Source organism: Streptomyces sp. NPDC017529 (assembly GCF_044329785.1).
Taxonomy (GTDB): Bacteria; Actinomycetota; Actinomycetes; order Streptomycetales; family Streptomycetaceae; genus Streptomyces.
Genome location: NZ_JBIRJY010000009.1, coordinates 111294 through 167398, shown reverse-complemented (window position 1 = coordinate 167398; position 56105 = coordinate 111294). Strand labels below are relative to the sequence as shown.

The following is a 56105-nucleotide window of genomic DNA, read 5'->3' as shown; positions in this document are numbered from 1 at the left end:
CGGCCTACTGCTGACCGGGCGGGCGCGGCAGCTCCGTCTCCAGCGTGTCCTCGTTGTCGGGATCGACCGGTGCCCGCGTGTCGGCGGGCGCGGCGGCGGCCTCGTCACCCGCGGCGCCGGTCTCACCGGCCCCGGCCTCCTCCGCTTCACCGGCCACCTCGGCATCACCGGCTGCACCGGCCTTCTCCAGCAGCACCGTGCCGCCTTCGACGCTCGTCGTGGCCCCCGCCTCCACGGCCGGCCCGTCCCCTTCGCCGGCAGCCACGCCGTCCCCCGCCGGCTCGTCCTCGTCCGGGGCCTTCCCCGTCAGCGCGGCGAGGGTGTTGCGGACGTGCGTCATGTGCTCACGCACCTTCTCGCGCCGCTCCGTGTGCTCGCGCACCGTCCGCTCGGTGGCCCGCTCGATCCGCTCCACCTCGACCCTGGCCTGCGCGAGCAGATCCGCCGCGCGCGCCTCGGCGTCCTCGTCGCGGTGCCGCGCCGCCTCCTCGGCCTCCGCAAGGAAACGCTCCGCCTCGGCGACCCTGAGCCGCCCCAGCTCCTCCAGCTCCGCGACCCGCTGCTCCAGGTCGGCCTCCTGCGCCGCGAGGTCGCGCCCGGCCGCCTCCCACTGCTCGGCCTGCTCCTCCTCCTGCTCCCGCAGCAACTGGGTGGTGCGCCGCTCCATCTCGCGCAGCGCGTCCGCCGCGGCGGTCCGCCACTCCTCGGCGTCCTTGGCGGCCGCCGTCGCCAAGCCGTCCGCCTCGGCCCACGCCGCGTCCACGGCCCGCCGCGCCCACTCCTCGGTCTCGTCCCGCAGCTGCTGCGACGCCCGGTCGGCGGCCTCCCGGACCTGCCGCGCGTACGCCTCGGCCTCCTCCCGCGCCCGCTCGGCCGCCTCCTCGGCGTCCGCCCGCAGCCGCGCCGCCTCGGACTCCGCCGTCGTCAGGATCAGCCGCGCCTGCTCGCCCAGCGACTCGTACGTCTGCGGCGGCAGCTGCCGCACGTACTCGCGCAGCTCGTCCAGTTCCGCCGTCATCTCGTTGGCGAGCACCGTCAGCCGCGCGGCGCGCTCCCAGCAGGAGTCACGGTCGACAGAGAGCCCTTCCACCCGGCGGTCGACGTCCTGGGGACGGTAGCCACGCCCTCGTACGATCTCGAACCCATGAGGCGAAACCGATGCACTCATCCCTCAAGCCCCTCTCCGACGTGCGGCGCGATGACGCGCACATCTTTTTGGATCCATTCGAAGCGACCGTTACGCGACACTCCGCCCCTCTCAATGCTCCAGGATGCGTCAATTGTTGCCAGAAGTCGGAATCGGGACATCTTCGCGGAGGGCCTGGAACAGCTGCCGCGCTCCCTGCTCGTCCCACTCCACCACATCGCCCAGACCACCCAGGTCCACCCCTGGGCTGGCCACCGGAACCGTCGTCGCCGACCCCTTCCCCTCCGCGATCTCCTTCATCGACCAACTCAGCCGCCCCAGGTCCGGCACACCGGCCCGCCCGTCCACGGTCAGCGCCGACAGCGCCGCGTCCGCCACCGGCACCAAGGTGAACGGATCGAGCAGCACCCCGGCACCCAGCGCCTTGTCCGCGACCGCGCCGATCAGCTGCCGCTGCCGCCTGACCCTGCCCAGGTCTCCCTCCGGATCCGTATAACGCGCCCGTACATACGCCAGTGCCCGCACTCCGTCCATTTCCTGACATCCCGCCCGGAAGTCCGCCCCCGACTTCTCGTCCTTGAGCGCCTTGTCCAAACACATACGCACTCCGCCGAGCGCGTCCACCACCCGAACGAGACCCAGGAAGTCAATCTCGGCATAGTGACCGATCCGCAGCCCCGTCGCCTGCTCCACGGTGCGCGCCAGCAGCTTCGGCCCGCCCTCCGCGAACGCCACGTTCACCTTGTTCCTGCCGTGGCCCGGAATCGCCACGTAACTGTCCCGCGGCAGGCTCACCAGGTAGGGCCCGCTGTCCCCGCGGTGCAGCACCATGATCGTGTCGGTGTTCAGCCCCTCCTCGTTGCCGACGTGCAGCTCCCTGCGCTGCTCGGGCGTCAGGCTCTCCCGGCTGTCCGAACCGATGAGCAGCCAGTTCGTGCCCTGGCCCGGCGACGGCCTGCCGGAGTAGTCCGCGAGCGGTTCCGCCCGCCGCACCTGACCGCCCGCCCACGCATACAGCGCCACACCACCCGCCACCACCAGCACCACCAGGACGAGCAGCAGCAACGCGATCCGCTTCGGCCACGACATGCGCCGCCGCCCGCGCCGACGGCGGCGCCCGGCGCGGTACAGCGCCGACGTCCCCTGCGGCGGCGGTGACGAGGACGGCGGCTGATCCATATACGAAGGATCACGGCGACCCGGCCGTCCCGCAGGTCGAGCGCCGCCGGCAGCGGCACACCGGGGGAACCGGGACACGGGAGCGGGGCGGCACGCCGGCCGCCCGGCGCACCGCCCCGCACACGGACTACAGCAGCCCGTCCCACATCTGTTCGAGCAGCACCGACCACCACGTCTCCGGCGACCCCAGCGCCGGCGGATCCAGCGCCACCAGCTGCGCCTGGAAGTCCACCGTCCAGTGCCCCGCCTGCTCCGGCGTCAGCCCGTACCGCAGCCGCCACATCCGGCCCAGCATCGCCATGCACCGCACGAACTCCGGCAGCCCGCTGTTCACGAACTGCGGCACCGCCGGCTGACCGTTCGGGGCGCCCTCCAACGGCGCCGCCACGATGTGCGCCGTCCCGTACTGCACACACAGCTGACGGCCGAAATCGTTGCCCATCACCAGATAGGACCCCGCGTCCGCGGCAGGCCGCACCCCGCGCTCCGCCGCCAGCTCCGCCAGCGTCGGCACCGGACGGCCCGGCTGCGCCTGCGCCCAGAAGAACGGCCCGAAGTCCACCGGCAGCCCGGCCCACACCAGCGTCTGCGCCACCACGTCCGGCACCCCCTGCCGGGACACCGCCCGCTGGTCGAACCGGAAGACCCCCTGCGGCCCGAAGGACTGCTCCAGCTCCTGCCCGAACACCTGCGGCGGCACCGGCGGCACCGGCTGCACCTGCGACGGGTGCGGCAACGGCACCCGCACCGGCGCCGGCCGCGCCGGACCGCCCGCCACCTGGTGCAACTCGCCCTGGTGCGCCACCAGGTGCCGTACGCCCTGCTGCCGCGAGGCGTGCTCCGTCCCGTACGCCGCGGTGTGGCTGATCCGCACCTGCGGCCAGGTCTCCCGGATCATCCGCGCGCAGTAACCACCCGGCAGATCACACGACTCCAGCTCCGTGTGGAGCTCCAGCACCTGCTGCGGCGGAATGTTCATGCCACGCAGCTCGTGCAGCAGCTGCCACTCCGGATGCGGGGTGCCCGGCGCGGAACGCCGCACGATCTTCTGCTCCGAACCGTCCGGCGCGCGGTAGCTCAGCACGGCCATGTAGCCGGGCCCCACGGTCGGCCGGCCGGAGGGCGCCGGCGGGTAGCCGTACGAGCCCCCGGCCCCCTGCGCGGCGGCCGGCGGCACCCCCGGAGGCGGCATCGCGGGACCGGCCTGCGGCGGCCCGTGCACCGCGGGCGGCGGCAGGCCGGGGCCCGGCGCGGCGGCCGGACCGCCCGCGCCGTCGGCGAGCATCGTCGCCGCGGCGTGCACGCCGCCACCACCGCCCGGCGGCGCGGACGGCGGCGCGGACGGCGGCGGAGGCGGGCCGCCCGCGTCACCGGACGCGCCATCACGCGACGAACCGTCACGTGACGCGCCATCTCGGGGCGCATCACCCGTACCGGGCTTACCGGGCGGGCCGGGCGCCTTGGGGGCACCGGGCGGACCGGGCGGCGCGGACGGCGGCGGCACGCTTGCCGCCTGGCCGGCTGGGCCTGCCTGTCCCGCCTGGATCGCGGCACCGTCGGCCAGCATCGTCGCGGCCGCGTGCACCCCGCCGCCGGGACCGCCCGCGCCCTGCCCGGACGCGTCGGGACCGTCCACGGCACTCAGGTCCAGCGCGTCCGCGTCGAGCTGCGAGACGAGCTGCGTCGGGATGTACCCACCGGCCGGGACGGGCGGCTGCGCCGCGTCACCGGGCGCTCCGGAACCACCACCGGAACCCGCGTACGCGGGCGGCGGCGGCACATCGGCCGCCGGCGGACCCGACGGCGGCGGCAGATCGGTCAGCCCCGCCGGACCCGGCGCGGGCGCGGCGGACGGCGGCGCCGGCGGCATCGGCGGCGGCAGCGGCCCGCCCGCCGCCGGATCCTCGATCGCGGGCGCCACCGTCGTACGCGGCAAGTTGCTGCCGCCCGCCAGCAGCTCCGTCTTGGCCTCGGGACGCGCGCCCGGCGGCGGCGTGCCCTCCTCGCCGAACCCGCTCAGCGGCGGCGCGAACACCGTCTCGGGCAACCCCACCGAACGGTCCCCGGCCTCCTCGTCCTCCCGGATGTCCGTACCCGCCCACGGCGTGGCACCGGCCGGAACCGGCACCGCGTCCTGCGCCGGCCGTACGGGCTCCGGCACACCGGAAGCAGCCTCCCCCGCGCTCCCCGGCCGCCGGTCGGCCAACCCGATCTGGTCCGCCGCCTCCTGCAACCACTCCGGCGGCGTCAACAGGAACGACGTCGCCTCCAGATCGATCCGCTGCGGCGCGGCCTCCGCCGGCGCCGCCTGCGCGCCGTACTCCTCCTCGTACCGCCGGATCACCTCACCCACCGGCAGACCGGGCCACAGCGTCGTCTCCCCGCTGTCCCGCGCGATCACCAACCGCGCCCGCCCGCCGCTCCCCTGCGCTCCGCCTCGGCCCTGTTCTCGCCCCTCGGATGCCGAGCCCGTCGCCGGACCCCCCTCACGGTCCTCCGCCCAGACCACGAACCCCAGGTCGAACTCCCGCACCCGCACCTCACGCTGGAACGGCCCCGGCACCTCGCCGTTGACCCAGCGCTCCGCACGCTCCTGCGCCTGCGCGAACGTCACCACCGCGCCTCACCCCTCCACCGGAACAGCGCGCGCGAAGCCGCCGTCCACCATCAGACCCGCCACCGTCTCCAGCTCCGGCGGATTCCCCGCCAGCTGCTGGAGGAAATCGTCGAAATCCGCGCCACACGGCAACAGCAGCCGCTCCACCCGCTCCTGCACCGACCAGCCGTCCCGGTCCCGGGCGTCGTCATACGCGCAGAACCACACCGTGCCCAGCGCGTCCCCCCGCACCTTCACCGCTATGACACCGCCCTGCACGAACCCCACCCCCAGGTAATCCTTGGTCAGGTGGTCCCGCAGACACTTGTTGACGTACACCAGATCGTTCATCGCGGCCTCGTCCCGCACCGTGAAGAACGGCTGGTCCACCAGCAGCCCCAGATCCGCGTGCAGCCCCACACCCACCGGCGCACAACCGCCCGCCGCCTTCAAGAACGCGCGGTACGCACCCGGCAGCCGATACCCGAGCGACTCCTCGGCCTGCCGCACCTGCTCCTCCGGCACCGACACGTCCCGGTGCGGCAACCCGAAATGCACCGGCCGGGTGTCCTGCAACGGCCGCGTACCACGCTTACCGTGATCCACCGCCGCCGTCGCCAGCCCACCGTGATGCCGCAACAGCGCCTTCACCTCGGCCGGCACCAGCTCCATCCGCCGCGTACCCGCCACGTGATGCCAGGTCCAGCCGTGCGGCGTCGCCACCGACCGCACGTCCTCCCACAGCTCGTGCCCCCGCGCGTGCGAGGCGACATTCGCGGACACATAGTCCGTCAGCCGCAACTCGTCCACGCCGAAGCCCTCCGGCGGCTCCGCGATCTCCGCGGCCGCCCGCGCGTACGACGAGAAATCCGGGAACCCGTTCCCGTCCACCGGCACCCCACGCGGATACCGGGCAGCACGCACCGGATCCGGGAAATGCACGACCTGCCCGGCATAGGCCGTGTTCGGTGGCGCGGCATGGCCCGCGGCCTGAAGGCCGGGAGATGCCCCCAGCCCTTGCCGACCTGACGTCATGGCGGTGCTCCCTGGCTGAATCTGGCTACTGAGCACAGCCTATGCCGTACCGCAACAGGCTCCCCCGCCCGCGTCAACCCCCCACCCACCACCCCCGCGCCCAACACCCGCCACAGCACACCCACTTCACCGCACGCCCCCACCGCACACCCACCCGCCACCCCCGCCGGAACGCAACCGCACCCCGCCACAACCGTGACATCACCGACAGCACACCCGACTTCCCCAACACCCACCACATTTGGCAGGCTGACCCTCCCCCTACCCTTGCGGGGGACCTCCGGCGTCCCGGGGATTCGGGGAGGGAAAAGCACTGACCATGCGCACCACGGCACACCACAACACCGCCACCGCGGGCGACCCCCGCGTCGGCTGGAGCGGCACCGCCGACGACGACCGTCCGCCTGCCCTCCGCCACCGCCGCGACGGCATCCTCCCCACCGTCGGCGCCGCCCTGTCCGTACGCGGCCGCACCCTCACCTGCACCGCGAGCAAAGCCGAACAGCCCCCGGTGCTCCACCACCTCGTCCAGGACTTCCTCGACACCCTCACCACCGCCCAGCGCGAACGCTTCACCGGACGCTGCCCGGAAGCGGTCCTGCTGAGCCGCCACCTCACCGCCGTCGAAGCCAACCGCGGCAAACGCGCCTCCCGCAAACCCCTCACCAACGGCGAAGCCCGCCGCTCACTGAAACACTCCAAAATCACCGCCCGGCACATCCGAGAGGACGGCGACCCCCTGCACGGCAGCTACGCACCCCCCTGCCGTTCCTGCGACGCCCTCCTCGCCTTCTTCGGCGTCATGCCCATCGGCACGCACGCAGGGAGCTGACCCCCACCATGCCGCCCACCGCACCGTCACCGGAACCCACCGCGCCCATCCCCCCGGTGTACGACTCCTACGAACGCACCTCGGCGACCCGCTTCCCCGTCGCCGTCGACGCCGCCCTCCAGGACGCCGGCTGGCGCCCCGGCCGCTGGGACATAAAGCAGGCCGAACACTGGGCCGACGCCCTGCGCGCCCACGCCTCCCCCGCCGGGCACCGCCACATCGTCTTCCCCGCCGCCGTCGAAGCGTGGGCCGAGTTCGGCGGCCTCGACATCGCCCCCACCGGCCCCGGACGCCACATCGCCCCCACACCCTTCACCCTCGACCCCCTGCACGGCCTCCACCTCGCCCGCACCCTCGGCGACCTCGGCCGCGCCCTGGAAACCGACGTCGCCCCCCTCGGCCAGGAAGCAGGCGGCCAGGCCGTCCTCGCCATCGACACCGAAGGCCGCGTCTACAGCCTCGACCACACCGGCGACTGGTACCTCGGCGCCGACCTCGACCAGGCCCTGAACACCCTGGTCCTCGGCATCCGCCCGACCCGCCTCGTCCCCGCCGCACCCCCGGAGAACTGAGCCGAACACCGGTACGGCGGGCGATACACCGACCCGTACCCGTACGGGAGACGTACGCGGACGCGGCAAAGCGCGACCAGCGGCAGGGGCCCCTCGTCAGGTCCCCTGCCGCCGCGGAAAAGACCCGCTCAGGCCGCCTGCCACCCCGGCAGCACCGCCGACACCCGGAAACCGCCCGCCTCCGTCGCCCCCGACACGAACACACCACCCAACGCCGTCACCCGCTCCCGCATGCCGACCAGGCCGTTGCCCCCACTCGGCAACCCCGCGTCCACCGCGCCCCGCGCCGACGGACCGTTCTCCACCTGCACCGCGACCTCACCCTCCCGATGCGCCAACCGCACCCGCGCCCGCGCACCCGGCGCGTGCTTGTGCACATTCGTCAGCGCCTCCTGCACCACCCGGTACACCGTCTGCTCCACCCCCGGCGGATAACCACCCTCCACGGCCGCACCGTCCACCGACAGCTCCACCGCCATCCCGGCCGCCCGCGACTGCCCCACCAGATCACCCAGCTCCGCCAGCGAAGGCCCCTCGCCCTCCGGCTCCGCCGTCACCACCGCGGCACCACCCCGCGACTCCCCACCGGAACCCGCCCCGCCCTCCGCCGCCGCCCGGCCCACCGGCGCGGAACGCGCCCCACCACCGGACTCCCCCGCTTCCTCCCCCGCGTCCGCAGCCGCCGCCACCTTCACCTTCGCCTGCGACGCCATCGCCACCAGACGCTCCGGCTCATCCGACGACCGCCCCGAGGACCGGCCCGACACCCCCTCCGCCGTCCGCAGCACCCCCAGCATCTCCCGCAACTCCGTCAGCGCCTGCCGGCCCATGTCCCCCACCAGCGCGGCGTTCCGCGACGCCTTCTCCGGATCCTTCAACGCCACCGCCTGCAACGCCGCCGCGTGCACCACCATCAGACTCACCCGGTGCGCCACCACGTCGTGCATCTCCCGCGCGATCCGCGTCCGCTCCTCGTTACGGGCCCACTCCGCCCGCTCCTCCGCCCGGTCGGCCAGCAGCGACAACTCCCGCTCCAGCCCGTCCGCCCGCTCCCGCAGGCTCTCCACCAGCCGCCGGCGGGCACCGACGTACAACCCCCACAACACCGGCGGCGCCGTCAGCACCAGCGCCGCCGTCACGGCCATCACCAGCACGAACCACGTCGGCGGATGGAAATCGGGCTCGCTCCCCACGTCCTGCCGGATGGTGAAGAAGCTGGAGACCAGCGTCCCGGTCACCGCCATCCCGGACAGCAGCCCGATCACCCGCCGCGGCACGTCCGAGACCGCCAGCGAATACAGGCCCACCACACTCAGCACCGCGCCCATCTGCGTCGGCGTCACCGCGACCGCCACCAGCACCACGGCCACCGGCCAACGGCGCCGCACCAGCAGCACCGGCCCCACGACCAGGCCGAGCACCAGCCCGACCCACGACGGCAGCCCCGCGTCCTCCGCGAAGTCCAACCCCTCGAAGAGGGTCTCCACCGTCGAGACCACGGCCAGCGACACGTCCAGCACAGCACTCCGCCGCCGTGGCCACCACCACGGCCCGGCGGGCGCGTCCCGCGCACTCGTTCCCTCGATTGCCCCCGTTGCGGTCATACCGACCAGCCTACGGGCGCCCCCGAGCGGTTGTCCGTCGAGCGTCCGTGCACGCGAACGCGCCGTTACGGACGGGTACCCACCGCTTTCACGCGAACTATTGAATCGCCCACATTTTCGGCTGTTTAGTACATCGCCCGGCCCGACCCTGACGTCATGCGCAACACACGACCGGACTTCGAGTCCCTGCACGACAAGGCAGCCACCCTCCGCCGCGCGGGCCCGAGCCGCCACCCGAACGCGAAGGGCGACGCACGGGCGAGGGCCAGGGAACTGCGGGCGCGGGGGATGACGTACGACGAGATCGTGGCCGAGCTCGGGGTGTCCAAAAGCTCGGTCTCCCTCTGGGTCCGCGACCTCCCCAAGCCGGCGGCCTCGCCGGAACGCATGCACCGCATGCGCGAGGCCCGCTGGGAGCCGCACCGCAAGGCAGTGGCCGAAGCCCGCCGGCGGACGAAGGAGGACGCGGCGCGCGAGATCGGCGCCCTCACCGAAAGGGAACTGTTCCTCATCGGCGTCGGCCTGTACTGGGCCGAGGGCAGCAAGAGCAAGCCGCACAGCCCACAGGAGCGCGCGACCTTCATCAACAGCGACCCGGGCATGATCCAGGTCTACTTGGCATGGCTCGCGCTCCTCGGAGTCACGCCGGAACGGACGCAGTTCCGCGTTCACATCCACGAGTCGGCCGGCGTCGCCGCCGCCGAGCGCTACTGGGCGGACCTGGTCGGCATCGACGTCACCGGCCTCGCCAGGACGACGCTGAAGAAACACAACCCGAAGACCGTCCGCAAGAACGTGGGCGAGGACTACCACGGCTGTCTCGTGGTCCGCGTTCTGCAATCCGCTGATCTGTACCGTCGCATCGAAGGCTGGTGGTACGGCATAGTGTTGGGTGCCAAGCGGCCAGCCTGACGGAATGTCCGGTTTGACCACTTATGCACTCCCCTGTGGTGTAATGGGCAACACAGTCGGTTTTGGTCCGATAATTCCGGGTTCGAGTCCTGGCAGGGGAGCAACGCAACGTTCGGGTCCCGGCCGCCGGTCGGGACCCGCCCGCGTTTCGGCCGCAAAGCGCACCGGTATCCTTCGGGTGTCCACCACCCGAAGAAGCCGAAGGGCATCCCCGTGAGCGCCAATCGCCCGGCCGCCGTCGTCGTTCTCGCAGCGGGTGAGGGCACCCGCATGAAGTCGACGACCCCCAAGGTTTTGCACGCGATCTGCGGTCGCTCCCTCGTGGGGCATGTCGTCGCCGCCTCCCGCGAGCTGGACCCCGAGCACCTCGTCGTGGTCGTCGGCCATGCCCGTGAGCAGGTCGGCGCGCATCTCGCCGAGATCGACCAGGACGTGCGGACCGCTGTCCAGTACGAGCAGAACGGCACCGGCCACGCCGTCCGCATGGGCCTGGAGGAGCTGAGCGACGGGGGCGTCACCCTCGACGGCACCGTGATCGTCGTGTGCGGGGACACTCCGCTGCTGACCGGCGAGACCCTCAAGAAGCTCGGCGACACCCACGCGGCGGACGGCAACGCCGTCACCGTGCTGTCGGCCGAGGTCCCGGACTCGACCGGGTACGGCCGGATCGTGCGCGACGAGAACACCGGCGCGGTGACCGAGATCGTCGAGCACAAGGACGCCACGGACGCGCAGCGCGCGATCCGGGAGATCAACTCCGGGGTGTTCGCGTTCGACGCGCAGCTGCTGACCGACGCGCTGGGCAAGGTCCGTACGGACAACAGCCAGGGTGAGGAGTACCTCACGGACGTGCTGGGCATCCTGCGGGAGGCCGGGCACCGGGTCGGCGCCGCGGTGGCGGACGACCACCGGGAGATCCTGGGGATCAACAACCGGGTGCAGCTCGCCGAGGCGCGCCGGCTGCTGAACGAGCGGCTGCTGCACCGGGCGATGCTGGCCGGTGTGACGGTCGTGGATCCGGCGACGACGTGGGTGGACGTGTCGGTGTCGTTCGAGGCGGACGCGACGGTGCATCCGAATACGCAGCTGCTGGGCGGTACGCACGTTGCGGCGCACGCGGAGGTGGGTCCGGATTCGCGGCTGAAGGACACCGCGGTCGGTGAGGGTGCGACGGTGTCGTTCACGGTCGCGGACGGTGCGAAGGTCGGTCCCGGCGCGAGTGTGGGGCCGTACGCGTACTTGCGTCCGGGTACGGATCTGGGGCCGAAGGCGAAGGCCGGTACGTACGTGGAGATGAAGAACGCGACGATCGGCGAGGGCACGAAGGTGCCGCACCTGTCGTATGTGGGTGACGCGACGATCGGTGAGTTCAGCAACATCGGCGCGGCGAGCGTGTTCGTGAACTACGACGGTGAGGCGAAGCACCACACGACGGTCGGGTCGCACTGCAAGACCGGCTCGGACAATATGTTTGTGGCTCCTGTCACGGTCGGGGACGGTGCGTACACCGCTGCCGGCTCGGTCATCACCAAGGATGTGCCCCCGGGTTCGCTGGCGGTCGCGCGCGGCCAGCAGCGGAATATCGAGGGTTGGGTCGCTCGTAAGCGTCCCGGAAGCGCCGCCGCGCAGGCTGCGTCTGCTGCTGGCCAGGAGTCCGACGGCGAGCAGTGATCGTGCTCGGGTGCGCCGTGCGGGGCGTACCGTGATAAGCGCACGCAAACAGGATCTGAGGAGATTTGCTGTGACCGGGATCAAGACGACCGGCGAGAAGAAGCTGATGCTCTTCTCCGGCCGCGCCCACCCCGAGCTGGCTGAGGAGGTCGCCCACCAGCTGGGTGTCGGGCTGGTCCCGACCAAGGCGTTCGACTTCGCCAACGGAGAGATCTATGTCCGTTACCAGGAGTCGGCGCGTGGTGCGGACTGCTTCTTGATGCAGAGCCACACGGCTCCCATCAACAAGTGGATCATGGAACAGTTGATCATGATTGATGCGCTGAAGCGGGCCTCGGCCCGCAGCATCACCGTGGTCATCCCGTCGTACGGGTACGCCCGCCAGGACAAGAAGCACCGTGGCCGCGAGCCGATCTCGGCCCGCCTGATCGCGGATCTGCTGAAGTGCGCGGGTGCCGACCGGATCGTCACGGTCGACCTGCACACCGACCAGATCCAGGGCTTCTTCGACGGCCCGGTGGACCACCTGTTCGCGCTGCCGGTCCTCGCGGACTACGTGGGCGCCAAGGTGGACCGCGAGAAGCTGACGGTGGTCTCGCCGGACGCGGGCCGGGTGCGGGTCGCGGACCGCTGGTGCGACCGGCTGGACGCGCCGCTGGCGATCGTGCACAAGCGGCGTGACAAGGACGTGGCGAACCAGGTCACGGTCCACGAGGTCGTCGGTGACGTGAAGGACCGGGTCTGCGTCCTGGTCGACGACATGATCGACACCGGTGGCACGATCTGTGCCGCGGCGGACGCGCTGTTCGCGAACGGTGCCGCGGACGTCATCGTGACGGCGACGCACGGCATCCTGTCGGGCCCGGCGGCGGACCGTCTGAAGAACTCCAAGGTGAGCGAGTTCGTGTTCACGAACACCCTGCCCACGCCGTCGGAGCTGGAGCTGGACAAGATCACGGTGCTGTCGATGGCGCCGACGATCGCGCGGGCGATCCGTGAGGTGTTCGAGGACGGTTCGGTGACCAGCCTCTTCGAGGAGCAGTGAGCCGGATTCCGTAGCCCGTAAGGCTCACGGAGATCGACTTTGGGGGCGGCCTCCCCGCCGGGTAGACTCGTGGAGTTGCTCGGCGAGGGAGGCCGCACTTTTCTGTGGTGCGGCGGTCCGTTATCGACGCGCTCTTCGTAGCAGGTCTGTCGTGGGCCGGGTGACGCCCCACAGATCCGTCCGGTCGTCCGTCGACCGCGCCGACTACGAGGAGTGCCACATGGCCGAGGTCAAGCTCGACGCCAAGATCCGTACCGACTTCGGTAAGGGTGCCGCCCGCCGTTCGCGCCGCGAGGACATGGTCCCCGCCGTGATCTACGGCCACGGTGCCGAGCCGAAGCACGTCGCCATCCACAACCACGCGCTGATGATGGCGCTGAAGAACTCGAACGCGCTGATCCGCCTGGACGTGGACGGCGAGAGCTTCCTGGTCATCCCCAAGGCCGTGCAGCGTGAGGCCATCCGTGGCTTCCTGGTCCACGTGGACTTCCTGGCCGTGCGCAAGGGCGAGAAGGTCACCGTCGAGATCCCGATCCACATCGAGGGCGACCTGGCGCCGGGTGCCAACCTGCTGGAGCACCTGCTGAACACCCTGCCGCTGGAGGCCGAGGCCACCCACATCCCGGAGTCGGTGACCGTCTCCGTGGCGGGCCTGGACGCCGGTGACTCGGTGCACGCCAAGGACATCACCCTGCCGGCCGGCTCGACGCTGGCGATCGACGAGGAGACCGTGGTGCTCCAGGTCGTCGCGGCGCAGGCCGAGGCGCCGGCGGCCGAGGGCGACGAGTCCGCCGAGGCCTGACCGCTTCTGTAACGCAGGTGTCAACCGCCGCCCGGCGCCGAGTGCGCGGGGCGGCGGTTGAGCCGTTTCACGCGGTCTGCTGCTGCAAGGAGACATGAGGATGACGACGGACGCCGAGGGTCCCTGGCTGGTCGCGGGGCTGGGCAATCCGGGCCCCGAGTACGCGGCCAACCGCCACAACGTGGGGTTCATGGTGGCGGATCTGCTCGCGGAGCGGATGCGCGGGCGGTTCAAGGCGCACAAGGCGCGGGCGCAGGTCGTGGAGGGCCGGATCGGTCCGCCGGGTCCCGGCAGCCGGCGGGTGGTGATCGCCAAGCCGATGACGTACATGAACCTGTCGGGTGGTCCGGTGACGGCGCTGCGGGACTTCTACAAGGTGCCGGTGGGCAACGTCATCGCGGTCCACGACGAGCTGGACATCGACTACGGGGCGCTGCGGCTGAAGCTGGGTGGTGGCGACAACGGTCACAACGGGCTGAAGTCGATCACGAAGTCGCTGGGTGCGGAGTATCACCGGGTGCGTTTCGGTATCGGCCGCCCTCCTGGCCGGATGCAGGTGGCGGACTTCGTTCTGAAGGACTTCTCCGGTGCGGAGCGCAAGGAGCTGGACTACTTCGTCGACCGGGCGGCGGATGCCGTGGAGGCGCTGGTCGTGGACGGTCTTGAGCGGGCCCAGAGCACGTACAACTCGTGAGGCGCGGGCTGCCTTACGTGGTGTGAGCGGGGCGAATGGGGCAGTCGGTGCCAGGGTCTGACGAACCGGCACCCGAGGTTGACCGAGCGCAGTTGCATGGCCAAGGATCGCCGCCATGCCCAAGAGCCGCCCGAGTACCAAGAAGCGCAGCCGTCCGGTCAAACGCAGCCGCACCCGCCGGATGGGGGAGAGCGCCTACGGGCTGCTGCTCGTCGCCCGTACGGGACTGATGGGCGCGGTGGCGCTGCTGCTGCTGGTGGCGGGCGTGTGGACGTCGTGGAACACGGCGCAGTACGCGATGCTCGTGGAGGCGCGGGAGCGCGGCACGATGACGGTGACCGGTTGCCAGGACGACCGGTGTACGGGTCCGTACGCGCCGGATGAGCGGGACGGCAGGCACCGGGAGCGGGTGTCGATAGCCGCGGCGGCGGCGCCGGACCAGGGTGAGCGGGTCGAGGTGACGGTGAAGCCCGGTACGGACCGTGCGGTGCGGACGGGTGCGGGTGGTGTTCTGCACGCGTGGGTCCCGTTCGCGGGTTCGCTGCTGCTGGCGGCGCTGGTGGTGGCGGGCGGTATGAAACTGCGGCGTACGGCCTGGGTGATGGGCCTGCTGGGCACGGTGCTGCTGGGGGCGACGTTCGCGGCGTTGTAGTACGTACTACGTGCGCCGGTGCAGCTCCCACATGCCGAGTTCGTCGTCGTGGGCGCGTAGCCGGGCGACGGCTTCGTCCAGTGTGCGCTGCTCGGTGAGTTCGTAGAACAGGAACAGCGGGGCGAAGACGCTGGCGTAGCCGAACGGTGCGCCGTGCGGTGCGATGTAGGCGCTCGCTCCGGCGTCGAGGAAGGCTTCGGCCAGCGCGGGGTCGCCGGTGTCGCAGCCGTTGGCGATGACGACGCTGTCCGTCAGGCGGGTGTGCGCGCGTACTTCCTCTGGGCCGGCGGAGTCGTTGAACGGCTGGTAGGCGGAGAGTTCGGGGGCGAGTCCGTCGAGCAGGATGCGCCCCTCGTCGCCGTGGCAGGCCAGGATGACGTACGGCGCGGCCTTCCGGCTGCCGTCGAGGGCGGCCAGGAAGTGGCGGGCTGTCCGATGGGCAGGTAGTTCACCTGCACGCCGAAGCTCTCCAGCGCGTCCCGCAGTGGCCGTCCGTGCCCGCCCTCGATGTCCAGCAGGTCCACGGCGGTCCAGGCCAGCTGCCCCGCCTGTATCTCGCGTATCCGCGACGGCCGCTGCGTCGCCAGCCAGGTTGTCTCGTCCATGTGCGGTGCCCCCGAACGACGGTTGGCCGGGGCAGAGGCCCCGGCCAACGATGCAAGCCTGTCCGGCGTTTGAGGACAATCGGTTGTCCGGCGCGCGGCGGCCGGCCCGGGGCTCGCCGGGCCGGCCGTCAGGTCACCCGGTGTTGCGCAGGCCCGCCGCGACGCCGTTCACGGTCAGCAGCAGCGCCCGTGCCAGTACCGGGTCGGCTTCCTCGCCGCGTTCTGCCGCGGCCCGCTGGCGGTGCAGCAGCGAGACCTGGAGGTAGGAGATCGGGTCGAGGTAGGCGTCGCGGATGTGGAAGGTCTGCTTCAGGACCGGGTTGGATTCGAGCAGTTCGCTCTCGCCCGTGACGCGCAGGACTTCCTGCACGGTCAGTTCGTGCTCGGCCTTGATCGTGTCGAAGACGTGCTTGAGCTCGTCGGGTACGAGGGTGTCGACGTAGTGCTGGGCGATCCGCAGGTCGGTCTTGGCCAGCGTCATCTCGACGTTGGACAGGAAGTTGCGGAAGAAGTGCCAGTGCTCGTGCATCTCGTCGAGGACGACGTCGAGTCCGGCTTCGCGGGCGGCCTTGAGGCCGGTGCCGACGCCGAACCAGCCGGGGACGATCTGGCGGGACTGGGTCCAGCCGAAGACCCACGGGATGGCGCGCAGGCCGTCGAGTCCGGCGCCGGAGTCGGGCCGGCGGGAGGGCCGGGAGCCGAGGTGGAGTTCGGCGAGCTGGTCGACGGGGGTGGACGCGAAGAAGTACGCGGGCAGGTCGGGGTCCTCGACCAGCTTGCGGTAGGCGCCGTGTGCGGCGTCGGAGACGGTCTCCATGGCGGCGTCCCAGCGGGCGAGTGCCTCGTCGGACTGGCGCGGCGCGGTGTGCAGCGCGGAGGCCTGGAGGGTGGCGGCGACGGTCAGTTCCAGGTTCTCCCGGGCGAGGGAGGGGACCAGGTACTTGTCGGAGATGACCTCGCCCTGTTCGGTGACCTTGATCTCGCCTTCGAGGGTGCCGTAGGGCTGGGCGAGGATCGCGTCGTGGGAGGGGCCGCCGCCGCGGCCGACGGTGCCGCCGCGGCCGTGGAAGAGGCGCAGGCGTACGCCGTGCCGGTGGGCGACGTCGCGCAGCAGGCGCTGGGCGCGGTGGATCTCCCACTGGCTGGTGGTGATGCCGCCGAACTTGGAGGAGTCGGAGTAGCCGAGCATGACCTCCTGGACGTCGCCGCGCAGGGCGACCAGGCGCCGGTAGGAGGGGTCGGCGAGCATCTCGTCGAGGAGCTGGTCGGCGATCTTCAGTTCGTCGGTGGTCTCCAGGAGCGGCACGATGCCGATCTTGGCCCAGCCGGCGTGCAGGTCGATCAGGCCGGCCTCGCGGGCCAGGACGGTGGCGGCGAAGACGTCGTCGGAGCCCTGGCACATGGAGATGATGTAGGACTCGACGACCTCGGGGCCGAAGGTCTCCTTGGCCTTGAGGACGGTGCGGAAGACACCGAGGGTCTTGGCGCCGGCCTCGTCGAGGGGGGCGGGGCTGGGGGCGAGGGGGCGGCGCGAGCGCAGTTCCTTGGCGAGGAGCTTGCGGCGGTAGTCGCGCGGCATGTCGGTGTAGCGCCAGGATTCCTCGCCGAGGCGGTCGAAGAGCTGGCCGAGTGCGTGGTGGTGGGCGTCGGCGTGTTCGCGGACGTCCATGGTGGCGAGCTGGAGGCCGAAGGCGGCGATGGTGCGGATCGTGCGCTCCAGGCGGCCGTCGGCGACGAGGCCGCCGCGGTGCTCGCGCAGCGAGGTCTGGATGAGGGTGAGGTCCTCGATGAGGCCGGTGGTGCCGAGGTAGTCGCGGCCGGGGACGTGCGGGGTGTCGTTGGCCAGGCGTTCGCGGGTGTTGACGAGCTTCTGGCGGATGCAGGTGGCCTTGAGGCGGTAGGGCTCCTCGGCGTTCAGCCGCTTGTAGCGGGGGCTGATCTCGGGGAGCGCGTCGAGGTCCTGCTGGAGGGAGGCGAGGAGTTCGTCGGTGGCGCCGCAGTTGCGGATGGAGTTGGACAGGGCGCCGCGCAGCTCGTCGATGTGTTCGAGGGCGTCGGTGATGCCGTGTTCGTGCTGGAGGATCAGGACGTCCCAGGTCACCTGGGGGGTGACGTTGGGGTTGCCGTCGCGGTCGCCGCCGATCCAGGTGCCGAAGGTGAGGGGGCGGGTGCCGGGCGGGAGGGGGGCGCCGGCCCGCTCCAGTTCGGCGGCGAGGTCTTCGAGGACGTCGCCGACGGCGCCGCGGCCGAGCTCGTCGAGGTAGTAGATGGCGTTGCGGGCCTCGTCGGTCGGCTCGGGGCGGGCGACGCGCAGTTCGTCGGTCTGCCAGATGAGGTCGATGTTCTCGGCGAGGCGCAGGTCGGCGCGGCGGCGCTCGGTGGTGTCCGTACGGTCGAGGAGCTCGGCGACCTTGCGGAGCTTGGTGAGGACGGAGCGGCGGGCGGCCTCGGTGGGGTGGGCGGTGAAGACGGGCCGTACGCCGAGGTTCTTGGCGGTCGCGCGCAGGTGCTCGGGGTCGGCTTCCTTGAGCATGTCGGCCGTGCGGGCGAGGATGCCGCCTTCGGCGGCGCGCTTGGCGCGCAGTTCGCGGCCGCGGTGCACCTGTTCGGTGACGTTGGCGAGGTGGAAGTAGGTGGAGAAGGCGCGGACCAGCTTGGCGGCGGTGGCCAGGTCGGTCTCGCCGAGGAGCCGGGCGGCGGCCTCGCCGTCGGAGCGGGTCAGGGCGCGCACCTGTTCGACGAGGTCCAGCAGTTCCTGGCCTTCCTGGCGGACGAGGGTCTCGCCGAGGAGGTCGCCGAGGCGGCGGATGTCGGCGCGCAGGGGTCCGTTGTCGCGGGCGGCGTCGGCGGTGGCCGGGGCGCCGGCGCCGCCGGTGCGCTCGTCGTTCGCGGCGGGGGTGATGTCGGCACTGCTCACAGGTGCGGCTCCTTGCAGTGATCTTCGTGATCTGAGCACGTCCGGGCGCTTGCGGGGGTACTCCCCGGCTGCCGCCGGGGCCCCGCCGGCCGTGGCCGGCGGGAGTTTGCGGACCGCGCTGTCCGACGTTCCCCAGGATAGGTCTCCCCGCCGTCGGCGGATCACCCTGTCCGTTTGGTGGGCACCTACTCGTCCGGGCTGCTGCTCACACCCCGGCGGTGTTCATTTGTGACGGAACTTGCACGGCTTCTCCACCATGTTTTGCCGCAATTCGGTCACTCGTTACCGACCTGTCGGACCCTTGTCCGCGCAGACGGCGCTGCCATACTTACGAGACCGTAGGTTACGGTCCCGTAGCCGTAACCGTGCCCCCGAGCCCCCGACGAGGGACACCACATGACCGCTAGCCCCGAAGTCATCGAAGACTCGCCGAAACCCGTCGAAACCCCGCTGCCGTCCGCGACGCTGGGCAGCGACAGCAAACGCTCGGTCGAACAGATCACCCTCCTGCTGTTCATCACCCTGCCCTTCGTGGCGCTGGTGGCCGCGGTGCCGCTGGCCTGGGGCTGGGGCGTCAGCTGGCTCGACCTGGCGCTGCTGGCGGCGATGTACTTCATCGGCTGCCACGGCATCACGATCGGCTTCCACCGCTACTTCACCCACGGCTCCTTCAAGGCGAAGCGCCCCCTGCGGATCGCGCTGGCGGTCATGGGGTCGCTGGCGGTCGAGGGGCCGCTGGTGCGCTGGGTGGCGGACCACCGCAAGCACCACAAGTTCTCCGACGCCGAGGGCGACCCGCACTCCCCCTGGCGGTTCGGCGAGACGGTGCCGGCGCTCATGAAGGGCCTGTGGTGGGCCCACATCGGGTGGATGTTCGACGAGGAGCAGACGCCGCAGCACAAGTACGCACCGGACCTGATCAAGGACGACGCGATCCGCCGGATCTCCCGCCAGTTCGTCCTGTGGACGACGGTGTCCCTGCTGATCCCGCCGCTGGTGGGCGGCCTGGTCACGATGTCGTGGCAGGGCGCGGCCACCGCGTTCTTCTGGGGCTCGCTGATCCGGGTCGGCCTGCTCCACCACGTCACGTGGTCGATCAACTCGATCTGCCACGCGGTGGGCAAGCGCCCTTTCAGGTCCCGCGACCGGTCCGGCAACGTGTGGTGGCTGGCGGTGCTCTCCTGCGGCGAGTCCTGGCACAACCTGCACCACGCCGACCCGACGAGCGCGCGGCACGGCGTACTGCGGGGGCAGGTCGACTCCAGTGCCCGCCTCATCCGCTGGTTCGAGAAGGCCGGCTGGGCGTACGACGTGCGCTGGCCGAGCGCGTCCCGGGTCGACGCCAGGCGCAAGGACGGTGCCGCGACCGGGGGTACCGGCCGCCGGTAGCCGGGGAAGGCATGATTGACGGGTGGCGATCGACGGCAGCAGCGTGAACGACAAACAGGGCAAGGCCCCCTCCGGCGCGGGCACCCGGCGCACCCGCAGGGTGCGGATGACGGGAGCGGAGCGCCGCGAGCAGCTGCTCGACATCGGTCGCACCCTCTTCGCGGAGCGCGGCTTCGAGGGCACCTCGGTGGAGGAGATCGCGGCCAAGGCCGGCGTCTCCAAGCCCGTCGTCTACGAGCATTTCGGCGGCAAGGAGGGGCTGTACGCGGTCGTGGTGGACCGCGAGATGCGCCAGCTGCTGGACATGGTGACCGGCGCGCTGACCGCCGGCCACCCGCGTGAGCTGCTGGAGCAGGCCGCCTTCGCGCTCCTGGACTACATCGAGACGTACACGGACGGTTTCCGCATCCTGGTGCGCGACTCCCCCGTCGCCCAGTCGACCGGCACCTTCGCCTCCCTGATCAGCGACATCGCGACCCAGGTGGAGGACATCCTCGGCCTGGAGTTCAAGGCCCGCGGCTTCGAGCCGAAGCTGGCGCCCCTGTACGCGCAGGCCCTGGTCGGCATGGTCGCCCTGACCGGCCAGTGGTGGCTGGACGTCCGCAAGCCGAAGAAGGCGGAGGTCGCCGCCCATCTGGTGAACCTCGCCTGGCACGGTCTCGACGGCCTGGAGCCCAAGCCGCGCCTGATAGGCCACCGCCGGTCCTGACCGGGCCGCGGCCCGTTACGCGGTGCTTCCCGGGGAGTCCTTCTCCTCCAGGAGTTCCAGGCGATTGCCGACGGGGTCCCGGGTGTAGCAGCGGTCGTGGCCCGGGAGGCCGTCGTCCCAGGTGACGGGGGCGCCGTGGGCGGCGAGCCGGGCGGCGTGGGCGCGGAGGCCGGTGACGCGCAGGGCCGGGTGGGCCTTGCCCGCGGGGCGGAAGTCCGGGTCGATGCCCAGGTGGAGCCGGGCCTCACCAGCCTCGAACCAGCATCCGCCCCGGCCGGCGAGCGCCGCCGGTTTGGGGATCTCCCGCAGCCCGAGGACTGTGCCGTAGAACGCGCGCAGGACGGTTTCGCTGCCCGGTGGCGCGGCGAGCTGGACGTGGTCGAGGCCGGTGATCATGGCTTCACCTCAAGGGGGTCATCGGTCTTTGCGCGCCACCACGAAGATGCGGCGGAACGGGAAGACGGTGCCGTGCGGGCCGGGCGGGTAGGACTTGCGCAGCAGGTCGCGGTACTGGGAGAGGAACTCGTCGCGGGCCGCCGGGTCGTCCTCCAGAGCGGTCAGCACCGGGCGCAGGGCGGTTCCCTTGACCCAGTCGAGGACCGGGTCCTCGCCTTGGAGGAGCTGGACGTAGGTGGTCTCCCAGGCGTCGACCGAGCAGCCGAGCGCGGTGAGGCGTTCCAGGTAGGCGGTGGGGGCGAGGATGTGCACGAAGCGCCGGCCGTGGTCGGCGAGGCGGGCGCGCCACTGGGGTTCGTCGCACAGCTCGCCGAGCAGCGCGTGGCTGGGCGAGGTGAAGTTGCCCGGGACCTGGAAGGCGAGGGTGCCGCCGGGGGTGAGGCCTTCGATCCAGGCCGGCAGGGACTCGGGGTGGTTGGGGACCCACTGCAGCGCCGCGTTGGAGATGATCAGGTCGAACGGTTCTTCCGGCCGCCAGTGGGTGGCGTCGGCGGGCCCGAAGTCGAGGAGGCCGCCGCCGGGGGTGGGTCCGGCGTACACCTCGGCTTCCTTGAGCATGTCGGCGGAGCTGTCCAGGCCGGTGACGTGCGCGTCGGGCCAGCGGTCGGTGAGCTGGACAGTGACGTTGCCGGGGCCGCAGCCGAGGTCGGCGATGCGGGCGGGGCGGGTGCGGTTGGGGAGCTCGGGTATGCGGGCGAGCAGGTCGTGGAACGGGCGCGTGCGGTGTCCGGCGTGGCGCAGGTATTGCTGCGGATCCCAGGTTGGTGCGACGTGCATGTTCGAACCCCTTCAGCTGATACAGGGTTGGTACAGGCCACGCGGGTGCGGCGTGAACCCATCGCCGACGATGCCCAATAGTCCACGGAAATATATCTTGACGTCAAGAGACTTCACATCGACAGACCAACTACACTGATCGATATGGAGGACGAGGTCGACCGACTGGTCGCAGCATGGCGCCGGGAGCGCCCGGACCTCGACGTGGAACCACTTGAGGTCCTCAGCCGCATCAGCAGGCTGGCCAGACACCTCGACCGCGCCCGCCGCCTCGCCTTCTCCGAGGTCGGCCTGGAGCCCTGGGAATTCGACGTGCTCACCGCGCTGCGCCGCGCCGGGGCACCGTACCAACTCTCCCCCGGCGCCCTGCTCACCCAGACCCTGGTCACCTCCGGCACGATGACCAACCGCATCGACAGGCTGGCGAAGAAGGGCCTCGTCGAGCGGCTGCCGGACCCCAGCGACCGGCGCGGCGTGCTCGTCCGGCTGACCCCCGAAGGCCGCGAGGCGGCGGACGAGTCGCTGGCCGGGCTGCTCACGCAGGAACGGGCGATCCTGGCCGAGCTGTCCCCCCGCCAGCGCGGCGAACTCGCCGGACTGCTCCGGCAATTGACAGCCCCCTTCGACAACACGCCGGGCTGAGGCGCACCGCCCCGACCAGCGTCTCTTGCCGACCCCCCGCCCCGTGGGCTTGGATCGCGAACATGAGCCAGCACGGCCCGCGGGGCCAGCAGGGGCACGACGGCACGCAGGGGCACGAGGGGCACGGCCACCCCCGGCGGCAAGGGCTCCGGCGGCCCTCGGGGGCGCCGGACGGGTCGCGGTTCACGGGGCGCACGGTCCTGGTGACCGGCGCCGCCGCCGGCATCGGCGCGGCGACCGCCGACCGGCTGGCGGCCGAGGGCGCGCAGGTGCTGCTCCTGGATGTCGACGACGAGCGCGGCGAGCGCACCGCCCGCCGTATCCGCGCCCTGGGCGGCCGGGCCTCGTACGAGCACTGCGACGTGGCGCGGGAGGACGACTGGCGGCGCGCCGCGCACGCCGCGCGGCAGCGGTACGGCCCGGTGGACGGCCTGGTCGGCAACGCCGCCCTCCAGGTGCCGCCCGCGTCCGCCGGGCTGACGCCGCGGGCGGACTGGGACCGGCAGCTCGCGGTGAACCTCACGGGGGCGTTCCTGGGGGTGCGGGCGGTGCTGGCGGATCTGCGGGAGCGGCGCGGTTCGGTCGTTCTCACCTCGTCGGTGCAGGCACATTTCGGGCTGCCGGGCCGTCCCGCGTACGCGGCGGCCAAGGCGGGGCTGACCGGGCTGGCGCGCCAGCTGGCGGTCGAGTACGGGCCGGACGTGCGGGTGAACAGCGTGCTGCCGGGGCCGGTGCTGACCGCGGCGTGGGACGCCGTCGGCGAGGCGGAGCGGCAGGCCAGCGCCGGGGAGACGGCGGCCGGGCGGCTCGGGCGCCCGGAGGAGGTGGCCGCCGCCGTCGCGTTCCTGCTCTCCGGCGACGCGTCGTACGTGACGGGCGCCGAGCTGGTCGTGGACGGCGGCTGGAGCGTGCGCAAGAACTCGTTCTGACGCGCGGCCGGATGTGCGCGGTGCGGCGCGCGCGGCCGGGAATCATGGCGGTACGGGCGGCCGTACACCGCGCGCGGCACGGTACCCGCACTCGTCGCGACCCAGGAGGCCCGGTGGGAATCCACTTCGGTGCGGACTACAACCCCGAGCAGTGGCCCGAGGAGGTGTGGGAGCAGGACCTGAGCCTGATGAAGCGGGCCCACGTCACCATGGTCACCGCCGGGATCTTCTCGTGGGCGAAGGCCGAGCCGCGACCCGGCGCGTACGACTTCGACTGGTTCGACCGGGTCATGGACGGCCTCGGCGGCGCCGGCATCCGCGTGTGCCTGGCCACCATGACCGCCTCCCCGCCGCCCTGGCTCACGCGCGCGCACCCGGAAATCCTGCCGCAGGGCCCGGACGGGCAGCGCCGCTGGCCCGGCGCGCGGCAGCACTACTGCCCGTCCAGCCCCGTCTACCGCGAGCACGCCGTCCGGCTCGCCGAGCGGCTCGCGGCCCGCTACGCCGGGCACCCGGCGCTGGCCATGTGGCACGTCGGCAACGAGTACGGCTGCCACACCCGCCAGTGCTTCTGCGACGTGTCGGCCGCGGACTTCCGGCGCTGGCTGCGCGCGCGGTACGGGAGCGTGGAGCGCCTCAACGCCGCCTGGTCGACGGCCTTCTGGTCACAGGCGTACGCCGATTTCGACGAGGTCCTGCCGCCGCGCAGCGCGCCCACCTTCCCCAACCCGGCCCAGCAACTGGACTACCTGCGCTTCAGCGACGACGCGCTGCGCCGCTGCTACCTGGCGGAGAGGGAAGTGCTGGCACGGCTGAGCCCCGGGGTGCCGGTGACCACCAACCTGATGCCGTTCCACAAGCCGGTGGACGCGTTCGCTTGGTCGGCGGACATGGACGCGATGGCGCTGGACTTCTACCAGGATCCCTTCGACCCGGAGACGCATCTGCGGGCCGCCTTCACCTTCGACCTGATGCGTTCGGCGCGCGGCGGGCAGCCCTGGCTGCTGCTGGAGCAGGCGCCCGGCGCGGTCAACTGGCGGGCCGTCAACGGCCCGAAGCCGCCGGGCGCGATGCGGCTGTGGAGCTGGCAGGCCGTCGCGCAGGGCGCGGACGCGGTCCTGTACTTCCAGTGGCGGCAGTCGCGCGGCGGCGCCGAGAAGTTCCACTCGGCGATGGTGCCGCACGCCGGTACGGACACCCGGATCTTCCGCGAGGTGTCGGACCTGGGGCGGGAGCTGGCGTCCGTGCCGGAGATCGCGGGGTCGCGGGCCGTGCCGCCGACGGCTGCGCTGGTCGTGGACTGGGACAGCTGGCGGACCCTGGAGCTGGACTCACACCCCTCTTCAAAGCTGCGCCTGCCGGAGCTGGCGCTGGGGCACTACCGGCCGCTGTTCGCGGCGGGCGTCGCGTGCGACGTCGTGCCCCCGGATCGCGACCTGTCCGGCTACCGGCTGGTCGTCGTGCCGAACCTGTACGCGGTGACCTTGCCCTGCGCCGAGCGGCTGGCGTCGTACGTACGGGACGGCGGGCATCTGCTGGTGTCGTTCTTCTCGGGGGTCGTGGACGACTGCGACCGGGTGCACCCCGGCGGCTGCCCGGGACCGCTGCGGGAACTGCTGGGCCTGCGGGTGGAGGAGTTCTGGCCGCTGGAGGAGGGCACGGCGGTCGGCGTACGGGGATGCGGCGGCGCGGCGGGCGGATGGGACCTGCCGGACGGCCGGGCGGACCTGTGGTCGGAGGCCGTCCGCCTCGAAGGCGCCGAGGCCGTCGCGGAGTTCACGGACGGCGAGCTGGCGGGCAGCCCGGCCGTCACCCGGCACGGCTACGGCGCCGGCACCGCGACGTACGTGGGCACCCGGCTCGAACCCGCGCTGATGCGCGCCCTGTCGGACGGCGTACGGGCGGCGGCGGGCGTGCGGCCGGTGCTGGCCGGGCTGCCGGCGGGCGTGCAGGCCACCGTCCGCGAAGGGCCCGGCGGGCGCTTCCTGTTCCTCCTCAACCACGGTGCTCAGGCCGCCGACATCGCCCTGCCCTGCCCGATGGCCGACGCGCTCGCCGGGGCGCGCGGGGAGCGGGAGGACCACACGTACCAGGTCGCGCTGCCCGCCCGTGGCGTGGCCGTGCTGCGGGACCTGCGCCCGGTGGCGGCGACGGCCACCTGACCGGCCAGGGGCGGCCGCGCCGCCGCGCCTCAGGTGAGCGCGGAGGCCGCCGCCGTGGCCGGTTCCAGCTCCACGGGGCCCACCCCGGCCCGCCGCGCCAGCGCCACGGCGGCGAGCGTCGAGTGCACGCCCAGCTTGCCGAGCACGTTCTGCATGTGCGTACGGACCGTGTGCGGCGACAGGAACAGCCGCTCGGCGACCGCCTTGCGGCCCAGGCCCGCCACCATGCAGCGCAGCACCTCGCGCTCGCGCGGCGTCAGCGACTCCACCAGCCGCTCGCTCTCGGTGCGGTGCTTGCGTGCGGCCGTCAGCTCCCGCAGGACGCCGGTCAGCAGCGCGGGCGGCAGATGCGTCTCGTCGCGCAGCACGCCGCGGATGACGGCGAGCAGCCGGGAGAGCGAGCAGTCCTTGGCGACCCAGCCGCCGGCGCCCGCCTGCAGGGCGAAGGCGGCCCTGCGCGGGTCGTCCTTCTCGGCGAGCACGACGGTACGGACGTACGGGTACGCCGTACGGACGCCCGCGACCAGCGAGATGCCGTCCAGCGGGCCGCCCTCCGAGGCGCCGTCGCGGCCCTGCACGGGCTGGGCGGGCACGGAAGCCAGCGGCGCCGCGACGGTGCCGAGGTCCGCGTCGATGAGCATCACGTCGAAGCGCCGGCCGTCCGCGGCCGCCCGTTCCAGGCTGCGCAGAGCCGCCGGTCCACTGCCGGCCGCGGCCACCTCCACGTCCTGTTCGGCCGCCAGCGCGGCCGCCAGCGACTCGGCAAAGATGCGGTGGTCGTCGACCACCAGAACCCGGATGCGTTGCACTGAGACCCCCTGTCTCGGGGAACGGACCAAGTGGGCACGACGCCCGGAACCAACGGTCGGCGCAGCCGCACGGCCGCCGCCGTGCCGCATGACCTTCCCACCCCGGGCGCCGTACCCGACTGTCTCGCCCCCTGATCAGCACCGGCCCCCACCGGTGCTGGGACTCAGAGTACGGACGGGGTGCGGCAACGGAAGGCTATTGGCAAAACTGCCCGGCCCAAGTGTTCAGAGTGGGGCCCAGCGGCCGTCGAGGGACAGAAGTCGACAAGGATCGTCTCAATCCGTTCGGCCGGCGCGTGGTTCCCCGGGGGCCGCGGGCCTCACACCAGCCGCCGCGCGCCCGCGCTCGGTACGGCCGGGAAGATCCGCGGCCTCGCGTACCCGGCCGCCGCGAACGCCTGGACGATCCGCCCGGCGACGGCGTCCGCCGCGGCCTCCTCCACGAGCACGACCGCCGAGCCGCCGAAGCCGCCGCCGGTCATCCGGGCCCCCAGCGCGCCCGCCGCGCCGGCCGCCGCGACGGCGAGGTCCAGTTCGGCGCAGGAGACCCGGAAGTCGTCGCGCAGCGAGGCGTGCCCGTCGGTCAGCAGGGGGCCGATGGCGCGGGGGTCGCCCGCGTCCAGGCGGGCGATGACGTCCTCGACCCGCCGGTTCTCGGTGACGACGTGCCGCACGGCGGCCCGCACGTCCGGGCCGCCGCCGGGCCCCGCGTCCTGCGGCGCCGCGGCCAGGCTGCCCAGTGCCGCGGGCAGTTGCGCGTACTGCACATCACGCAGCGCGTGTACGCCGAGCGCCCGCGCGCCGTGCTCGCACATGGCGCGCCGCTGCGCGTACGCGCCGTCCCCCAACTCGTGTTTCACCCGCGTGTCCACGACCAGGAGCCGCAGTCCCCGACCCGCCAAATCGAACGGAACCTGCCGCTGGGAGAGGTCGCGGGTGTCCAGGAAGAGCGCGTGGCCCTCGGTGCAGCAGGCCGCCGCAGTCTGGTCCATGATGCCGCAGGGCACGCCGACGAAGGCGTTCTCCGCACGCTGGGCGAGCCGCGCCAAGCGCTGCCGGGTGAGCCCGAGTCCGTAGAGGTCGTCGAGGGCGAGCGCGGTGACGACTTCCAGGGCCGCCGACGAGGACAGCCCGGCGCCGACCGGGACGGTGCTGTCGTAGTGCAGGTCCGCGCCGCCGACGGGCAGTCCGGCCTCGCGCATCGCCCAGACGACGCCCGCGGGGTAGGCCGCCCAGCCGCCGTCGGAGGCCGGGCGCAGGGCGTCCAGCCGCAGTTCGGCGATCTGGCCGCCGCCGCTGCTGCCGTCTCCGGAGTGCACGCGCAGTACGCCGTCGGTACGGGGCGAGGCGGCGGCGAGGATGGTGTGCGGCAGCGCCAGCGGCATGACGAAGCCGTCGTTGTAGTCGGTGTGTTCGCCGATCAGGTTGACGCGGCCGGGCGCCGCCCACACCCCGGCGGGGGCGGCGCCGTACACCTCGCGGAAGCGCTCGGCGGTGTGCCGGGCGCGCTGGTCCGTCATGGGGTGCGGGCCTCCCCGCGCTGGGCGAACTGCCAGGCGTCCGCGACGATTCCGGCCAGGTCGGCGCGGCTGGGGCGCCAGCCGAGCCGGTCGACGGCGGTCTGCGCGGAGGCGACCAGGACGGCGGGATCGCCGCCGCGGCGGCCCGCGGTGATCTCGGGGACGGGGTGGCCGGTGACCTTGCGGACGGTCTCGATCACCTCGCGTACGGAGAAGCCGTTGCCGTTGCCGAGGTTGCAGATCAGGTGCTCGCCCGGCGCCGCCGCGCCCAGCGCGAGCAGATGGGCCTCGGCCAGGTCGGCGACGTGGATGTAGTCGCGTACGCAGGTGCCGTCGGGCGTCGGGTAGTCGTCGCCGTAGACGGAGATGGCCTCCCGCTTGCCCTGGGCGACCTGGAGGACGAGCGGAATCAGGTGCGATTCGGGATCGTGGCGCTCGCCGCAGTCCTTGTAGGCTCCCGCGACATTGAAGTAGCGCAGGGAGACTGCGGCCAGGCCGTGCGCCGCGCACTCCCCCGCGATCATGTGGTCGACGGCCAGTTTGGAGGCGCCGTACGGGCTGGTGGGCGCGGTGGGCGCGGACTCGGTGACCGGGGTGCGCTCGGGCTCGCCGTAGGTGGCGGCGGTGGAGGAGAAGACCAGCGTGCGCACGCCGGCGCCGCGCATCGCGGCGAGCAGGTCCATGGTGCCGCCGACGTTGTTGCGCCAGTACTTCTCGGGGTCCGTGACGGACTCGCCGACCTGGGAGAAGGCGGCGAAGTGCAGCACCGCGTCGTAGGAGGGGTCCAGGTGGCGGGCGGCGTCCTGGACGCGGCCCTCGATGAAACGGGTGCCGGCCGGTACGCCCTCGCGGTGCCCCGTGGACAGGTCGTCGAGGACCGTGACGGTGTGCCCCGCCTCGACCAGGTGGGCGGCCACGACGCTGCCCACGTATCCCGCACCGCCGGTGACCAGGTACTTGTTGCTCACTCGCTCGCTACCTCTCGCAGTCGCTGGGCCGCAGCCTCCGGCGGCACGTCGTTGATGAACACGCTCATGCCGGATTCGGAACCCGCGAGGAACTTCAGCTTGCCGGAAGTGCGGCGGATGGTGAAAAGCTCGAGGTGGAGGGCGAATTCCCCGCGGTCGGCGACGTCCAGGGGCGCTTGGTGCCAGGCGGAGACGTACGGCGTCGGAGGCTCCCCGGGGCCGAAGATCCGGTCGAAGCGCCGCAAGACTTCCAGATAGACCTGTGGGAACTCTGTGCGCGCCTCCTCGTCGAGGGCGAGGAGGTCGGGGACCCGGCGCTTGGGGTAGAGGTGGACCTCGTACGGCCAGTGCGCCGCGTACGGGACGAAGGCGGTCCAGTGCCCGGCGTCCAGGACGATGCGGCGGCCGTCGGCGCGCTCGTCGGCGAGGACGTCGTCGAAGAGGTTGCGGCCGCTCTTCTCGCGGTGGGCGGCCAGCGAGGCGAGCATGCGTTCGGTGCGCGGGGTGGTGAAGGGGTAGGCGTAGATCTGGCCGTGCGGGTGACCGAGGGTGACGCCGATCTCCGCGCCGCGGTTCTCGAAGCAGAAGACCTGCCGGACGCCGGGGAGTTGGGAGAGTTCGGCGGTGCGGTCGGTCCACGCGTCCAGGACGAGGCCGGCCTGCCGCTCGGTGAGGTCGGCGAAGGAGGCGTCGTGGTCCGGGGTGAAGCAGACCACCTCGCAGCGGCCGTTGTCGCCGGCCAGCGAGGGGAAACGATTCTCGAAGACGGCGACGTCGTAGTCGGCGGCGGGGATCTCGGTACTGCGGCCGTCCCGGGAGGGGCACAGCGGGCAGGCGTCGGCCGGCGGGTGGTACGTACGGCCCTGGCGGTGCGAGGCGACGGCGACCGCGTCACCGAGCAGGCGGTCGTGGCGGATCTCGGAGGCGGTGGAGACGGCGTCCAGGGGCCGGCGGTCGGCGTCCTCGCGCACGACGTCGTCGCGCAGGTCGTAGTAGATGAGCTCCCGGCCGTCGGCGAGCCGGGTCATCGTCTTCTTCACTGGGGCACTCCTCGGGCACCGTCACACCCACCAAACATAAACACACACAATGAAGCACAACTAAACAACCCCGTCAACGCCCGGCTCCGCCGCCTTGCACACCCGGAGGATCCCCCACAAAAGCACCGGCCCGATCACGATCGCACCACGAGAACCAACAAAAGTGTTCAGTTTCTCAACGACCGCGCGTAGGTTCCTGTGCGTTCATCACGCACAGAGAAGTGAGTGCCCCATGATCACTCTGGCCGCAGGGCTACGGCTGCCCACCAACGGGCTCGATTACGCGATTCTGGCCATCTACTTCGTCGTCGTCCTCGGCATCGGCTTCGCCGCCCGGCGCAGCGTGAAGACCAGCCTGGACTTCTTCCTCTCCGGGCGGTCGCTGCCCGCCTGGGTCACCGGCCTCGCCTTCGTCGCCGCCAACCTCGGCGCCACCGAGATCCTCGGCATGGCCGCCACCGGCGCGCAGTACGGCGTGGCCGTCGTGCACTGGTACTGGATCGGCGCCATTCCCGCCATGGTGTTCCTCGGCCTGGTGATGATGCCGTTCTACTACGGGTCGCGGGTCCGTTCCGTACCGGAGTTCCTGCTCCAGCGCTTCGACAAGTCGGCGCACCTGCTCAGCTCGGTGCTCTTCGCCTTCGCCGCCATCCTCATCGCGGGCGTCAACCTCTACGCCCTGTCGATCGTCGTGGAAGCGCTGCTGGGCTGGCCGCAGTGGGTCGCCATCGTCGTCGCCGGCCTGTTCGTCCTCGCCTACATCACCGTCGGCGGCCTGTCCTCGGCGATCTACAACGAGGTGCTCCAGTTCTTCGTCATCCTGGCCGCGCTCATCCCGATCTGCGTCATCGGCCTCAAGCGGGTCGGCGGCTGGGACGGGCTGACCTCGTCGCTGGAGAAGAGCCACGGCCACAGCTTCCTGACGGCCTGGGACGGCACCGGCGTCGGCGAGCCCAACGCGCTCGGCGCCAACTGGCTGACGATCATCCTGGGCCTGGGCTTCGTGCTCTCCTTCGGCTACTGGACCACCAACTTCGCCGAGGTGCAGCGCGCCCTGTCCGCCAAGAACCTCTCCGCCGCGCAGCGCACCCCGCTGATCGCCGCCTACCCGAAGATGTTCATCGCCTTCCTGGTGATGATCCCCGGCCTGGTCGCCGCGGTCGCCATCCCCGGCATCGGCCGGGAGGGCTCCGGCCTGACCTACAACGACGCCATTCCGCTGCTGATGCGGGACCTGCTGCCCAACGGCGTCCTGGGCATCGCGGTCACCGGCCTGCTGGCCGCGTTCATGGCGGGCATGGCCGCCAACGTCTCCTCCTTCAACACGGTCTTCACCTCCGACATCTGGGCGAAGTACGTGAAGACCGGCCGCGAGGACCGCTACTACCTGCGGTTCGGCCGCCTGGTGACCGCCATCGGCGTACTGTGCAGCATCGGAACGGCCTTCCTGGCCGCCAGCTTCAACAACATCATGGGCTACCTCCAGACGCTGTTCTCGTTCTTCAACGTGCCGATGTTCGTGGTCTTCATCATCGGCATGTTCTGGAAGCGGGCCTCCATGAAGTCCGGCGTGTGGGGGCTGGTCGCGGGCACCACCGCCGCGATGGTCAACTACTTCTGGATCTACAAGCAGGGCATCATCGCCATCCCCACCGACCAGGGCGCCAACTTCGTCTCCGCGATCGTCGCCTTCGTCGTCGGCGCCGTGGTCATGGTCGTCGTCACCCTGTTCACCCAGCCCAAGCCCGCCGCGGAACTCGCCGGCCTGGTCTACGGCACCAGGTCCCCCGGCCTGGACGAGCCGCCCGCCAAGGGCGACGACGCCTGGTACCGCAAGCCGGCCCTGCTCGGCTGGGGCGCGATCGTCCTCGCCGCGCTCTGCTACGTCCCGTACTCCTTCTGACGCCCGCACCCCAGCCGAAGGAACGCACGCACCATGAGTGACTACCAGCACGAGGTCGACCTCGAACGCAGGTCGGCGACGGCCGCCCGGCTCTTCGACATCCGCCTCATCATCGGCGGCCTGTTCACGCTCTACGGCGTCATCGTCACGATCGCCGGGCTCACCGTCTCCGACGCGGACCTGAAGAAGGCCCAGGACATCAACATCAACCTCTGGACGGGCCTGGGCATGCTGCTGCTCGGCCTGTTCTTCCTGGCCTGGCTCAGGATCCGCCCGACCGTGCCGCCGACCGCCGAGGAACTGGCGGCCCTCCAGGACGACACCGACTGACCGGCGCCGGTCACGGCGGCGGGACCACCTCGGCCCCCGCCGCCTCGCGCGCCGCCGCGCCCCGCGACGCCGCCCGGTCCAGCAGCCCGGTACGCGCCGCCAGTGCCGCCGCCTCCAGGCGCGAGCCGACGCCCAGCTTCATCAGCACCCGCTGCACATGCGTACGCGCGGTGCTCGGCGCGATGCCCATGCCCGCCGCGATCAGCCGGGTGTCCTCGCCCTCGGCGACCCGTACCAGCACCTCGACCTCGCGCGGAGTGAGCATCTGCAGCAGCCGCGCGCCCTCGTCGTCGGGCTGCGCGGCCGGGTGCAGTAACTCCTCGAACGCTTGCTGGAGCAACTGCGGCGCTATCGCCGCCTCGCCGGCGCGCGCCTTCATCATGGCGCGTTCCACGCCCTCGATACGCTCGTCGTGCCGTACGTACCCGGAGGCGCCCGCCGCGAAAGCGGCCGCTATGCCGCGCGGGTTGGGCACCGGCCCGAGCACCACGACCGCGACCTGCGGACGCTCCTTCTTGATGCGTACGACCGGGTCGAAGGCGCCCGGTTCGGCCGGCGCCGCCGTGCCCAGCAGGCACACTTCGGGCGCCCGGCTCACCACCAGGTCCGCCGCCCCGGCACTCGGGGCGGCCGCCGCGAGCACCCGGTGCCCACGCAGTTTCAAGGCCGAGGCGAGTGCCTCGGCGAGCAGTCGGTGATCGTCGACCACCATCAGCCGCACGCCCATTGCAGCAACCCCCCAATTCCCCGGCGAGCCCAGCCCCCCGGCCCTCGCCAGGCCCCTTGCCCCCGGAAGCTACACGCTTGTTCGACGTCGCGCGCCCCTTAAGGGGAAGAAGCCTCTCGCAATGCTGAAATCCCGGCCAATTACGTTCACTTGCGCACAGCTTGTCGGCCGAATGCGACAGGAGTGACACCAGAGCCATCACGCCCCGGCAGGCACCGCACCATCCTGCCCACCCCCGCCGCGGTCAACCGCCACGGAGGCAGCAGAACCTCCCCTACGCGTCCTCCGCCAGCTCCAGCCAGCGCATCTCCAGCTCCTCGCGCTCCCCCACCAGCTCACGCAACTGCGCGTCCAGCCCCGCGACCTTCTCGAAGTCCGTCGCGTGCTCCGCGATCTGCGCGTGCAACTTCGCCTCCTTCTCACCGACGCGGTCCAACTGCCGCTCGATCTTCTGGAGTTCCTTCTGCGCCGCACGCGTGACCGCCGCCGGCTTCTGCTTCGGCGCGGCCTCCGCCGCGGCCGGCGCGGGCGCCGCCGCGTCGATCACCTGCTGCCGCCGCTCCAGGTACTCGTCCAGCCCGCGCGGCAGCATCCGCAAGGTCGCGTCGCCCAGCAACGCGAACACGCGGTCCGTCGTCCGCTCGACGAAGTACCGGTCGTGGCTGATGACCACCAGCGACCCCGCCCACCCATCGAGCAGGTCCTCCAGCTGCGTCAGCGTCTCGATGTCGAGATCGTTCGTCGGCTCGTCCAGGAACAGCACGTTCGGCTCGTCCATCAGCAGCCGCAGAATCTGCAACCGCCGCCGCTCACCACCCGACAGATCGCCGACCGGCGTCCACTGCTTCTCCTTGGTGAACCCGAACTTCTCGCACAGCTGCCCCGCGGTCATCTCCCGGCCCTTGCCCAGATCGACCCGCTCACGCACCCGCTGCACGGCCTCCAGCACCCGCAGCGCCGGATCCAGCTCCGCGACCTCCTGCGACAGGTACGCCAGCTTCACCGTCTTGCCGACCACGATCTTGCCCGCCGCCGGCTGCGCCTCGCCCTCCGTACGCGCCGCCTCCGCCAGCGCCCGCAGCAACGACGTCTTGCCCGCGCCGTTCACCCCCACCAGGCCGATCCGGTCACCCGGACCGAGCTGCCACGTCAGATGCTTGAGCAGGACCTTCGGCCCGGCCTGGACGGTCACGTCCGCCAGCTCGAAAACCGTCTTGCCCAGCCGCGAATTGGCGAACTTCATCAGCTCGGCGGTGTCCCGCGGCGGCGGCACATCCGCGATCAGCTCGTTGGCCGCCTCGATACGGAAGCGCGGCTTACTGGTCCGCGCCGGAGCCCCCCGCCGCAGCCAGGCCAGCTCCTTGCGCATCAGGTTCTGCCGCTTGGCTTCCTCGCTGGCCGCGATCCGCTCCCGCTCCGCGCGCGCGAAGACGTAGTCGCTGTACCCGCCCTCGTACTCGTGCACGTCACCACGCTGCACGTCCCACATCCGCGTGCACACCTGGTCCAGGAACCACCGGTCGTGCGTCACGCACACCAGCGCCGACCTGCGGGCCCGCAGATGGCGGGCGAGCCACGAGATGCCCTCGACGTCCAGGTGGTTCGTCGGCTCGTCCAGCACGATCAGGTCCTGCTCGGCGATCAGCAGCTTCGCCAGCGCGATCCGCCGCCGCTCACCGCCCGACAGCGGCCCGATCACCGTGTCCAGCCCCTGCCCCAGCCCCGGCAGGTCCAGCCCGCCGAACAGCCCCGTCAGCACGTCTCGGATCTTGGCGTTGCCCCGCCACTCGTGATCCGCCAGATCGCCGATCACCTCGTGCCGCACGGTGGCGGCCGGATCCAGCGAATCGTGCTGCGTCAGCACGCCGAGCCGCAGCCCGCTGTTGTGCGTGACCCGCCCGTCGTCGGCGCTCTCCAGCTTGGCGAGAATCCGGATCAAGGTCGTCTTGCCGTCGCCGTTACGCCCCACGACGCCGATCCGGTCCCCCTCGTTGACGCCCAGGGAGACACCGTCGAGCAGCGCACGCGTCCCGTACACCTTGCCCACGGCTTCCAGATTGACGAGGTTGACGGCCATCTCACTCCTGCATGTTGGTCGGTCGACGCTTGGGTCGGTCGACCTCCCAGCGTAGTCGGCGCGTGAGGGCGCCCTCACGCGCGTGGGCGCGTGCGGATAGCGTGCGCCCCATGGCAACGGAGACACGGGCCTACGGCCCGAGCGGCGAACAACTGGACGACTACCGTCCCGGCGGGGCCCCTGTCGGTACGGTGCTCCTGTGGCACGGCATCGGCCCCGACGAACGGGACATCCTCGAACCGTTGGCTCACGCGATGACCGACCACGGCCTGCGGGTCCTCGTGCCGGACTGGCGCTCCGACGCGGAGGACGGCGGGCGCGCGCAGCTCTTGGAATCCCTCGCCTATGCCCGTGCCCGTGCCCGCTCCGCGGGCGGTTCTCTCGTCCTCGTCGGCTGGTCGGCCGGGGCGGGGGCCGCGGTCGGGGTGGCGCTCCATCCCGAACTGTTCGACGGCTGGGCGCCCACGGCGGTCTTCGGCGTGGGCGGTCGCTATAGCCTTCCGGCCCGTACCACTGGAACTGCGCCCCTGGCCGATTTGGCCGCGGGGCGGGTGCCCACCGCGCCGGTGCACCTGCTGCACGGGACGTACGACTCGGTCGTGCCTGCTGAGCACTCGCGCGTGCTGGCCGAGGCGGTGCGTGCCGTTGGGCACGCGGTTCACCTGGAGGAGCCGGCCACGGATCACGCGGGCGTGATCATGACCGAGTACGACGTTGCGGCTGGGCGGTGCCGGGCCACGCGAGATGAGGCCGCGCTGCGCGCGGGGTTTGCGTTGGCGCGCGGGGTTGCACTGGTTTGTGGTGGGGTCGGGGCCGCGCAGGGGTGACTCTCCCCGACCCACCCGCCGGGCCTAACGCGCAAACGCGCGCCGGCGCGCACCGCGCAGGGGCGGCCTAAACGACCACAGCCCCCGCCACCGGCCCCCCGGCAACCCGTACCGCGCGGCATGTCCCGGATGCCAGTACCGCTTCCGATACCGCCGCCGCGGACTCCGCGGACTTCGTGAGGAAGGCCGTCGTCGGGCCCGAGCCCGAGACCAGTGCGGCCAGTGCGCCGGCTGCCGTGCCCGCGTCGAGGGTTGCGGTCAGGGACGGCCGCAGGGACAGGGCCGCGGCCTGGAGGTCGTTGGACAGGGCGGGCGCGAGCGCGGTCGCGTCGCCGGTGCGGAGGGCGTCGAGCAGGAGCGGTGACGCCTCGGGGGCCGGTATGGCCCGGCCTTCGTGGAGGCGGTCGAACTCCTGGTAGACGGCCGGCGTGGACAGCCCTCCTTCGGCCACCGCGAAGACCCAGTGGAACGTCCCGCCCACGTCCAGCGGCGTCAGCAGTTCGCCGCGCCCGCGCCCCAGTGCCGCCCCGCCGACCAGGCTGAACGGTACGTCGCTGCCCAGCTCGGCGCAGAGTGAGAGCAGCTCTTCGCGGCTGGCCCCGGTCCCCCACAGCGCGTCGCACGCCACGAGCGCGCCCGCCGCGTCCGCGCTGCCGCCGGCCATGCCGCCCGCGACGGGGATGTCCTTGGCGATGTGGAGGTGGACGTCGGGTGCGATGCCGTACCGCGCGGCGAGGAGTTCCGCGGCGCGGGCGGCGAGGTTGGTGCGGTCGAGGGGGATGCGGTCCGTGTCGGGGCCGGTCGCGGTGACGCGGAGGGAGGCGGCCGGGGTGGCGGTGACCTCGTCGTACAGGCCGACGGCCAGGAAGACGTTGGCCAGGTCGTGGAAGCCGTCCGGGCGCGCCCCGCCGACGGCGAGCTGCACGTTGACCTTGGCGGGTACGCGGACGGTGACGGACGCGGTCACGCGGTGCTCTCCTCGGTTTCCTCGCCGGCCGCGAGACCGGCTCCGGCCTCGGCGATGCGCGCGAATTCCTCGACCGTCAGTGCCTCGCCGCGCGCTTGTGGCGAGACTCCGGCGGCGACCAGCGCCGCCTCCGCGGCGGCGGCCGACCCGGCCCAGCCGGCGAGCGCGGCGCGCAGTGTCTTGCGGCGCTGGGCGAATGCCGCGTCGACGACGGCGAAGACCTGGTCGCGGGTGGCGGTGGTCTCGACGGGCTTTTCGCGGCGGACGAGGGAGACCAGGCCGGAGTCGACGTTGGGGGCGGGCCAGAAGACGTTGCGGCCGATCGCTCCGGCCCGCTTGACCTCGGCGTACCAGTTGGCCTTGACCGAGGGGACGCCGTAGACCTTGTTGCCGGGCCGGGCCGCGAGCCGGTCGGCGACCTCGGACTGGACCATGACCAGGGTGCGGTCGATGGTGGGGAACGTCGCGAGCATGTGGAGCAGCACCGGCACGGCGACGTTGTAGGGGAGGTTGGCGACGAGCGCGGTGGGGGGCGGGCCCGGCAGTTCGGTGACCTGCATCGCGTCGCTGTGGACGAGCGCGAAGCGGTCGGCGCGGGCGGGCAGCCGGGCTTCGATGGTGGAGGGCAGGGCGGCGGCCAGGACCTCGTCGATCTCGACGGCGGTGACCCGGTCGGCGGCTTCCAGCAGGGCCAGGGTCAGCGAGCCGAGCCCGGGGCCGACCTCGACGACGACGTCGTCCGGCCGTACGCCGGCGGTGCGCACGATGCGCCGGACGGTGTTGGCGTCGATGACGAAGTTCTGGCCGCGCTGCTTGGTGGGGCGTACGCCCAGCGCGGCGGCCAGTTCGCGGATATCGGCGGCGCCCAGGAGGGGGCCGGGCTCATCGGTGGTGCTGCTGTTGCTCACCCGTGCAGCTTACGGCCCGTCGTGCCGCTCATCCGTGCAGCCGCCGCCCGCAGACCGGCCAGGGGCTGGCGCCGCGGCTGATGTAGAGCTTCTTTGCGCGGTAGGTCTGTTCCCTGGCGGGGGCGTCCTGGGGGCGTCCGGTGCCGCCGAGGCCGTGCCAGGTGCCGGTGTCGAACTGGTAGAGGCCGCCGTAGGTGCCGGACGCGTCGACCGCGTCGGCGCGGCCGCCCGCCTCGCACTGGGCGAGGGCGTCCCAGTCCAGGTGGTCGGCGCCGTCGACGCTGGTCGGCATCGGCTTGGTGCCGACGTGTACGACGCGGTCCTGCGGCTCGCGGACGATTTCGGAGCCGAGCAGCTTGGGCTTCTGCTGGACGCCGTTGACGGTGCGTACCTCGTAGGTGAGGCGCCGGACGCCGGGGTGGCCCTGCTGGACGACCGTTTCGGTGCCCTTGAAGACCGTCGGGTCGGCCTTTTTTACCGTGTCGAACGGGACGGTCACCTCGCGGACCTTTTCGGCGCCGGTGATCCGCAGGACGGAGACGGTCTGTCCGTCGCGGGGGAAGGATTCGGGCGCCACGGAGGTGGTGTCCTCGCCGTGCAGCGCGATACCGGCCTGGTCGAGGGCTTCGCGGACGGTGGCGGCGTTGGTGCGGACGGTGTGTTCGCGGCCGTCGGCGACGAAGACGACGCTGCGTTCGGTGCGGACGTCGAGGTCGATGCCGTTGCGGCCGATGTGCTGGGAGCGGGCGGCGGACAGGTGGGCGCCTTCGGCGCGGACGCCGAACTGGCGCAGCGCGCCGGCGACGGTGTCGGCGGTGGTCCAGACCTGGCGGTGTTCGCCGTCGAGGGTGAGGCGGACGGGGCGGCCGTAGCGGATGACGATCTCGTCGCCGCTGGCGAGTTCGGCGTCGGCGGCGGGCTGTACGAGGTCGTGTTCGCCGACTTCCACGTCTTCGTCGGCCAGCAGGTCGCCGACGTCGCCCGCGAAGGTGTGCAGGGTGCGGGGTTCGCCGTCGACGTCGATGCGGACGGCCTTGTCGTGGGCGATGAAGGCGGCGGTGCCGCCGGCGAGGAAGGCCACGACGAGGGCCTGCGGCAGCAGGCGGCGGCGGGCTTCGGGGCCGTCGGCGGCGCCCTTGCGGTCGACCACGCCGCGGCGGTGGGCGGTGCCGCGTGCGGCGCGCCGGGCGGCGGCCCGTCCCCCCGTGGGCGGGGGGACGTCGGCCAGGTCGTCGCGCAGGGGCACCAGCGGCACCTGGTGGGGTACGCGCCCCGGTGGCGCCGCGGGGGCCTGCGGCTGTGGCTGCCATGCCTCGTAGCCGCCGGGGGGTTCCTGGGTGGCGGGGGCGGTGTCGTACGCCGGGTAGAGCTCGTGGCGGTCGTACCCGTTGTACGTCTCGTAGATGTCGTACGGCCCGTACTCCCCGTACGCGCCGTACCTGCTGTACGGGTCGGGGGCCTCGACGGCGCCGGCCCGCGGCGGCTCGGCGGCCGGGCCGTATCCGCCGTGCGCGACACGGTGGCTGCTCTGCGATTGAGTCACGACGCTCCACATGCCACAGGTACGGGTTGTCGGCCCGGAATGTAGCGGAGCGCCGGTAACTCTCCAAAGCGGGCCCGCTACGCTGTGTCGTCCCGCTAGGGTGCCGGGCCGCCGCTGCGGGGCCGCTCAGTAGCCGAAAGCGCGCGCCGTGTTGGCGGCCACGGCGGTGGCCAGCGCGTCCTCGGGCATCCCCTTGACCTCGGCCATGGCCCGCAGCGTGACCGGAACGAGATACGGGGCGTTAGGCCGTCCGCGGTACGGGGCGGGGGTCAGGAAGGGCGCGTCGGTCTCGACGAGGACCAGTTCGGGCGGGGCGACGGCGAGCGCGTCGCGCAGCGGCTGGGCGTTCTTGAAGGTGACGTTGCCCGCGAAGGACATGTAGTAGCCGGCCTCGGCGCAGGTCTTGGCCATCTCCGCGTCGCCCGAGTAGCAGTGGAAGACGACGGTGTCCGGCGCGCCCTCTTCGCGCAGGATCCGCAACACGTCGTCGTGGGCCTCGCGGTCGTGGATGACCAGGGCCTTGCCGTGCCGCTTGGCGATCTCGATGTGGGCGCGGAAGGAGCGCTGCTGGGCGGCGATGCCGTCGGGCCCGGTGCGGAAGTGGTCCAGGCCGGTCTCGCCGACGCCGCGTACGTGGGGCAGCGCGGCCAGCGCGTCGATCTCGGCGAGTGCCGCGTCGAGGGCGGCGTCGCCACCGGGCTCGCGGGCGCCCTGACGCGACCATCCGTCGGGGTCTCCGAGGACGATGCGGGGGGCTTCGTTGGGGTGCAGTGCGACGGTCGCGTGCACCGCCTCGTGCGCGGCGGCCGTCTCGGCGGCCCAGCGGGAGCCGCGTACGTCGCAGCCCACCTGGACGACGGTGGTCACGCCGACGGAGGCCGCCTTGGCGAGGGCTTCCTCGACCGTGCCGTCCTGCATGTCGAGGTGGGTGTGCGAGTCGGCGACCGGTACCCGAAGCGGTTCGGGCAGCGGCGGCGGTGCGTCCTTGGTGCTGCTGCTCATGGCCGCGATCCTACGAGGGGCCGGTGACAGCCACCGGGCGGGACCGCGGCCGTGGGCTCACCTGCGGTGCTGGAAGGGGTGCAGCAGGTCCGAGAGGTGCCAGTGGTGGCGCTCGCGGCCCGCGTCGGCGCCGTCGGTGGGCTCCCTGCCCTGCTGCGGCACGGTTCCCGCGCCCGCGCCCGCGATGCCTTCGGCGGCGCCCGCCGAGGGCTGCTCGTACAGGCTCGCGATCGCCTTGGAGACCATCGAGACCTGTCCGGCACGCATGATGCGGACGACGTGGGCGCCGCAGTTCAGGCAGGTGGGACGGGTCAGGGGTGACGGTACGCGCTCGCCGTCGGCGTAGTACACACAGCCCGCGCGCCCGTCCGCGTCGACGTGGTGCCTTATCTCGTACGACTGCTCCCAGCCGTGCCCGCACCGCATGCACGCGAAGGCGTACGCCTCGTGTGCCGGGGGGTCTGCCTGGGTCGTGGGGTGGGCGCCGGTGGTGGTACCCGGCGTACGCGCGATGTCACTCATAGCCGCTCCTCTTGCCTGCTCAAGACAAGGTCTCCGGGGACGAACGTCCCACCTCCCAGTGGACGCCTTTCCCGGCGGTGGCGCAGCAGGGCCATCCAGCTGTTGGCGCAGATTTGGCGGAGGGCAGAGGATGCGCCCCCGCTGCGCGGCCCACGTTTTACCTTCCAGGCTAGTCATTTACCTTCCGCTGGTCCCGTTCGCGCCGCATTCTTTGCCGCCACGACCGCATCGAACACCTCGCGCTTGGGCAGGCCGGTCTCGGCCGCGACGGCCGCGATGGCTTCCTTGCGGCGCTCCCCGGCCTCCTCCCTGACCTGGACGCGGCGTACGAGCTCGGCGGGGCCGAGGTCCTGCGGGCCGGTCTCGGGGGCGCCCTCGACGACGATGGTGATCTCGCCGCGCACCCCGTCGGCGGCCCACTCGGCCAGGTCCTTGAGGGGGCCGCGGCGAACTTCCTCGTACGTCTTGGTCAGCTCGCGGCAGACCGCGGCGCGGCGGTCGGCGCCGAAGATCTCGGTCATGGCGGCGAGGGTGTCGTCGAGGCGGTGCGGGGCCTCGAAGTAGACGAGGGTGCGGCGCTCGTCGGCCACCTCACGCAGCCGGGAGCGGCGTTCGCCGCCCTTGCGGGGCAGGAAGCCCTCGAAGCAGAACCGGTCCACGGGCAGCCCGGAGACGGCGAGCGCGGTGAGCACCGCGCTGGGGCCGGGCACCGCAGTGACCTTGACGCCCCGCTCGACGGCCGCGGCGACCAGCCGGTACCCGGGGTCGGAGACGGAGGGCATGCCGGCGTCGGTGACCAGCAGGACGCGGGCGCCCGCTTCGAGGGCGTCGGCGAGTTCGGGGGTGCGGGCCGCCTCGTTGCCCTCGAAGTACGACACGACGCGGCCGGTCGTGTGCACGCCGAGCGCCTGGGTCAGGCGGCGCAGCCGCCGGGTGTCCTCGGCGGCGATCACCTCGGCGGCCGCCAGTTCGGCGGCGAGCCGCGGCGGGGCGTCCGCGACGTCGCCGATGGGCGTCCCTGCAAGTACCAGCGTTCCAGTCACGTCCCCATCCTCCCAGCCGCGCGGACCGCGGTGCGCGCGGCCGGCGGCGGGGCGTCCCCGGATCCGGCCGCGCGGCCCCCGCGTCAGGCGCGGACCGCTTCCCTACGATGGGCCGGTGACGAGTGACACCGCGACAGACGCCCACAGCGCCGAGGAGCCCGCGGGCGGGGCCCGCCGGTGGCAGCGCCGGCTGCGCCGGTTCGGCTACGCCGGGCGCCCGCAGGCCGACGTCAGGGAGCGGCTGGTGCCCGCCTTCCCCGCTCCGGGGGCGCGGGTGTGGTCGGTGCCGGGCGTGGGGCCGGGCGCGGCGGACCGGCTCGCGCGCTGGTCGGGCTGGGGCGGGCCGCTGCTGGTGGCGCTCTTCGCCGGTCTGCTGCGGTTCTGGAACCTGGGCAGCCCGGCGAAGGTGATATTCGACGAGACGTACTACCCCAAGGACGCCTGGTCGCTGCTGCAATACGGCTACGAGGGCACCTGGGCGAAGAACGCCAACGACGCGCTGGTGGCGCACCCTCCGGAGATCCTGCTGTCGCCGGAGCACTCGTACGTCGTCCATCCGCCGCTCGGCAAGTGGATGATCGCCCTGGGCGAGTGGGCGTTCGGGATGAACCCGTTCGGCTGGCGGTTCATGGTGGCGCTGCTGGGCACGCTGTCGGTGCTGATGGTCTGCCGCATCGGCCGGCGGCTGCTGCGTTCCACGGCGCTGGGCTGCCTGGCGGGCGTCCTGCTGGCGGTGGACGGGCTGCACTTCGTGATGAGCCGTACCGCGCTGCTGGACCTCATCGTCATGTTCTGGGTGGTGGCGGCGTTCGGCTGCCTGCTGCTGGACCGGGACCGCACCCGGGCCCGGCTGGCGGCCGCGCTGCCGGTCGGCGAGGACGGACTGGCGCGGCCGGACGCGGAGGTGGGCGACCGGCTGCGGCTGGGGTGGCGGCCGTGGCGGCTGGCGGCCGGGGTGTGCCTGGGCCTGTCGGCGGCGAGCAAGTGGAACGGCCTGTACTTCCTCGCGGCGTTCGCCGTGCTGCTGGTGCTGTGGGACGTGGCGGCGCGGCGTACCGCGGGCGCCCGGCATCCGGTGCGGGCGGTGCTGCGGCGCGACCTGCTGCCCGCGTTCGTCTCGACGATCGTGGTGGCGCTGGCCGCGTACCTGCTGACGTGGACGGGCTGGCTGGTCACCAAGGGCGGCTACTACCGCGACTGGGCCACCGCCACGCCGGAGGGGCGGGCCGGCGGCGGGCAGTGGCTGCCGGACTGGCTGCGCAGCCTGTGGCATTACGAGACCGAGGTCTACGACTTCCACAAGGGCCTGTCCACGCCGCACACCTACCAGTCCAACCCCTGGAGCTGGCTGGTGCAGGGCCGTCCCGTCTCGTACTTCTACGAGGACCCCAAGATGGGGCACGACGGCTGCACCGCGGCCGAAGGCTGTGCGCGGGAAGTGCTGGCGCTGGGCACTCCCCTGCTGTGGTGGGCCGGCTGTTTCGCGATCCTGTACGTGCTCTACCGCTGGGTGTTCAAGCGGGACTGGCGGGCGGGCGCCGTCGCCTGCGGCATCGCCGCGGGCTATCTGCCGTGGTTCCTGTACCAGGACCGGACGATCTTCCTGTTCTACGCGGTGGTGTTCGTGCCGTTCGTCTGCCTGGCGCTGGCGATGATGATCGGCGCGATCGTCGGGCCGCCGGGCTCGACCGAGCGGCGGCGCGCGGTCGGCGCCGTCGGCGCGGGCGTCCTCGTCCTGCTCATCGTCTGGAACTTCATCTACTTCTACCCGATCTACACGGGCCAGCCGATCCCCAAGAGCGCCTGGCACAACCGGATGTGGTTCGACACCTGGGTCTAGCCGTGCGCGGCGGGACGGGGCGGGCGGATCAGGTCACGAACCAGACCCGCTCGGTGCGCTGGGCACCCACTTCGTAGAGGGCCACGGCGGTGCGCTCGGCCCGTTGGCGTCCAACGCTCCGGCCGGGGCACTCGTCTCCCCATGGAGCGAAACGTCGGCCGCGCCCACCCGCTCTGCCGGGGGCAGCCGGCCCCCGGGGAGTGGTGGTCATGCTCGGTCGTCATCGAGCAATGCCGGCCAATGCCGATCGCCGCCTTACGGCCTGGGACGGCTCGGGAGGGACCGTAATTGAGTACGCCGAACTTCGTATACGTCATCGAGCACAACAAGCCCGAACAGGTCGAGGACCACGGGTCGCTGCGCACCGTCGCGCCCGCCTGCAAGGAGCTGGCCCTCGCCGCGTTCCTCGACGTCGAACAGGCCAGGCAGGAAGCCGAGAGCTGGGCGGAGCGGCAGCACTATCCGGGCCTGACCTGGCAGGAGAGCAGAAATCCACTGCTCGGGGAAGCGGTCGGGCTGATGGCCACCACCGAGGTCGACGGCCAGAAGACCACGGTCTTCCGGGTCTCCGCGGTGCAGGTGGTCGTGCCGGACCACCGGTCGCCGCGGAACACCGGGCGCCCGCCGCGGTCCTGACCCGCCGCCGGGGACGCGTACGTCACAGGACCGATACTCACTCCGGCACCCCGTGTCCCATAGAGTGCGCTGCACGTTCTTGTGTGCGTGCTGAAGAACGAGGATTCGGGAGGGGATCGGCGAGATGCGCCGTGAGGTGAGGAACGGGCTGATCGGCGGGGCGGTGGCCCTGGCCGTGGGCGGCGTCGGCGTCGGCGGCTACGCGCTGCTGGGCGGATCCGGCGACGACAAGCCGCAGGAGGTCCGCGCGGCCGGGGACGGCAAGGGCGGCCCCGGCAAGCCCGAGGTGAAGTCCGGCCCGCTGTCCGCGGGGGAAGTGACCGGCACCGCCGGGGAGTTCCTCGCCGCCTGGAAGTCGGGGGCCGCCGACAAGGCCGCCGCGCTCACCGACGACGTCAAGGCCGCCACCGACGGCCTGACCGCGTACCCCAAGCAGACCCACTTCACGGGCCTGAAGCTGACCCCGGGCAAGGCCTCCGGTGACAAGGTCGCCTACACGGTCGACGCGGAGATCTCCTACAAGGGCATGAAGGCGCCGGTCTCCTACGGCACTTCACTGACCGTCAAGCGGGACCCCGAGACCGGCGAGCCGCGCGTCGCCTGGGCGCCGAGCATCCTGCACCCCAAGCTGGGCAAGGGGGACGTGCTGCGCACCGGCGAGTCCGAGGCGCCGCCCATCAAGGCCGTGGACCGCAACGGCACCGAGCTGACCAAGGAGGCGCACCCGGCGCTGGCCGGGGTGCTGGACAGCCTGCGCGACAAGTTCGGCAAGAAGACGGACGGCAAGCCGGGTGTCGAGCTGTTCGTCGACCGGCCCGGCGGCGACAAGGCGCAGCGGCCGGACGAGACGCTGAAGGTGCTCTCCAAGGGCAAGCCCGGCACGCTGAAGACCACGCTGGACGCCGCGGTGCAGACGGCGGCCGAAAAGGCGGTCAAGGGCAAGCCGAAGGCGTCCGCCGTGGCCCTCAAGCCGAGCACCGGCGAGATCCTGGCCATCGCCAACTCGCCGGAGAAGGGCTTCAACACGGCCGCCCAGGGGTCGCTGGCGCCCGGCTCGACGATGAAGATCGTCACGGCGGCGCTGCTGATCGACAAGGGGCTGACGGCGCCGGACAAGCCGCACCCGTGCGAGAAGTTCGTGACGGTCGGCGGCTGGAAGTTCCAGAACCTGAACAAGACCGAGATCAAGAACGGCACCTTCGCGCAGAGTTTCGCCGCTTCCTGCAACAACGCGTTCATCTCCATGGCCGAGAAGCTGCGGAACGACGACCTGACGAAGGAGGCCCGCGACGTCTTCGGCATCGGCCTGAACTGGCAGACCGGCATCCCGACCTTCGACGGCGCGGTCCCGGTGCAGAGCGACGCGCAGATGGCCGCCTCGCTGATCGGGCAGGGCGGCGTGCGGATGAACCCGCTGACCGTCGCCTCGGTCGCGGCGACCGTCCAGAACGGCGGCTTCCGCCAGCCGTACATCGTCGCCCCCTCGCTCGGCGACCGGGCGGCGGCCAAGGCCCCCGGCGCGATGAAGCCGGGCACCGCGTCCGCGCTGAAGTCCCTGATGAAGCTGACCGCCACGTCCGGTACGGCGGCGGAGGCGATGAGCGGGCTCAGCGGCGACATCGGCGCGAAGACCGGCTCGGCCGAGGTCGACGGGCAGGAGAAGCCGAACGCCTGGTTCACCGCCTACCGCGGGGACCTGGCCGCGGCGGCCGTCGTCCCGGCCAGCGGCCACGGCGGCTCGAACGCCGGCCCGGTCGTCCGCGCCATCCTCGGCGCCGGGTGAGCCGCCCCCGCACCGGGTGATCTGGCACTCTCCCTCCTCGGCACCATCGCGTGGCCCGTACAGCTACAGCTAGCGTGCGGGCCATGCGCCATTCACCGCACGGTCACGAAGCCGCCCGCCCGCCCCTGACCGGCGAGCGGGCCGTATGAGCCCGCTGGTCGTCGCCGCCGTCCTCGTCGCGGCCGTCACCCACGCCGGCTGGAACGCGATCGCCCACAACATCAAGGACCAGCTGCTCGCCTTCACGCTGGTGGGCGGCGGCGGAGCGGTCTGCGGGGCGCTCCTGGCCTGTTTCGCGCCGCTCCCGGCGCCCGGCGCCTGGGTGCCCCTCATCGGCTCGGCGGTCCTCCACGTCGTCTACCAGGTCCTGCTGATGCAGTCGTTCAGGCTGGGCGAGTTCGGGCAGATGTACCCGATCGCGCGCGGCACCGCGCCGCTCGTCGTCACGGTCCTGGCCGCCGTCTTCGTCGGCGAGGTGCCGGACGCCTGGGCCATGGGCGGCGTCGTCCTCGCCTCGGCGGGCCTGGTCGGTGTCGCCCTCTGGGGCGTCCGCGGCTCCGGCGCGAAGCCCCACTGGCCGGCCCTCGCCGCCGCCCTCGCCACCGGTCTGGCCATCGCCTCGTACACGACGGTCGACGGCGTCGGCGTACGCGCCTCCGGCACGCCGCTCGGCTACATCGCGTGGCTGATGGTCCTCGAAGGGCTGGCCATTCCCGCCTACGCGCTGGCCACCCGGCGCGGCACGCTGCTCGCCCAGCTCCGGCCGACAGCCCTGCGCGGCCTGGCCGGCGGAGCCCTCTCCGTCCTCGCCTACGGCCTGGTCCTGTGGGCCCAGACCCGGGCCGCCCTGGCCCCCGTCGCCGCCCTTCGCGAGTCCTCGATCATCGTCGGCGCGGCCATCGGGGCCCTGTTCTTCAAGGAACGCTTCGGCGCCCCACGCCTGGCGGCGGCGGGGCTGATGGTGGCGGGGATCGCCTTGATGCTGCGCTAGGACCGCCCTACCCGGGGTCGCCGCGCAGTGCGTCGCGCAAGGGCTTGTTGGCGATCAGGATGCCGCCGTCCACCGGGAGCGTGACGCCGGTGATCCAGGCGGCGTCCCGGGAGGCGAGGAAGGCGACGGCGGCGGCGACGTCCTCGGGGCGGCCGACGCGGCCGAGGGGGTAGGCGGTCACGGCCCGCTCCAGCGCGTCCGGGCGGCCGGCCCAGTTGGGGGTGTCGACCGTGCCGGGGGCGACGAGGTTGACCCGTACGCCGCGGGCCGCCGCCTCGCCCGCGAGCGTGCGGGTGAGGGAGGCCAGACCCGCTTTGGCGGCGCTGTACGCGTGGTTGCCGAAGTCCTGCTCGCCGTTGACCGAGCCGACGCTGACGATCGCGCCGCGGCCGCCGGCGGCGGCCAGGTGGGGCAGGGCCGCGCGGGCGCAGCGGAACGCGCCGCCGAGGGTGACGTCGAGGTCACCGTGCCAGTTCTCGTCCGTCTGGTCCTCGAAGAGCGGGGGGTCGGGCGAGCACCGGCACGCGTTGTTGACCAGGACGTCGAGGCCGCCGAAGCGGTGGACGGCGTGGGCCACGGCCGCTTCGACGGCGGTGCGGTCCGCGACATCGCAGGCGAGGGCCTCGGCGGTGCCGCCGCTGCCGCGTACGCCGGCGTCCTCGCGGATGCGCGCGGCCGCCTTCTCGGCGCGGCCCCCGTCCAGGTCGGTGGCCAGGACCCGCGCCCCTTCGGCGGCGAGCCGCCGGGCGGTGGCCTCGCCGATGCCCCGTCCCGCGCCGGTGATCATGACGCGGTAGCCGTCGAATCGCCTCATGGGCCCACCTTGGCGCAAGGGTCCCGGAAGCAACAGAGCGCGATACGGGCCGGGGACCGGACCGGCCCGGCCTCAGTACCGCTTCGGCGCCGGCTTCGGCTTCTCGCCGCGTACGGACGGCTGGTCCGCGTTGACTTCCTCGGCGCTGCGGTCCCGCTCGCCGCGCCGGTCCCGCGGCTTCTCGTCCCGTCCGGACGCGGCCTCCCGGGGGTCCTTCGTCCTGCGCTCGTCGCCCATGTCGACTCCTTCGTGCCGGTCGGCGGATGGTCAGGGCGTACGGGTGCCCCTCGCGTCCCCCGTGACACTTCCGGCGCGCGGCGGCGGGTGGTCAGGCTTCTTCGAGCGCGGCCCGCAGGGCGCGTACCAGGGCCTGGGCGCGCGGGTCCGCCGTGACGTTCTGCTGCATGCCGTTGGTGACGTACCCGAAGGCCGTGTCGGACTCGGGGTCCGCGAAGGCCAGGCAGCCGCCGCGCCCCGGGTGGCCGAAGGAGCCGGGGGCCAGCAGGGGCGAGGCGGGGCCGTGCAGCATGTAGCCGAGGCCGAAGCGGGTGTTGACCACGAGGGTGCGGTCGGGGCCCGCCGACTCCTCCGTACGGGCCAGGGTGAGCGTGGCGGGCGCGAAGAGGCGGGGGTGGCCGTCGACGGGGCCGATGAGCGCGGCGTAGCAGCGGGCCAGGGCGCGGGCGGTGGCGATGCCGTTGGAGGCGGGGAGTTCGGCGGCGCGGTAGGCGTCGGCGTTCTCGTCGGGGGCCGGGGTGATGGCGCCGAAGGCGCGCCGGGTGAGGGAGGCGGGGTCGCGGTAGGCGTCGGAGACGTTGCGCTTGGGGCGGACGCGCAGTCCGGCGGCGGCGGGCGGGGCCGGTGCCTCGACGTCGGCGAGGCGGCCGGTGCGGGCGCGCGCGTCGGCGGGTGCGCCGACCCACAGTTCCAGGCCGAGCGGCCCGGATATCTCGTCGGCGATCCAGCCGCCGATGGTGCGGCCGGTGACACGGTGCACGAGTTCGGCCAGGAGCCAGCTGTAGGTCTGGGCGTGGTAGCCGTGTTCGGCGCCGGGTGTCCAGGCGGGGGCCTGGGCGGCGAGCGCCGCGGGGCCGCTGACGCCGTCGACGGCCTGTCCGGGGGTGAGCGGGGTGTCCAGGACGGGCAGTCCCGCGCGGTGCGAGAGGAGGTGGCGGACGAGGACGCGGTCCTTGCCCGCCGCCTTGAACTCGGGCCAGTACGTGCCGACGGGGGCATCCAGGTCGAGCAGGCCGCGCTGGTGCAGGAGGAGGGGGACGACGGCGGCGATGCCCTTGGTTGCGGAGCGGATGACCTGGGCGGTGCCCGCTTCCCAGGGCGTGCCGGCGCCCGGCGCGCCCGCCTCGGCGCTGTCCGCGTCCCGGTCGCCGCCCCACAGGTCGACGATTTTGCGCCCGTGCCGGTAGACGGCGACAGCCGCGCCGCGCTCGCCGCGCCGCGCGAAGTTGGCCGCGAAGGCGTCCCGGACCGGCTCGAAGCCGTCCGCGACCGTGCCCTGGACGTCCACCACTGTTTCCCGCTTCCCACTCATCCGTCGCGTTTGTGACCTATCAATGGTGCAACGCGCGGATCAGTGCTGGTGACCAGGGCCACCGGCGAAGGCGGGGTACGGGGGTGCCGTCAGGACGTGGGGATCGTCACAGAGCGCGGATCGAATCCGAAGGGCAGTTCGAGTCGGTGCGTGGCCATCAGTTCCGTGTCGCTCAGCAGCTGCTGGGTGGGCCCGTCGGCGGCGATGACGCCTCCGGACAGCACGACGGCGCGCGGGCACAGTTCGAGCGCGTACGGCAGGTCGTGCGTGACCATCAGCACCGTCACGTCCAAGGCCCGCAGGATGTCGGCGAGTTCGCGGCGGGAGGCGGGGTCGAGGTTGGAGGACGGCTCGTCCAGGACGAGGATGTCCGGGCGCATCGCGAGGACGGTCGCGACCGCGACGCGGCGCCGCTGCCCGAAGGAGAGGTGGTGCGGCGGGCGGTCGGCGTGGTCCGCCATGCCGACACGGGCGAGCGCCTCGGTGACGCGGGCCGCCAGCTCGGCGCCGCGCAGCCCGGCGGCGGCGGGCCCGAACGCGACGTCCTCGCGGACGGTGGGCATGAACAGCTGGTCGTCGGGGTCCTGGAAGACGATGCCGACGCGGCGGCGGATCTCGGCGAGGTGCCGTCTGCCGACGGGCAGCCCGGTGACGGTGACCGTGCCGGCGCCGGGCGTGAGGATGCCGTTCAGGTGCAGGACGAGGGTGGTCTTGCCGGCGCCGTTGGGCCCGAGCAGCGCGACCCGCTCGCCGCGGGCCACGGTCAGGTCGACGCCGAAGAGGGCCTGGTGGCCGGCGGGGTAGGCGTAGGCGAGTCCGGCGATCTCCAGGGCGGGCCCGCGGGCCGGTACGGGGCCGCCGGCGAGCGTGGTCACGGGGTTGTTCACAGCGTCCATCCCAGCAGGCATACGGCGAGGGCGGCGGCGGGCAGGGCGGCGGCGCGGGTCCACTGGGCGCCGGTCGCGGCGGCGGTGTCCGGGGCCGGCAGGGTGCCGGTGTAGCCGCGGCTGACCATGGCGAGGTGGACGCGTTCGCCGCGTTCGTAGGAGCGGATGAACAGGGCGCCGGCGGACTTCGCGAGCACGCCCCAGTGGCGTACGCCACGCGCTTCGAAGCCGCGGGAGAGGCGGGCGACGCGCATCCGCCGCAGCTCGTCGGTGATCACGTCGGCGTACCGGATCATGAAGGAGGCGATCTGGACGAGCAGCGGCGGCATCCGCAGCCGCTGGAGGCCGAGCAGCAGGCCGCGCAGCTCGGTGGTGGCGGCGAGCAGGACGGAGGCGGCGACGCCCAGTGTGCCCTTGGCGAGGATGTTCCAGGCGCCCCAGAGCCCGGACTCGCTCAGCGCCAGCCCCAGGACGTGCACCCGCGGCCCGGTGGCGGCGAACGGCAGCAGGACGGCGAACGCCACGAACGGCACCTCGACGAGCAGCCGCTTGAGCAGGAAGCCGGCGGGCACGCGGGCCGCCGCGGCCACCGCGGCGAGCAGCAGCGCGTACAGGGCGAAGGCCCACACGGCCGTGCGCGGCGTGGCGACCACGGTCAGGACGAAGCCGAGGACCGCCGCGATCTTGCAGTGCGGCGGCAGCGCGTGCACCGGCGAGTGCCCGTGCCGGTAGAGCCGGTGGGCGTGCCCGGCGCCCATGTCAGGCCGTTTCCGGCGTGTTCCGGGGTGCCGCGGCGGCGTCCGCCGCCGCGGTGCGGCGGCGCCGTGCGACCAGGAAGACGCCGGTGCCGGCGGCGAGCGTCGCGCCCACGCCGAGCACGCCGGCGAGCCCGCCGGAGATCCGGGGGTCGGCGACGTCCCGGACGCCGTAGTCGGCCAGCGGCGAGTCCTTGGCGGCGTGCTCCTCGGCCTTGGCGTCCAGGCCCTTGTCCCGGGCGACCTTCTCCAGGCCGTCCGGGCTGGCGGAGGCGTAGTAGCTGACGCCGCCCGCGCAGACGAGGGCGGCGGCGACGCCGGCCAGCCAGACCCGCCGGGTGGAGCGCCGGGTGGAGCGCCGGGCGGTGGGCCGCGGTGCCCCCGCCGGCTCCGGCTCCCCGGCGGGCTCCCGCGCCCCCGCTCCTTCCGCGGGCCCGGCCAAGGGGGAAGTCCGCAGTTCGAGCGGCCTGGCCAGGCCCCGCGCCCCGTACACGAGGTCGGGGCGCACGGCGAGGACCGCACCGACGGTCAGTGCGGTGATGGCGGCCTCGCCGAGTCCGATGAGGGCGTGCACGCCGGTCATAGCCGCGAGGACCGCGCCGAGGGGCACGTCGGTGCTGCCGCCCAGCGCGTAGAGGCCGGTGAAGGCGGCGGCCGCGGCCGGTACGGAGACGGCGGCGGCCGCGAAGGAGGCGGCGGTGACCGCGCGGCGGCCGCGCGGCAGCGCCTTGACCAGGCCGCGGAAGATCCCGTACGCGACGACGGTGGTCACCACGGCCATGTCGGTGATGTTGACGCCGAGCGCGGTCAGCCCGCCGTCCGCGAAGAGCACGGCCTGCATGAGCAGCACCACGGACACGCAGAGCACACCGGTGTACGGGCCGACGAGGATGGCGGCCAGCGCGCCGCCCAGCAGGTGACCGCTGGTTCCGGCGGCGACGGGGAAGTTCAGCATCTGGACGGCGAAGACGAAGGCGGCGACCAGGCCCGCGAGCGGCGCGGTGCGCTCGCCGGGGCCGCCGGGGCCGGCGTCCGGCCCGGAGGCGCCCAGTTCGCGGCGGGCGCCGCGCAGGCTGACGGCGACGGCTGCCGCGGCGAAGACGCCGGTGGCGGCCGATACGGGGGCGTCGATGAATCCGTCGGGTACGTGCATGAGGGTCTCCGCTCAGCCGCGCAACCCCTTCATCGTGGCCGTGCTGCACATGGGTCGCAAGAGCGCTCGGGGCGCGAAAAGGCAACGGCGCGTCACCCCCACAGCAGCAAAAGGTGGCGAAGCGGGGCATTGGCGCAAAGGCTTGGTCCATGACCACGGCCGCCGCGCAAGCCTCCGCACCCGAAGCGCGCAGCGCTCCGCCCGCGCTCAGCCGCCGCCGCACCAATCTCGTCTTCACCACGATCGTGCTCGGCATGCTGCTGGCCGCCCTGGACCAGACGATCGTGTCCACCGCGCTGCCCACGATCGTGGCGGACCTGGGCGGCGGCGGGCACATGGCGTGGGTGGTGACCGCGTACCTGCTGGCCGAGACGGTCTCCACGGTCCTGGTCGGCAAGTTCGGCGACCTCTTCGGCCGGAAGATCATCTTCCAGGTGAGCGCGGTGGTCTTCGTCGGCGGATCCGTCCTGGCCGGCGCCTCCACCTCGATGCTGATGCTGGTCGTCGCCCGCGCCGTGCAGGGTGTCGGCGGCGGTGGCCTGATGGTGACCGCGATGGCGCTGATCGCGGACGTCATCCCGCTGCGCGAACGCGGCAAGTACCAGGGGGCGCTGGGCGCCGTCTTCGGCGTGACGACGGTCGTCGGGCCCACGCTGGGCGGCCTGTTCACCGACCACGCGTCCTGGCGCTGGTGCTTCTACGTCAACATCCCCATCGCGATCGTCATGGTCGTCATGGCGGCCCGCACCATCCCGGTGGTCCGGTCGGCGGTGCGCCCGCTCATCGACTACACCGGCATCGTGCTCGTCGCGCTGGGCGCCTCGGGACTGGTCCTGGGCCTGGAGTGGGGCGGCAACGAGTACGCCTGGGGCTCGCCCGTCATCATCGGCCTGTTCGCGGGCTCGCTCGCACTGCTGGCCGCCTTCGTCTTCGTGGAGCTACGGGCCAAGGAGCCCATGCTCCCCATGCACCTCTTCCGCAACCCGGTCTTCACCGTCTGCTCGGCCCTGAGCTTCATCGTCGGCTTCGCGATGCTCGGCGCGATGACGTACCTGCCGACGTACCTCCAGTTCGTGGACGGCGTCTCGGCGACCATGTCGGGCGTACGGACGCTCCCGATGGTCGCCGGGCTGCTGGGCACCTCGATGCTCTCCGGCGTCGTCGTCAGCAGGACCGGCCGCTACCGGGTCTTCCCCATCGTCGGTACGGGCGTGATGGCGCTCGGCCTCTACCTGATGTCCACCATGGGCGCGGACACCGGCGTCTGGCTCGAATCGCTGTACATGTTCGTGCTCGGCCTCGGCATCGGGCTGGCCATGCAGGTGCTGACCATCGCCGTGCAGAACACCGTGAACTACCACGAGCTGGGCTCGGCGACCTCCGGCGTGACCTTCTTCCGCACCCTCGGCTCGTCCTTCGGCACCGCCGTCTTCGGCACCCTCTACAGCAACCGGCTGGACCCCAACCTCAAGTCGGCGCTGGCCCAGGCGCCGGGCGTGCCGCCGCAGGCCGCCGCGAGCCCGCAGGCCCTGCACCAACTGCCCGCCGCGCAGGCCAGACCGGTGATCGACGCGTACGCCGACACCGTCAACTACGTCTTCCAGTGGGTCGTGCCGGTCGCGGTGGCCGGGTTCCTGATGGCGTGGTTCCTCAAGGAGGTGCCGCTGCGCGACAGCGCGCGGGCCGCCGCGGGCGACCTGGGCGAGGGCTTCGCCGCGCCCGACTCCACCGATTCCGACCAGCAGTTGGAGCGGGCGGTGGCCCGGACGATGCGCAAGGCGGAGGGCCCGGTGAGCCTGGAGGTGCTGGCCGCGTCCGGCAGCCCGCTCACGCCCGGCCAGGCGTGGGCGCTGGGCCAGATCCACTGGCGTACGCGCATCCACGGCGAGACGTCGCTGCCCGCCGTCGCGCAGGCACACCGGATGCCGGACGAGGTGCTGGAGCCGGTCTTCACCCGGGCCGTGTCGGCCGGGTACGCGCGGCACGACGACGGGCGGCTGGTCCTGACCGAGGCGGGGCGCGCCGAGATCGACCGCCTGATCGTGGCCTGGCGCGGCTGGCTGGACGAGCGGCTGGAGGGCTGGACCGCCGACGACCCGGAGGACCGGGCGCGGCTGGCCCGCGCGCTGGACAACATGGCGGCACGACTGCTGGACGAGGACTCCTCGCGGCGGGAGCGCACGGCGGTTTAACGCGCCATGCCCCCGAGCCGGCCTACGGCCACGGCGGAGACGAACGCGGCCAACTGCCCGCGGTCGAACAGCAGTGCCGGACCGTGCGGGTCCTTGCTGTCCCGTACGGCCACCGTCTCGGCATCGACGATGGCGCATTCGACGCACTGTGCTCCCGTGTCGCTGTACGAGGACTTCCGCCAGCTGACGGAGAGTACGGAGGCGTCGCCAACGTGGATCATGTGTTCTTCCTTATCGTCGAGGTCAACATGCGGGCCGAACCCCAGTACCGAGAAGCTGCCCAGTTCTCGCGGGCGGTACGAGTGCCACCAGCCGCGTTGGCCGCCCTCTTTGGTGAGCAGCAACAGTGCGGCGCGAAGCTCTTCGCTCACGTCGCGGCCCATCTCGGCGTACAGGTCGAGCAGTGCCTCAACATCCTTGGCCTTGGCCGCTGTCTTGGCCGTCTCGATCCGGGAGACCTTCGAGGAGACGAACTGGCCGTTGGATCTCTCGGCGAGTTGGTCGAGAGCGAGGTCGACGCCCAGCTCCTCCAGGTCATAAACCTGCACATGGCTACCTGGGCGTTCGAAGATGCGGAGTCACAGATGTTCGCCATGCGCCCGGCCACCTCGGCCGACACCGACGCCATCGCAGCCGTGATCCACTCGCGTTCCACGTGGCTCGAAGAGCGTGGTATGCCGACGTGGCGCGACAGCGCGGACAACCTTTCCGCCCAAGCGGAGAATTCCCACGGCACGATGTGGGTGCTCGAAGATCACCACGCCCGCATCGTCGGGTGCACCACCGTGCAGGAAGAAACCCCGCCATGGGGGTGGACCTCCGAGGAACTCGCCGAGCCCGCGTACTACCTCTTCACCACCGTGACAGACCCCTCTTACCGCGAGCAGAAGCCTGGAACCCTGATCGCTCTGTGGGCCGTGGACCGCGCCGCACGCGAAGGGAAGGAATGGGTGAGGCGCGGCTGCATGTTCCCGGGCCTGGTCCGCTACTACGAGACTCAGGGATTCGCTCTGCTGCACGAGGTACAACGCACTCGCCATCGGGTGTATCTCATGGCACGCCGTGCTGAACGGCTCCCCGGACTGGAGTCGCTGTTCAAAGACCCGTCGCAGGTGGCCGGGCTCCGCCACTGACACGCCCTGGGCGATCAGGTCCGCATCGTGACTGGTGGACGAGAGCGTCGCCGGCGTCCGGGCGTCCGGGCCGGCCTGGGCGGGGCTCTGGACCGCTGCCACGGACCGGAGTTAGGTTACTGGGGCAACCATCTGCCCTCTCGGGAGGATCCGGTGACCGTGACAGCATCCGTTCAGGGCACCTGCGCCCCCGGGTTCGAGAACGTACGAGCCGAGTTCGAGCGCAACTTCACCGAGCGCGGGGAGGTCGGCGCGGCGTTCGCGGTGACCCTCGACGGCGAGTTCGTCGTCGACCTGTGGGGCGGGCACGCCGACGCCGCCGCCACCCGCCCGTGGGAGCGCGACACCCTGGTCAACGTGTACTCCACCAGCAAGGGCATGACCGCCCTGTGCGCCCACCTGCTCGCCGACCGGGGCGAGTTGGACCTCGACGCGCCCGTCGCCCGGTACTGGCCCGAGTTCGCGCAGGCCGGCAAGGCGGACGTGCCGGTGCGCTGGCTGCTGTCCCACCGCGCGGGCCTGGTCGGGCCGCGCGAGCGCCTGACGCCCGAGGACGTGTACGACTGGGAGAAGACCTGCGCGGCGCTGGCGGCCACCGAACCGTGGTGGGAGCCGGGCAGCGCGCAGGGCTACCACGCCGTCAGCTTCGGCTTCCTGGTCGGTGAGGTGGTACGCCGCGTCTCCGGCGTCTCGCTCGGCACCTTCCTGCGTACGGAGATCACCGGGCCGCTCGGCGCCGACCTGTACATCGGCACGCCCGCCGAAGAGCACGCCCGCTGCGCCCAGTTGATCGGCCCGGACGGCGGCGGCTCCCTCAGCGGTGCCGTCTCCGGGCTGCCCGAGGGGCCGGTGCGGTCCC

The 56105-nt window shown here is 72.4% G+C and carries 51 protein-coding genes and 1 tRNA gene (1 of these 52 only partly in view); 24 read left to right on the top strand and 28 right to left on the bottom strand.

The genetic code is table 11. The features are described 5' to 3' along the window. Positions 1-4 precede the first annotated feature (4 nt). The 4 genes from ACH4K4_RS23750 to ACH4K4_RS23735 all read right to left on the bottom strand — a co-directional run bounded on the left by ACH4K4_RS23750 (position 5) and on the right by ACH4K4_RS23735 (position 5957). Complete coding sequence (locus ACH4K4_RS23750; RefSeq protein ID WP_398169831.1) at positions 5-1090, bottom strand: cellulose-binding protein; 1086 nt, start codon at positions 1088-1090, stop codon at positions 5-7. A 186-nt stretch (positions 1091-1276) separates the two neighbouring features. Beyond that, positions 1277-2236 carry an LCP family protein gene (locus ACH4K4_RS23745; protein ID WP_398170016.1) on the bottom strand — a complete coding sequence of 320 codons (960 nt, stop codon included), beginning with the start codon at positions 2234-2236 and terminating at the stop codon, positions 1277-1279. A gap of 217 nt (positions 2237-2453) precedes the next feature. Further along, entirely contained in the window at positions 2454-4943 is a 2490-nt protein-coding gene (locus ACH4K4_RS23740) for an SUKH-4 family immunity protein (RefSeq protein WP_398169830.1), read from the bottom strand. A gap of 6 nt (positions 4944-4949) precedes the next feature. Further along, positions 4950-5957 carry an SMI1/KNR4 family protein gene (locus ACH4K4_RS23735; RefSeq protein WP_398170015.1) on the bottom strand — a complete coding sequence of 336 codons (1008 nt, stop codon included), beginning with the start codon at positions 5955-5957 and terminating at the stop codon, positions 4950-4952. A 319-nt stretch (positions 5958-6276) separates the two neighbouring features. Here ACH4K4_RS23735 and ACH4K4_RS23730 point away from each other — a divergent pair, with 319 nt between their 5' ends. Next, the gene (locus ACH4K4_RS23730) at positions 6277-6789 is read left to right on the top strand and encodes a YwqJ-related putative deaminase (protein WP_398169828.1); all 513 of its coding nucleotides are present in this window, start codon (positions 6277-6279) and stop codon (positions 6787-6789) included. Between the two features lie 8 nt (positions 6790-6797). Beyond that, positions 6798-7361 (top strand): SUKH-3 domain-containing protein, encoded by a 564-nt coding sequence (locus tag ACH4K4_RS23725; protein WP_398169827.1) that lies wholly within the window; start codon positions 6798-6800, stop codon positions 7359-7361. A gap of 128 nt (positions 7362-7489) precedes the next feature. On the opposite strand, the gene ACH4K4_RS23720 is transcribed toward ACH4K4_RS23725, so the two are convergent. Then, positions 7490-8965: a sensor histidine kinase gene (locus ACH4K4_RS23720; RefSeq protein WP_398169825.1), complete on the bottom strand. Its 1476-nt coding sequence runs from the start codon at positions 8963-8965 to the stop codon at positions 7490-7492. 156 nt (positions 8966-9121) lie between these two features. Between ACH4K4_RS23720 and ACH4K4_RS23715 the strand changes: the two genes are divergently transcribed. From ACH4K4_RS23715 to ACH4K4_RS23685, 7 genes are all read left to right on the top strand, one after another. After that, complete coding sequence (locus tag ACH4K4_RS23715; protein WP_398169824.1) at positions 9122-9877, top strand: helix-turn-helix domain-containing protein; 756 nt, start codon at positions 9122-9124, stop codon at positions 9875-9877. A 29-nt stretch (positions 9878-9906) separates the two neighbouring features. Further along, positions 9907-9978, top strand: a tRNA-Gln gene (locus ACH4K4_RS23710). A gap of 112 nt (positions 9979-10090) precedes the next feature. Then, positions 10091-11548: a bifunctional UDP-N-acetylglucosamine diphosphorylase/glucosamine-1-phosphate N-acetyltransferase GlmU gene (glmU, locus tag ACH4K4_RS23705; RefSeq protein ID WP_398169823.1), complete on the top strand. Its 1458-nt coding sequence runs from the start codon at positions 10091-10093 to the stop codon at positions 11546-11548. Between the two features lie 70 nt (positions 11549-11618). Continuing rightward, a complete protein-coding gene (locus ACH4K4_RS23700) occupies positions 11619-12593 on the top strand; it encodes a ribose-phosphate diphosphokinase (protein ID WP_003984389.1) in 975 nt (324 codons plus the stop codon). 220 nt (positions 12594-12813) lie between these two features. Continuing rightward, positions 12814-13395: a 50S ribosomal protein L25/general stress protein Ctc gene (locus ACH4K4_RS23695; RefSeq protein ID WP_398170014.1), complete on the top strand. Its 582-nt coding sequence runs from the start codon at positions 12814-12816 to the stop codon at positions 13393-13395. Between the two features lie 100 nt (positions 13396-13495). Beyond that, on the top strand, positions 13496-14089 hold the full coding sequence (pth, locus tag ACH4K4_RS23690; RefSeq protein WP_398170012.1) for an aminoacyl-tRNA hydrolase: 594 nt from the start codon (positions 13496-13498) through the stop codon (positions 14087-14089). Positions 14090-14204: 115 nt separating this feature from the next. Beyond that, a complete protein-coding gene (locus ACH4K4_RS23685; RefSeq protein ID WP_398169821.1) occupies positions 14205-14741 on the top strand; it encodes a hypothetical protein in 537 nt (178 codons plus the stop codon). A gap of 6 nt (positions 14742-14747) precedes the next feature. Here ACH4K4_RS23685 and ACH4K4_RS23680 read toward each other — a convergent pair whose 3' ends face one another. Next, entirely contained in the window at positions 14748-15425 is a 678-nt protein-coding gene (locus ACH4K4_RS23680) for a hypothetical protein (protein WP_398169819.1), read from the bottom strand. 54 nt (positions 15426-15479) lie between these two features. Next, complete coding sequence (gene ppc, locus ACH4K4_RS23675) at positions 15480-18263, bottom strand: phosphoenolpyruvate carboxylase (RefSeq protein WP_398169818.1); 2784 nt, start codon at positions 18261-18263, stop codon at positions 15480-15482. 396 nt (positions 18264-18659) lie between these two features. On the opposite strand from ppc, the gene ACH4K4_RS23670 reads away from it, so the two are divergent. Together ACH4K4_RS23670 and ACH4K4_RS23665 are read left to right on the top strand one after the other, a co-directional pair. Then, complete coding sequence (locus ACH4K4_RS23670) at positions 18660-19652, top strand: acyl-CoA desaturase (protein WP_398169817.1); 993 nt, start codon at positions 18660-18662, stop codon at positions 19650-19652. Between the two features lie 22 nt (positions 19653-19674). Further along, complete coding sequence (locus ACH4K4_RS23665) at positions 19675-20361, top strand: TetR family transcriptional regulator (RefSeq protein WP_398169816.1); 687 nt, start codon at positions 19675-19677, stop codon at positions 20359-20361. 15 nt (positions 20362-20376) lie between these two features. Here the strand turns inward: ACH4K4_RS23665 and ACH4K4_RS23660 are convergent, their stop codons facing one another. Together ACH4K4_RS23660 and ACH4K4_RS23655 are read right to left on the bottom strand one after the other, a co-directional pair. Beyond that, positions 20377-20757, bottom strand: coding sequence for a VOC family protein (locus tag ACH4K4_RS23660; RefSeq protein WP_398169814.1), 381 nt, complete (start codon positions 20755-20757; stop codon positions 20377-20379). 18 nt (positions 20758-20775) lie between these two features. Then, the gene (locus tag ACH4K4_RS23655; RefSeq protein WP_398169813.1) at positions 20776-21594 is read right to left on the bottom strand and encodes a trans-aconitate 2-methyltransferase; all 819 of its coding nucleotides are present in this window, start codon (positions 21592-21594) and stop codon (positions 20776-20778) included. 144 nt (positions 21595-21738) lie between these two features. On the opposite strand from ACH4K4_RS23655, the gene ACH4K4_RS23650 reads away from it, so the two are divergent. From ACH4K4_RS23650 to ACH4K4_RS23640, 3 genes are all read left to right on the top strand, one after another. Then, positions 21739-22236, top strand: coding sequence for a MarR family transcriptional regulator (locus ACH4K4_RS23650; RefSeq protein WP_360127191.1), 498 nt, complete (start codon positions 21739-21741; stop codon positions 22234-22236). Positions 22237-22298: 62 nt separating this feature from the next. Next, the gene (locus tag ACH4K4_RS23645; RefSeq protein WP_398169811.1) at positions 22299-23165 is read left to right on the top strand and encodes an SDR family NAD(P)-dependent oxidoreductase; all 867 of its coding nucleotides are present in this window, start codon (positions 22299-22301) and stop codon (positions 23163-23165) included. 113 nt (positions 23166-23278) lie between these two features. Further along, complete coding sequence (locus ACH4K4_RS23640) at positions 23279-25327, top strand: beta-galactosidase (RefSeq protein WP_398169810.1); 2049 nt, start codon at positions 23279-23281, stop codon at positions 25325-25327. Positions 25328-25356: 29 nt separating this feature from the next. Here the strand turns inward: ACH4K4_RS23640 and ACH4K4_RS23635 are convergent, their stop codons facing one another. The 4 genes from ACH4K4_RS23635 to galT form a co-directional block, all read right to left on the bottom strand. Further along, complete coding sequence (locus tag ACH4K4_RS23635) at positions 25357-26136, bottom strand: LuxR C-terminal-related transcriptional regulator (RefSeq protein ID WP_398169809.1); 780 nt, start codon at positions 26134-26136, stop codon at positions 25357-25359. Between the two features lie 320 nt (positions 26137-26456). Then, positions 26457-27656: a galactokinase gene (gene galK / locus ACH4K4_RS23630; RefSeq protein ID WP_398169808.1), complete on the bottom strand. Its 1200-nt coding sequence runs from the start codon at positions 27654-27656 to the stop codon at positions 26457-26459. Beyond that, positions 27653-28624: a UDP-glucose 4-epimerase GalE gene (gene galE / locus ACH4K4_RS23625; protein ID WP_398169807.1), complete on the bottom strand. Its 972-nt coding sequence runs from the start codon at positions 28622-28624 to the stop codon at positions 27653-27655. The genes galK and galE overlap by 4 nt, the downstream gene beginning before the upstream one ends. Next, the gene (gene galT, locus ACH4K4_RS23620) at positions 28621-29664 is read right to left on the bottom strand and encodes a galactose-1-phosphate uridylyltransferase (RefSeq protein WP_398169805.1); all 1044 of its coding nucleotides are present in this window, start codon (positions 29662-29664) and stop codon (positions 28621-28623) included. The genes galE and galT overlap by 4 nt, the downstream gene beginning before the upstream one ends. Before the next feature lie 232 nt (positions 29665-29896). Here galT and ACH4K4_RS23615 point away from each other — a divergent pair, with 232 nt between their 5' ends. Further along, on the top strand, positions 29897-31567 hold the full coding sequence (locus ACH4K4_RS23615; protein WP_398169804.1) for a sodium:solute symporter family protein: 1671 nt from the start codon (positions 29897-29899) through the stop codon (positions 31565-31567). A gap of 33 nt (positions 31568-31600) precedes the next feature. Beyond that, entirely contained in the window at positions 31601-31897 is a 297-nt protein-coding gene (locus ACH4K4_RS23610; protein ID WP_398169803.1) for a hypothetical protein, read from the top strand. Between the two features lie 10 nt (positions 31898-31907). On the opposite strand, the gene ACH4K4_RS23605 is transcribed toward ACH4K4_RS23610, so the two are convergent. Together ACH4K4_RS23605 and ACH4K4_RS23600 are read right to left on the bottom strand one after the other, a co-directional pair. Next, entirely contained in the window at positions 31908-32624 is a 717-nt protein-coding gene (locus ACH4K4_RS23605) for a LuxR C-terminal-related transcriptional regulator (RefSeq protein WP_398169802.1), read from the bottom strand. Positions 32625-32898: 274 nt separating this feature from the next. Then, positions 32899-34701 (bottom strand): ABC-F family ATP-binding cassette domain-containing protein, encoded by a 1803-nt coding sequence (locus ACH4K4_RS23600; RefSeq protein WP_398169800.1) that lies wholly within the window; start codon positions 34699-34701, stop codon positions 32899-32901. Positions 34702-34811: 110 nt separating this feature from the next. On the opposite strand from ACH4K4_RS23600, the gene ACH4K4_RS23595 reads away from it, so the two are divergent. Next, the gene (locus tag ACH4K4_RS23595; protein ID WP_398169798.1) at positions 34812-35528 is read left to right on the top strand and encodes an alpha/beta hydrolase; all 717 of its coding nucleotides are present in this window, start codon (positions 34812-34814) and stop codon (positions 35526-35528) included. 67 nt (positions 35529-35595) lie between these two features. On the opposite strand, the gene ACH4K4_RS23590 is transcribed toward ACH4K4_RS23595, so the two are convergent. From ACH4K4_RS23590 to rsmI, 6 genes are all read right to left on the bottom strand, one after another. Further along, entirely contained in the window at positions 35596-36495 is a 900-nt protein-coding gene (locus tag ACH4K4_RS23590) for a 4-(cytidine 5'-diphospho)-2-C-methyl-D-erythritol kinase (RefSeq protein WP_398169796.1), read from the bottom strand. Continuing rightward, entirely contained in the window at positions 36492-37403 is a 912-nt protein-coding gene (gene rsmA, locus ACH4K4_RS23585; RefSeq protein WP_398169795.1) for a 16S rRNA (adenine(1518)-N(6)/adenine(1519)-N(6))-dimethyltransferase RsmA, read from the bottom strand. The genes ACH4K4_RS23590 and rsmA overlap by 4 nt, the downstream gene beginning before the upstream one ends. A gap of 28 nt (positions 37404-37431) precedes the next feature. Continuing rightward, on the bottom strand, positions 37432-38946 hold the full coding sequence (locus ACH4K4_RS23580) for a ubiquitin-like domain-containing protein (RefSeq protein ID WP_398169793.1): 1515 nt from the start codon (positions 38944-38946) through the stop codon (positions 37432-37434). A 126-nt stretch (positions 38947-39072) separates the two neighbouring features. Further along, positions 39073-39948, bottom strand: coding sequence for a TatD family hydrolase (locus ACH4K4_RS23575; RefSeq protein WP_398169791.1), 876 nt, complete (start codon positions 39946-39948; stop codon positions 39073-39075). Between the two features lie 57 nt (positions 39949-40005). Beyond that, positions 40006-40470, bottom strand: coding sequence for a hypothetical protein (locus ACH4K4_RS23570; protein ID WP_398169790.1), 465 nt, complete (start codon positions 40468-40470; stop codon positions 40006-40008). A gap of 173 nt (positions 40471-40643) precedes the next feature. Beyond that, on the bottom strand, positions 40644-41513 hold the full coding sequence (gene rsmI, locus ACH4K4_RS23565; RefSeq protein ID WP_398169788.1) for a 16S rRNA (cytidine(1402)-2'-O)-methyltransferase: 870 nt from the start codon (positions 41511-41513) through the stop codon (positions 40644-40646). Between the two features lie 115 nt (positions 41514-41628). Between rsmI and ACH4K4_RS23560 the strand changes: the two genes are divergently transcribed. The 4 genes from ACH4K4_RS23560 (at position 41629) to ACH4K4_RS23545 (ending at position 46763) form a co-directional block, all read left to right on the top strand. Further along, the gene (locus tag ACH4K4_RS23560; RefSeq protein ID WP_398169787.1) at positions 41629-43353 is read left to right on the top strand and encodes a dolichyl-phosphate-mannose--protein mannosyltransferase; all 1725 of its coding nucleotides are present in this window, start codon (positions 41629-41631) and stop codon (positions 43351-43353) included. A gap of 288 nt (positions 43354-43641) precedes the next feature. Further along, the gene (locus ACH4K4_RS23555) at positions 43642-43989 is read left to right on the top strand and encodes a hypothetical protein (protein WP_398169785.1); all 348 of its coding nucleotides are present in this window, start codon (positions 43642-43644) and stop codon (positions 43987-43989) included. A gap of 124 nt (positions 43990-44113) precedes the next feature. Continuing rightward, positions 44114-45772: a penicillin-binding transpeptidase domain-containing protein gene (locus ACH4K4_RS23550; RefSeq protein WP_398169783.1), complete on the top strand. Its 1659-nt coding sequence runs from the start codon at positions 44114-44116 to the stop codon at positions 45770-45772. 145 nt (positions 45773-45917) lie between these two features. Continuing rightward, positions 45918-46763 (top strand): EamA family transporter, encoded by an 846-nt coding sequence (locus tag ACH4K4_RS23545; protein ID WP_398169781.1) that lies wholly within the window; start codon positions 45918-45920, stop codon positions 46761-46763. A 7-nt stretch (positions 46764-46770) separates the two neighbouring features. Here the strand turns inward: ACH4K4_RS23545 and ACH4K4_RS23540 are convergent, their stop codons facing one another. From ACH4K4_RS23540 to ACH4K4_RS23515, 6 genes are all read right to left on the bottom strand, one after another. After that, positions 46771-47577, bottom strand: a complete 807-nt coding sequence (locus ACH4K4_RS23540; RefSeq protein ID WP_398169779.1) for an SDR family NAD(P)-dependent oxidoreductase — start codon at positions 47575-47577, stop codon at positions 46771-46773. A gap of 72 nt (positions 47578-47649) precedes the next feature. Beyond that, a complete protein-coding gene (locus ACH4K4_RS23535) occupies positions 47650-47814 on the bottom strand; it encodes a hypothetical protein (RefSeq protein ID WP_360127264.1) in 165 nt (54 codons plus the stop codon). A 91-nt stretch (positions 47815-47905) separates the two neighbouring features. Continuing rightward, positions 47906-49126, bottom strand: coding sequence for a serine hydrolase domain-containing protein (locus ACH4K4_RS23530; RefSeq protein ID WP_398169778.1), 1221 nt, complete (start codon positions 49124-49126; stop codon positions 47906-47908). An 89-nt stretch (positions 49127-49215) separates the two neighbouring features. Further along, positions 49216-50022, bottom strand: a complete 807-nt coding sequence (locus ACH4K4_RS23525; RefSeq protein WP_398169776.1) for an energy-coupling factor ABC transporter ATP-binding protein — start codon at positions 50020-50022, stop codon at positions 49216-49218. After that, positions 50010-50771 carry a cobalt ECF transporter T component CbiQ gene (gene cbiQ, locus ACH4K4_RS23520; RefSeq protein WP_398169775.1) on the bottom strand — a complete coding sequence of 254 codons (762 nt, stop codon included), beginning with the start codon at positions 50769-50771 and terminating at the stop codon, positions 50010-50012. The genes ACH4K4_RS23525 and cbiQ overlap by 13 nt, the downstream gene beginning before the upstream one ends. A 1-nt stretch (position 50772) precedes the next feature. After that, positions 50773-51921, bottom strand: coding sequence for an energy-coupling factor ABC transporter permease (locus ACH4K4_RS23515; RefSeq protein WP_398169774.1), 1149 nt, complete (start codon positions 51919-51921; stop codon positions 50773-50775). A 149-nt stretch (positions 51922-52070) separates the two neighbouring features. Between ACH4K4_RS23515 and ACH4K4_RS23510 the strand changes: the two genes are divergently transcribed. Then, positions 52071-54113 carry an MFS transporter gene (locus tag ACH4K4_RS23510; RefSeq protein ID WP_398169772.1) on the top strand — a complete coding sequence of 681 codons (2043 nt, stop codon included), beginning with the start codon at positions 52071-52073 and terminating at the stop codon, positions 54111-54113. Here the strand turns inward: ACH4K4_RS23510 and ACH4K4_RS23505 are convergent. After that, a complete protein-coding gene (locus tag ACH4K4_RS23505; RefSeq protein ID WP_398169771.1) occupies positions 54110-54661 on the bottom strand; it encodes a DUF397 domain-containing protein in 552 nt (183 codons plus the stop codon). The genes ACH4K4_RS23510 and ACH4K4_RS23505 overlap by 4 nt on opposite strands. On the opposite strand from ACH4K4_RS23505, the gene ACH4K4_RS23500 reads away from it, so the two are divergent. After that, entirely contained in the window at positions 54662-55246 is a 585-nt protein-coding gene (locus ACH4K4_RS23500) for a GNAT family N-acetyltransferase (protein ID WP_398169770.1), read from the top strand. A gap of 153 nt (positions 55247-55399) precedes the next feature. Further along, on the top strand, positions 55400-56105 hold the 5' portion of the coding sequence (locus ACH4K4_RS23495; RefSeq protein ID WP_398169768.1) for a serine hydrolase domain-containing protein. 497 nt of this gene lie beyond the right edge of the window; 706 of the gene's 1203 nt are visible here — the first part of the coding sequence; it begins with the start codon at positions 55400-55402; its stop codon lies beyond the right edge, outside the window.

Bases quoted from the DNA above. Each gene is read 5' to 3' on its own strand.
- ACH4K4_RS23685 (WP_398169821.1), top strand. From the start codon at position 14,205: ATGCCCAAGAGCCGCCCGAGTACCAAGAAGCGCAGCCGTCCGGTCAAA.
- ACH4K4_RS23745 (WP_398170016.1), bottom strand. From the start codon at position 2,236: ATGTCGTGGCCGAAGCGGATCGCGTTGCTGCTGCTCGTCCTGGTGGTG.
- cbiQ (WP_398169775.1), bottom strand. From the start codon at position 50,771: ATGGGCGCCGGGCACGCCCACCGGCTCTACCGGCACGGGCACTCGCCG.
- ACH4K4_RS23525 (WP_398169776.1), bottom strand. From the start codon at position 50,022: ATGGACGCTGTGAACAACCCCGTGACCACGCTCGCCGGCGGCCCCGTA.
- ACH4K4_RS23715 (WP_398169824.1), top strand. From the start codon at position 9,122: ATGCGCAACACACGACCGGACTTCGAGTCCCTGCACGACAAGGCAGCC.
- ACH4K4_RS23615 (WP_398169804.1), top strand. From the start codon at position 29,897: ATGATCACTCTGGCCGCAGGGCTACGGCTGCCCACCAACGGGCTCGAT.
- ACH4K4_RS23670 (WP_398169817.1), top strand. From the start codon at position 18,660: ATGACCGCTAGCCCCGAAGTCATCGAAGACTCGCCGAAACCCGTCGAA.
- ACH4K4_RS23655 (WP_398169813.1), bottom strand. From the start codon at position 21,594: ATGCACGTCGCACCAACCTGGGATCCGCAGCAATACCTGCGCCACGCC.
- ACH4K4_RS23730 (WP_398169828.1), top strand. From the start codon at position 6,277: ATGCGCACCACGGCACACCACAACACCGCCACCGCGGGCGACCCCCGC.
- ACH4K4_RS23600 (WP_398169800.1), bottom strand. From the start codon at position 34,701: ATGGCCGTCAACCTCGTCAATCTGGAAGCCGTGGGCAAGGTGTACGGG.
- ACH4K4_RS23570 (WP_398169790.1), bottom strand. From the start codon at position 40,470: ATGAGTGACATCGCGCGTACGCCGGGTACCACCACCGGCGCCCACCCC.
- ACH4K4_RS23720 (WP_398169825.1), bottom strand. From the start codon at position 8,965: ATGACCGCAACGGGGGCAATCGAGGGAACGAGTGCGCGGGACGCGCCC.
- ACH4K4_RS23575 (WP_398169791.1), bottom strand. From the start codon at position 39,948: ATGAGCAGCAGCACCAAGGACGCACCGCCGCCGCTGCCCGAACCGCTT.
- ACH4K4_RS23725 (WP_398169827.1), top strand. From the start codon at position 6,798: ATGCCGCCCACCGCACCGTCACCGGAACCCACCGCGCCCATCCCCCCG.
- ACH4K4_RS23735 (WP_398170015.1), bottom strand. From the start codon at position 5,957: ATGACGTCAGGTCGGCAAGGGCTGGGGGCATCTCCCGGCCTTCAGGCC.
- ACH4K4_RS23515 (WP_398169774.1), bottom strand. From the start codon at position 51,921: ATGCACGTACCCGACGGATTCATCGACGCCCCCGTATCGGCCGCCACC.
- ACH4K4_RS23645 (WP_398169811.1), top strand. From the start codon at position 22,299: ATGAGCCAGCACGGCCCGCGGGGCCAGCAGGGGCACGACGGCACGCAG.
- ACH4K4_RS23510 (WP_398169772.1), top strand. From the start codon at position 52,071: ATGACCACGGCCGCCGCGCAAGCCTCCGCACCCGAAGCGCGCAGCGCT.
- ACH4K4_RS23595 (WP_398169798.1), top strand. From the start codon at position 34,812: ATGGCAACGGAGACACGGGCCTACGGCCCGAGCGGCGAACAACTGGAC.
- ACH4K4_RS23660 (WP_398169814.1), bottom strand. From the start codon at position 20,757: ATGATCACCGGCCTCGACCACGTCCAGCTCGCCGCGCCACCGGGCAGC.
- ACH4K4_RS23535 (WP_360127264.1), bottom strand. From the start codon at position 47,814: ATGGGCGACGAGCGCAGGACGAAGGACCCCCGGGAGGCCGCGTCCGGA.
- ACH4K4_RS23550 (WP_398169783.1), top strand. From the start codon at position 44,114: ATGCGCCGTGAGGTGAGGAACGGGCTGATCGGCGGGGCGGTGGCCCTG.
- pth (WP_398170012.1), top strand. From the start codon at position 13,496: ATGACGACGGACGCCGAGGGTCCCTGGCTGGTCGCGGGGCTGGGCAAT.
- ACH4K4_RS23650 (WP_360127191.1), top strand. From the start codon at position 21,739: ATGGAGGACGAGGTCGACCGACTGGTCGCAGCATGGCGCCGGGAGCGC.
- ACH4K4_RS23695 (WP_398170014.1), top strand. From the start codon at position 12,814: ATGGCCGAGGTCAAGCTCGACGCCAAGATCCGTACCGACTTCGGTAAG.
- ACH4K4_RS23530 (WP_398169778.1), bottom strand. From the start codon at position 49,126: ATGAGTGGGAAGCGGGAAACAGTGGTGGACGTCCAGGGCACGGTCGCG.
- ACH4K4_RS23545 (WP_398169781.1), top strand. From the start codon at position 45,918: ATGAGCCCGCTGGTCGTCGCCGCCGTCCTCGTCGCGGCCGTCACCCAC.
- ACH4K4_RS23540 (WP_398169779.1), bottom strand. From the start codon at position 47,577: ATGAGGCGATTCGACGGCTACCGCGTCATGATCACCGGCGCGGGACGG.
- ACH4K4_RS23605 (WP_398169802.1), bottom strand. From the start codon at position 32,624: ATGGGCGTGCGGCTGATGGTGGTCGACGATCACCGACTGCTCGCCGAG.
- ACH4K4_RS23610 (WP_398169803.1), top strand. From the start codon at position 31,601: ATGAGTGACTACCAGCACGAGGTCGACCTCGAACGCAGGTCGGCGACG.
- ACH4K4_RS23500 (WP_398169770.1), top strand. From the start codon at position 54,662: ATGGCTACCTGGGCGTTCGAAGATGCGGAGTCACAGATGTTCGCCATG.
- galK (WP_398169808.1), bottom strand. From the start codon at position 27,656: ATGACGGACCAGCGCGCCCGGCACACCGCCGAGCGCTTCCGCGAGGTG.